We start from the raw sequence: 56,578 nt of genomic DNA, 5'->3' as shown, positions 1-56,578 counted from the left end.
CGCCCATCGCCACGCCGAGGCGGGTGGCTTCGGCGAGTCCGCGGGTGATGAGCGAGCCCTTGGTGTTGTCGCCCAGGCCCATCCCGTCCGCGATGCCGACGGCGAGGCCGATGACGTTCTTGACGGCGCCGCCGAGCTCGCAGCCGGTGACGTCGGTGCTCGTGTACGGGCGGAAGTACGCGGTGTGGCAGGCGGCCTGGAGGCGCTGGGCCACGGCCTCGTCCACGCAGGCGACGACGGAGGCGGCGGGCTGGCGGGCGGCGATCTCGGCGGCCAGGTTCGGGCCGGTGACCACGGCGATGCGCTCGGCGGGGACCTTGGCCACCTCCTCGATGACCTCGCTCATCCGCTTGGCGGTGCCGAGTTCGATGCCCTTCATCAGGGAGACGAGCACGGTGTCGGGGGCCAGGAGGGGCGTCCACGCGGCGAGGTTCTCGCGCAGGGTCTGGGACGGGACGGCGAGGACGGTGAAGTCGGCGCCGGCCGCGGCCTCGGCCGGGTCGGTGGTGGCCCGGAGGTTCGCGGGGAGTTCGATGCCGGGGAAGTAGTCCGGGTTGGTCCGGCCGGTGTTGATGGAGTCGACCACCTCCTGGCGGCGGCCCCACAGCGTCACCTCGCAGCCCGCGTCGGCGAGCACGATGGCGAAGGCCGTGCCCCAGGAGCCTGTTCCGAAGACGGTCGCCTTCACGGGACGTGTCACTTGTTGCCCTCCCCTGCGGCCTTGCGCCGCTGTTCCGCCCTGGCGTTGCGATGGTCGTACGGCTGCTCGGGCGCGGTCTCGCCGCGCACCTCCTCCAGCAGCGCGGTGATGGCCGCCATGATGGCCTCGGTGACCTCCCGCAGGACCTCCGGGGTGGGTTCCCGGTCGTAGAAGGCCGAGAGGTCCACCGGCGGTCCGGCGAGCACCTGGAGGGTCTTGCGCGGGAAGAGCCGGACCTTGTTCTCCTTGGCGTAGGGCGGCATCGCGAGGTTCGCGCCCCACTGGGCCACCGGGATGACGGGGGCCCTGGTGATCAGCGCCACGCGGGCGGCGCCGGTCTTGCCGGCCATCGGCCACATGTCGGGGTCGCGGGTGAGGGTGCCCTCCGGGTAGAAGGCCACGCATTCGCCGCGCTCGATGGCGTCCACGGCGGCCCGGAACGCGTCCAGGGCGTTGGTGGACTCGCGGTAGACGGGGATCTGCCCGCTACCGTGGAGGATCGACCCGACAATGGGGACCTTGAAGAGGGCGGCCTTGGCGAGCAATCGGGGCACGCGGCCGGTGTTGTACTGGAAGTGCGCGTACGAGAGCGGGTCCAGATACGAGTTGTGATTGACGGCGGTGATAAAACCGCCCTCGGCCGGAATGTGCTCCATTCCCCGCCAGTCCCGCTTGAAGAGCACTACCAGCGGCGGTTTTGCGATGACCGCCGCCAGGCGGTACCAGAAGCCGATTCTGCGGCGGGACACTCGGACACCTTCCTCTAGGACCGGTGCGCGGCTTGGGCACCTCGTGGGCCGGACAAGTGTCACCCCACGCCCGGTCTCTGTCGAGAACACCGTACGCCCCGCTCACCCCGCCGGACTCCCGGGTTGCCCGGGCGAAGGCGACAATGGGCCGACACATGACCCGGCCATGACCTGACCATGGTCGAAGGTTGTGCCGGAGCGCACCGGAGGGAAGGGGTCCGTCACGAACGCCGTCTGGAGTTTGGTGGTCCCGCTGAAGCCTCTGGTGGTGGCGAAGAGCCGTCTCGCGCGGGCCGTGGGCGCCTCTCGTCCGGGCCTTGCCCTGGCCTTCGCCCAGGACACCGTCGCGGGGGCCTTGGCCTGCGCGGCGGTCGCGGATGTGGTGGTCGTCACGGACGACCCCGCGGCCGGTGCGGAACTGGCGCGGCTCGGGGCGCGGATCGTCTCCGACGTCCCGGCGGCCGGGCTCAACGCGGCCCTGGACCACGGGGCGCGGGCCGTGCGGTCGGGGCGGCCGGGCGCCGCCGTGGCCGCGCTGAACGCCGATCTGCCGGCGCTGAGGCCCCCGGAATTGCAACGCGTGCTCGAAAACGCTTCGGTATTTCCGCGGGCATTTCTGGCGGATGCGGCCGGAATCGGGACGACCCTGCTTTCCGCCGCGCCGGACGTGGAATTGACCCCTTCGTTCGGTGGGCCGTCACGGGCCAGGCATTCGGCCTCGGGGGCGGTGGAAATCGCCCTGGCGGACGTCGACAGCGTGCGCCGGGACGTGGACACGGCGGCGGATCTGCGTACCGCTCTCACCCTCGGCGTGGGGCGCCACACCGCCCGATACAGTGCCCGTATGCAGGCGACCGCGTACACGTACGACTCCCAGACCCGCAGCGGCAGTGTGCTGCTGGACGACGGCACTCCGGTGCCTTTCGAGGCCCCGGCCTTCGACGCGGGCGGCCTGCGGCTGCTGCGGCCCGGGCAGCGGGTCCGGATCGAGACGGACGGCGCGGGTGCGAACCTGCGGATCACCCTGGTGACGCTGCAGACGTTCTGAAGGCACGGCCGCCCGCGACCCGGACGGGTCGCCGGCGCGCCGAACGCACCGCGGGCCGGCTCCCCCACACGGGGAAAGCCGGCCCGGCCTGTGTGACGCGTGCCCCTACTTCTTGCGGGCGGTGGTCTTCTTCGCGGTGGCCTTGCGCGTCGCCGTCTTCTTGGCGGGCGCCTTCGTCGCTGCGGTGACCTTCTTGGCCGCCGGCGCGGTCTTCTTCGCCGCGGCGGTGGTCTTCTTCGCGGCGGGCGTGGCCTTCTTGGCCGCGGCGGTGGTCTTCTTGGCGGCCGCGGTGGCCTTCTTGGCCGTGGCGGTGCTCTTCACCGCCGCCTTCTTGGCGGTCGCCGTGGCCTTCTTGGCCACGACCTTCTTCGCGACCGTGGTCTTCGCCGCGGCCTTCTTGGCGGTGGTGGCCTTCTTCGCGACGGCCTTCTTGACCGTCGCGGAGGCACCACCCGTGAGGCTGCCCTTGGGCGCCTTCTTCACGGACACCTCGCCCCCCTTGGGGAGCTTCTTGGTGCCGCTGACCAGGTCTTTGAAGCCCTGGCCGGCACGGAAGCGGGGCACAGAGGTCTTCTTGACCCGGACGCGCTCACCCGTCTGCGGGTTGCGGGCGTAACGGGCCGGACGGTCGACCTTCTCGAACGAGCCGAAGCCCGTGACCGAGACCCGGTCGCCCGCGACGGTAGCGCGGACGATCGCGTCCAGTACCGCGTCGACAGCATCCGCGGCCTGCTGACGGCCGCCCAGCTTGTCGGCAATCGCTTCTACGAGCTGCGCCTTGTTCACGTCTTCCCCTTCGGAGACTTCGCCAGAACGAATGTGTTCAAGCTTATTTCGCACGTTAGGCGGATATATACCGCAAATCAAACACGAAACGGGCTAATCACCCTAGTGCCGCAACGCTGTAGGCCGTTACGGAGTTCCTTCGCATCAGTCGCCTTCAGGGAATCGACCCTCGTCGAGGTCCTTCATCAACCTGTCCAGGCGCCTGGCCGCATCGGCGAGATCATGCTTCGCCGCGGCCGTGACGACCAACAGCTTCCGGGACAGCGCCATCCTTACGCCCTCCGGGACTTGCAGTGAGCGCACCCGTGTGTGTGCTTCTTTCAACCGGTCCGCGACGAGTTCGTAGAGCTCGAGTTGACTGTCGCGTTCCATGCACAGATTGTGCCATCTGGGGCGAGTTGTCGCCTCACGGGGCCTCAACAAACGGCTGTGCCCCCCGCCGGAGGGCGGGGGGCACAGTGTTCTCGATGTGATCACCAGAAGGTGAATAAGCGCTGATCAGGCAGGAATCAGACCTGAATCGTGCGCGGCTTGAAGGTGGGTCGGGCGCTTTCGTACGTGGCGATGTCCGCTTCGTTCTGAAGGGTGAGCGAGATGTCGTCCAGGCCCTCCAGCAGACGCCAGCGGGCGTTGTCGTCGAGTTCGAACTCCGCGACGACGCCCTCCGCTCGCACCTGGCGGTCGACCAGGTCGACCGTGATCTCGGCGGTGGGGTCGGCCTCGGTCAGCTTCCACAGCCGCTCGACGGTCTCCTGCGGGAGGACGACGGTCAGCAGACCGTTCTTCAGGGAGTTCCCGCGGAAGATGTCGGCGAAGCGGGAGGAGATGACCGTCTTGAAGCCGAAGTTCTGCAGGGCCCAGACGGCGTGCTCGCGCGAGGAACCCGTACCGAAGTCGGGGCCGGCGACCAGGACGGTCGCGCCGGCGCGCTCCGGGCGGTTCGTGACGAACTCCGGGTCCTTGCGCCAGGCCTCGAAGAGCCCGTCCTCGAACCCGTCGCGGGTGATCTTCTTCAGCCAGTGGGCCGGGATGATCTGGTCGGTGTCGACGTTGCTGCGGCGCAGCGGGACGGCCCGGCCGGTGTGGGTGGTGAAGGCTTCCATGGTTCAGACTCCGGCGGTCGCGTCGGCGGCGGACAGGTCGGCGGGCGAGGCCAGATGGCCCAGCACCGCGGTGGCGGCGGCCACCTGCGGGGAGACCAGGTGGGTGCGCCCGCCCTTGCCCTGCCGGCCCTCGAAGTTGCGGTTGGAGGTGGACGCGGAGCGCTCACCGGGCGCCAGTTGGTCGGGGTTCATGCCCAGGCACATCGAACAGCCCGCGTGCCGCCACTCGGCGCCAGCCTCCTTGAAGACCTTGTCCAGACCCTCTTCCACGGCCTGCAGGGCCACCCGGACCGAGCCCGGGACGACCAGCATCCGTACGCCGTCGGCGACTTTACGGCCCTCGATGATGCCGGCGACGGCGCGCAGGTCCTCGATGCGGCCGTTGGTGCAGGAACCTACGAAGACGGTGTCGACCTTGATGTCCCGCAGCGGCTGCCCGGCGGTCAACCCCATGTACTCCAGGGCCTTTTCGGCGGCCAGGCGCTCCGAAGCGTCCTCGTACGAAGCCGGGTCGGGGACGTCGGCCGACAGCGGCGCGCCCTGGCCCGGGTTGGTGCCCCAGGTGACGAAGGGGGACAGCGTGGCGCCGTCGACGACGACCTCCGCGTCGAAGACCGCGTCGTCGTCGGTGCGCAGGGTCCGCCAGTACGCGACCGCCGCGTCCCAGTCCTCGCCGACGGGGGCGTGGTCGCGGCCCTGCAGGTAGTCGAAGGTGGTCTGATCAGGGGCGATCATGCCCGCGCGGGCACCGGCCTCGATCGACATGTTGCAGATGGTCATGCGGGCTTCCATCGACAGTTTCTCGATGGCCTCGCCCCGGTACTCCAGGATGTAGCCCTGGCCGCCGCCGGTGCCGATCTTGGCGATGATCGCCAGGATCAGGTCCTTCGCGGTGACGCCCTCGGCCAGTGCGCCGGTGACGGTGATCGCCATCGTCTTCGGGCGGGCCAGCGGCAGCGTCTGGGTGGCCAGTACGTGCTCGACCTGGCTGGTGCCGATACCGAAGGCCAGCGCGCCGAAGGCGCCGTGCGTGGAGGTGTGCGAGTCGCCGCAGACCACGGTGGTGCCGGGCTGGGTCAGACCCAGCTGCGGTCCCACCACGTGGACGACGCCCTGCTCGACATCGCCCAGCGAGTGCAGGCGCACGCCGAACTCGGCGCAGTTCGCCCGCAGCGTCTCCAGCTGGGCGCGGGAGACCGGGTCGGCGATCGGCTTGTCGATGTCGAGGGTGGGGGTGTTGTGGTCCTCGGTCGCGATGGTGAGGTCGAGGCGTCGGACCTTGCGGCCGGCCTGACGCAGCCCCTCGAAGGCCTGCGGGCTGGTCACCTCGTGCAGCAGGTGCAGATCGATGAAGAGGAGGTCGGGCTCGCCTTCGGCGCGCCGGACGACATGGTCGTCCCAGACCTTCTCCGCGAGTGTCCTACCCATCGCTTTCCCTCCGGCCGGCCGGTTGTGCCGGCGCTTCATAGAGATCTTGTGCGCCGTGCCGTCCGTACCCCACGTCCCGGACGACGGCTCGGACCCAGTGGTTCGTGGACCCGCACATACAGACTCGCTCGTTCTTGGAAAAATTGAACTTGCGTTTCACAGTGTGAGACGCGAATATCGTTTCATGGACAACTCTAGCGGCGTCGGCGTTCTCGACAAGGCAGCTCTGGTATTGAGCGCACTGGAGTCCGGTCCGGCCACCCTCGCCGGGCTGGTCGCGGCGACAGGGCTCGCACGACCCACGGCACATCGCCTTGCCGTGGCACTGGAACACCACCGGATGGTGGCGAGGGACATGCAGGGCCGGTTCATCCTCGGACCGCGGCTGGCGGAGCTCGCCGCCGCGGCCGGCGAGGACCGCCTGCTGGCCACGGCGGGACCGGTACTCACCCACCTCCGTGACGTGACGGGAGAGAGCGCGCAGCTCTACCGCCGTCAGGGAGACATGCGCATCTGCGTGGCGGCCGCGGAGCGGCTCTCGGGCCTTCGGGACACCGTCCCGGTGGGCTCGACGCTCCCGATGAAGGCCGGTTCGGCCGCGCAGATCCTGATGGCGTGGGAAGAGCCCGAGCGGCTCCACCGCGGCCTTCAGGGGGCGCGCTTCACGGCGACGGCGCTCTCGGGCGTACGGCGTCGCGGCTGGGCGCAGTCGATCGGCGAGCGGGAGCCCGGCGTGGCCTCCGTCTCGGCACCGGTGCGCGGGCCGTCGAACCGCGTCGTGGCCTCCGTATCGGTCTCCGGGCCGATCGAGCGGCTGACCCGTCACCCGGGCCGGATGCACGCCCAGGCCGTCATCGACGCGGCCGCACGGCTCACGGAGGCGCTGCGCCGCTCCGGCTGACCTTCCATCCCCATCTGTTCACCCCCGGGCCCGGGGGCGCGTACGACGCCGCACACGTCCTAACACGCGCCTCCGGGCCCGCACTTGTCCGCGCGCCGGCACAACGCGAAAGAGGCCCTCCGCGATGAACGCGGAAGGCCTCTTCGATGCGTACCCCCGACCGGATTCGAACCGGCGCTACCGCCTTGAGAGGGCGGCGTGCTAGGCCGCTACACAACGGGGGCTAGCTGGTGCTGCTGTTACTGCGCTGGGCTACCAGGACTCGAACCTAGAATAAGGGAACCAGAAACCCTCGTGTTGCCAATTACACTATAGCCCAAAGTGGTCTAGACCAGACCAACAGTACCCCCGACCGGATTCGAACCGGCGCTACCGCCTTGAGAGGGCGGCGTGCTAGGCCGCTACACAACGGGGGCCCTAGCGATCCTGCATCAAGACGTCCGGGTGCGACCCTGGAGATCTCGCGGGAAGGATCTGTACCCCCGACCGGATTCGAACCGGCGCTACCGCCTTGAGAGGGCGGCGTGCTAGGCCGCTACACAACGGGGGCAAAGCACTGCGTTACTACTGCACTGCGCTGGGGTACCAGGACTCGAACCTAGAATAAGGGAACCAGAAACCCTCGTGTTGCCAATTACACCATACCCCACCAAAAGTCAACCCCTTACCGGGGCTTTTCTTCGGGTGGCGCCTCCGTCCGGCCTTTCGGCCCGCTCCGGCGGCGCAGAAAGAACATTACCGGATGCCTGACCGTGCTCCAAAACGGGTATCCCGTGCCAGCAGCCGTGGGAGCTGGTCAAGGGCTTCGATGCGGTGCGCCCCCTCGGGCCCGGGGCCGCGGCCGCCGGTCCGGTCGATCCAGACGGCCGTCAATCCGGCGTCACGCGCCCCCCGCGCGTCGATCTCCGGCTGGTCCCCCACGTACGCCACTTCGCCGGGCGGCAGCCCGAGCGCCTCGCACGCGGCGAGGAAGGCCCCCGCCTCGGGCTTGCTGATCCCGAGTTCGACGGCGCAGACCAGCACCTCGAAGCGGTCGCGCAGGCCGAGGTCGCGCAGCTTCGGGTCCTGGTTCGCGGTGGAGGAGTTCGAGAGCACCCCGTGCCGGTAGTCGGTCGCGAGGGCGTCGAGGGCGGGGACCACGTCGGGGAAGACGACCCAGGCGGCCTTGTAGTGCTCCACGTACCGGTCGAACCAGGCGTCGGCCTCGTCCGCGGTCATCGCCGGCCGCTCCAGGAACTCCCGCACCCGCTCCTGCCGCTGCCCCTGGAAGGTGCCCTCGCCGGCCGCGAAGCGGGCCCAGTGCCGGTCGGTGATCTCCCGCCACAGCGCGAGCGCCTGCGTGGGGGTCCCGTACCGCTCCGCGAGCCGCTCGGCCTCCAGCTGGCGCGCCAGTCCGGCGGCATCGGCCCCGGTGTAGTCGAACAGGGTGTCGTCGATGTCCCAGAGAACCGCTCGGATGACCATGCCCCAAGTATGCGAAACCCCTGCGGACCATGTCTCGCGTACACAAGAACTGGAATTCAACGATCCACTTCTATTCTTCTTGACCTTCGGGGCCGCCGTCCGCAGACACTCCGGTGCCGCCCCCCACGATCTTCATTCAGGGAGCATTTTCCTGCGCACCATTCACCGCGCCATGGCTGTGGCAATTCCCGCCGTTGCCGCTCTCGCCGTCACCGTGGCCCCCGCCCAGGCCTCCAGCGGTAATGACATCTGGTGCAACGCCTACCACGCGAACTGTGGCACCTTCTCCTACAACTCCAACCTGACCGGCTCCCGGATCAGCTTCACCGGCACGAGCGGCTGGGAGGGCGAGATATCCAACCTCAGCGGATACACGTACCTGGAGTCGGGCAAGGCCGGATACGGCCGGCCCGTCAAGAACAACGCCGCCCCCTTCTACAACGGCAGCATGCAGAAGGCCACCGTCTTCTACAACAGCGGCTTCGCCGGTGTCTGTGACGCGGTCGCGTCCCTCACCGACGTCTACAAGCTGAACAAGACCTACCACCAGAACGCCTCTCTCGGCTTCGGTTCCCGTACGGGCTCGAACTGCTACATGTTCAACTGACGCCGGCCGTCACTCCCGCAGCGCACCACAGCCCCGCGCGGAAAGCATGACCACGAGACGAGTGGCAACTGCCCTGCTCGCCGCGTTCGTTCTGGCCGGATGCTCGGCTCAGGGAACCTCGCAGGACGGCGCGGTGCGACCCGCGGACGCCGGCACCGCGCAGCCTCCGGGCGGGCGGCCCTCCCTCTCGGCCCCGGGCTGCACCTTCCGGCTGCCCATGGCCGCGTACAGCTACACCGCCGACGAGTACGCCACGATCGAAGCCGCCGAGCAGGTGCCGGCGAAGAGGTGCATGGCCGGCTACTCGCTCGGCTACCGGCCGCCCGAGCGCACCGCCGTGGCCCCCGGGGTCGACCGCCGCTACGGCCTGTCCGAGCAGGACGCCGCCCTTGCCCCCGGTTACCGTCTCCCGGCCGCGCAGCCCCCGGCCCAGGACGAAGAGCTCAGCAAGGAACAGATATCCGTGCTGTACGGCGGACGAGGATCCGAAGGGAAGACGGGGCGGCTCGAATACGGCGGCAAGGCGATCCCGGAAGAGGGCTGCCTGGGCCAATCGATTCTTGATTTCCGCAAGGACTACGAACACCCGCAGGCCATCGAGACGGCGCGCCACATATCGAGTCAGAGTTATCAGGACTCGATGGCCCGCCCCGAGACCCAGGCGGCGTTCCGGAAATGGTCCGCGTACATGAAGGAAGAGGGATACATCTACGCGTCACCGATGGACCCGCCGTCCGTGGGGAAATTCCAGGAGGGTCCCGTGACGGCGGAGGAAAAGGCCACGGCGCAGGCCGACGTGGCCTGCAAGACGCGTACCGATCTGTTGAACTCGTGGTTCGCCGTGGAGTCGGAAATCCAGCAGGCGATGGTCTCGGGGGATACGAAGGTGCTCCAGGAGCTGCGCGAGCTGCACCGGAAGAAGGTCGCCGCGGCCCGGACCATCCTCACCGAGGGCTGAACCCCCTCGCCGCACAGAACTCAGGCCCGGACCCCTGGCAACTGCCTCGGGTCCGGGCCTGGTCCTCGTACGGAGCCGCTACGCGGCGAGCTTGGCCAGCGCCGCGTCGATGCGGGCCAGCGACCGCTCCTTGCCCAGGATCTCCAGGGACTCGAAGAGCGGCAGGCCGACCGTGCGGCCGGTGACGGCCACGCGGACCGGCGCCTGGGCCTTGCCGAGCTTGAGGCCGTGGGCCTCACCGGCGGTCAGCACGGCCTGCTTGAGGGACTCGGGGTCCGTCCAGTCCGCCGACTCCAGGTTGGCGCGCGCCGTGGTGAGCAGCGCGGCCGGCTCGCCCTTCATCGCCTTGTCCCACGAGGCCTGGTCCGACACCGGCTCCTTCAGGAACAGGAAGTCGACGTTGGCCGTGATGTCCGACAGGACGGTCACCCGGGTCTGGGCGTGCGGGGCGATCCGCGCCCAGGCCTCGGCGTCGAAGTCCTCGGGGGCCCAGTTGGCGTGCGGGGCCTGCAGCCACGGGGCGCAGGCGTCCGCGAAGGCCTTCGGGTCCAGCAGGCGGATGTGGTCGCCGTTGATCGACTCGGCCTTCTTCAGGTCGAAGCGGGCCGGGTTGGCGTTGACGCCGTCGATGTCGAACTTCGACACCATCTCCTCGATCGAGAAGACGTCCTGGTCCTTGGAGAAGGACCAGCCGAGGAGCGAGAGGTAGTTCAGCAGCCCCTCGGGGAGGAAACCGCGCTCGCGGTACAGGTTGAGCGAGGCCTCGGGGTCGCGCTTGGAGAGCTTCTTGTTGCCCTCGCCCATCACGTACGGCAGGTGGCCGAAGGCGGGGGTGCTCTTGGCGACGCCCAGTTCGATCAGCGCCTTGTAGAGGGCGATCTGGCGGGGGGTGGAGGAGAGCAGGTCCTCGCCGCGCAGGACGTGCGTGATCTCCATCAGCGCGTCGTCGACCGGGTTGACCAGCGTGTACAGCGGGGCGCCGGTGGCCCGGACGATGCCGAAGTCCGGCACGTTCTCCGGGGTGAAGGTCAGCTCGCCGCGGACGAGGTCGGTGAAGGTGATCGGCTCGTCGGGCATCCGGAAGCGGACGATCGCCGGGCGGTGCTCGCCCTGGTACGCCTCGATCTGCACGGGGGTGAGCTCGCGGCAGTGGCCGTCGTAGCCGGAGGGCTTGCCGGCGGCGCGGGCCGCCGCGCGGCGGGCGTCGAGCTCTTCGGTGGAGCAGTAGCAGTGGTACGCGTAGCCGCCGTCGAGCAGCTTCTTCGCGACGTCCGCGTAGATGTCCATGCGCTCGGACTGGCGGTACGGGGCGTGCGGGCCGCCCACCTCGGGGCCCTCGTCCCAGGTGAAGCCGAGCCAGCGCAGCGAGGCGAGCAGCTGGTCGTAGGACTCCTCGGAGTCGCGGGCCGCGTCGGTGTCCTCGATGCGGAAGACGAACGTACCGCCGTGGTGGCGGGCGAACGCCCAGTTGAAGAGTGCGGTCCGGACCAGGCCCACGTGGGGGTTGCCGGTCGGGGAGGGACAGAAACGTACGCGGGGGGGTACCCCCTCCTCGAGCGAAGTCGAGAGCTTGGGGGAGTTCGCGTTAGCCACGCTTGATCACCTTGTTGGTGAGAGTGCCGATGCCTTCGATGGTGACGGCGACCTCGTCGCCGACGTTGAGGGGGCCGACTCCGGCCGGGGTCCCCGTGAGGATGACGTCGCCGGGGAGCAGCGTCATGGCCTCGGAGATGTGGACGATCAGGTCCTCGATGGAACGGACCATGTCGCTGGTACGGCCGAGCTGGCGCTGTTCGCCGTTGACCGTGCACTGGATGGTCAGGTCGCTCGGGTCCAGGTCTGTCTCGATCCAGGGGCCGAGGGGGCAGGAGCTGTCGAAGCCCTTGGCCCGCGCCCACTGCTTCTCCCGCTTCTGGACGTCGCGCGCGGTGACGTCGTTGGCGCAGGTGTAGCCGAGGATGACGTCCTTGACGCGCTCCTTCGGGACCTCCCGGCACATACGGCCGATGACCACGGCGAGCTCCGCCTCGTGGTGGAGGTCCTGGGAGAAGGAGGGATATGTGATCGGGTCCCCCGGGCCGACCACCGAGGTGGAGGGCTTGAAGAAGGTGATCGGGGCGTCGGGGACCTCGTTGCCGAGCTCCGCCGCGTGCTCCGCGTAGTTGCGGCCGATGGCCACGACCTTGTTCGGGAGCACGGGCGGCAGCAGTCGGACCTTGCTCATCGGGACCTTCGTGCCCGAGAGCTCGAAGTCCGCGAAGGGAATGCCCTTGATGATGTCGAGCACGAGCGTGGAGTCGTCGCCGGGGGCGCCGTCGCCCTCGACCGCGCCGAACGCGACGTTGCCGTCGATCGAGAACCTGGCGATGCGCACCTGTTGCGTCTGCCCCTCTGTATTTCCGCTGGCTGGAGTCTGCGGACCCCAGGCTAACGCGGCGGGCAGCGGCGCTTCACGTTCCTTTGCGGGGTGGCTACTCCGCGGCGGCGGCGACCGGCACGTTCATCAGGATGGTGCGGCGCGGGTTCGCGGTCTGCGTCGGCAGCTCGACGGAGTGCTCCGGGGTGGCCGGTGCCGCCTGCAGTTCCTCGGCGTCCTTGAGGTGCGCGAGGGTCGTGCGGCGGGGGTTGGCTATGTTGCGGAACATCGTCGTCGTCTTCATCGGAGTTCGGGGTCCTCGGTTCGATCTGTGAGTGTCGGCTGTCGCATGCACCAACCCTGGCGCCAACCCTTTAAGGGGCAAGGCTAAACATCTGAATCCCCCGGCGAACCAGGAAGTAATGGCCACGGCTATGTGAGTTTGCTCACCCTTGACCGGACATTACCGGCATAATGGACAGTCAACTCCACCCCCCAAAACGGACATTGCGCCACTGAATGCGCCATTCCGCTCCTGATCATCTCGACTGGGACACCTTGACGGCCGCGTTGTTTGGATGGCGTAAGTCCGGTTTCTACCGAATGCAGTCGCACATCGCGTAGCCCTTCCATCACAAGCCGTAACCGACTCTCCGGGCCGATACTCGCACCTTGTTGGAGATCCTCCACTGTGCTGGAATTCGCGGGACCGCCGCGGGAATCAGCCGGCGCGCAGGTGGCGCGACACCGCGCCGAGCGCGGTGGCAAAGAGAGGAAGACGCGCCGGTCACCGACGACCACCATGGGGCGGCAAGTGCCCCACGACTCGACACCGTCCCACCGGTCGCCCGGCGGGACGCCTGGTCCAGAGGTTGCGACGCTAGTGCAGGGACGATTCAAGAGGGATGGCAGCGCTGCGGCGGAGCAGGAGCCGCGCGGCGGGACCGACCGTGGCTCCTCGCCCCAGCACGCCCAGAACCGCGGGCCGGCTGTCGAAGGCGCAGGCCCCGACACCTCCGCCGCGGTGAAGGCGAAGGGCCGTGGGAAGTCCGTGAAGGCCAGGGTCAAGGCGAAAGCCGCACCCGCCGCGCCTGCCGGACCGGCTGAGCAGGACGTGGCGATACCGAAGGCCCCCAGCGGGCCCGGTTCTCGTCTCGCCATGCAGAACTGGCGCATCAGCACGCGACTGGTGTCGCTGCTGACCCTGCCGGTCGTCGCCGCCACCACGCTCGGTGGTTTCCGTATCAACGACTCGCTCAACGACATCGCGCAGCTGGAGCACATGCAGCTGCTGACGACGATGACGCGACAGGCCACCAACCTGGCCGCCATGCTCCAGGAGGAGCGCGACCTCTCCGCGGGTCCGCTCTCCCTCTCCAGGGGCAGGACCACCAGCCAGGTCGACGTCGTCCGTCAGCAGACGGACACCGCCGCCAAGGCCTTCGCCGCCGCGACCGACAAGGTCGACAGCACGGGCGAGAAGGACGACACGCTCCGGTCGATCCGTAACAACGTCCTGCAGATCGGTCGCCAGCTCACCAACATCGAGACGATCCGCACCCGGGCCTACGTCAACGGCGCCCAGCAGACCGTCAGTGAGTACAACGCGGTCATCGTCTCGCTGCTCTCGCTCTCCCAGGACATGGCGCAGGCCACCTCCAACCCGGAGATGATCAAGCGTACCCGTGCCCTGGCCGCGTTCTCCGCCGCCAAGGAATACGCCTCCATCCAGCGCGCGATCATCGCCGCCTCGCTCCCCGACACCAATGAGCGTCAGGGTGAGCTGAAGGAGAACGACCGGCTCTACGCCCTCTCCGCCCAGAAGGGCGAGCAGCAGGCGAAGACGACCTTCGGACTCGTCTACCAGGGCCGCACCGAGGAGCTCCTCGCCGGTCTGGGCGACAGCAACTCCGAGATCTCCACCGCCGACGGCTACTCCCGCCGTGTCCTGGCCAGCCAGGACGCGTTCCTCCGGGAGAAGAACCGCTCGTGGCTCGACTGGTACGACGCCGACGGCACGAAGCTCCAGGCCATGAAGGTCATCGAGCTGACGCTGCTCGAGGAGATGGAGCAGAAGGCCCGTGAGCTGAAGAACGAGGCCCAGCAGGACGCCATCATCAACGGTGCCCTGATCCTCCTCGTCCTCGGTGTCTCCCTCGTCGGCGCCTTCGTCATGGCCCGGTCGATGATCCGCTCGCTGCGCCGCCTGCAGGACACCGCGACGCGCGTCGCCCAGGACCGGCTGCCCGAGCTCGTCAAGCAGCTGTCGGAGTCCGACCCGCAGGACGTGGACACGACGGTGGAGTCCGTCGGTCTGCACACCCGCGACGAGATCGGCCAGGTGGCCGCGGCCTTCGACGACGTGCACCGCGAGGCCGTCCGCCTCGCCGCCGAGCAGGCCCTCCTGCGAGGCAACGTCAACGCGATGTTCACCAACCTCTCGCGCCGTTCGCAGGGCCTCATCCAGCGCCAGCTCTCGCTCATCTCCGAGCTGGAGTCCCGCGAGGCCGACCCGGACCAGCTGTCCTCGCTCTTCAAGCTCGACCACCTCGCGACCCGCATGCGCCGTAACGGTGAGAACCTCCTCGTCCTCGCGGGCGAGGAGCCTGGCCGCCGGTGGACCCGCCCCGTCCCGCTGGTCGACGTGCTCCGTGCCGCCGCCTCCGAGGTGGAGCAGTACGAGCGTGTCGAGCTGGCCTCGGTGCCCGGCACCGATGTCGCCGGCCGCGTGGTCAACGACCTCGTGCACGTCCTCGCCGAGCTGCTGGAGAACGCCACCTCGTTCTCCTCCCCGCAGACCAAGGTCAAGGTCACCGGTCACGCACTGCCCGACGGCCGCGTGCTCGTCGAGATCCACGACACCGGTATCGGCCTCTCCCCCGAGGACCTCGCCGCGATCAACGAGCGACTCGCGTCGCCGCCGACCGTGGACGTCTCCGTCTCCCGCCGCATGGGCCTGTTCGTGGTCGGCCGCCTGTCCCTGCGACACGGCATCCGCATCCAGCTGCGCCCCTCCGACTCGGGTGGTACGACGGCCCTCGTCATGCTGCCGGTCGACGTCGCCCAGGGCGGCAAGAAGCCGGCTCCGATGCCGGGCCAGGGTGGTCAGGGCGGCCCCGGTGGCGCTCCGGGTGCTCCCGGTGCGCAGGGTGCCGTGGGCGGTGCGCCCGCGCGTCCGTCCGTGGGCTCGGGCCCGCAGCGCGGTCAGGTCGCCGGTGGCGGCCAGCGCGCCGCGCTGCCGGGTCGCGACGGCGCCGGTCAGCGTCCGCAGGGCCCGCAGGGCGGTCGCCCGCAGCAGGGTGGTCCCGGTGCTCCCGGTGGCCGTCCGCAGCAGGGTCCGACCACCGCGGGTCAGGGTCAGGGTGCCTTCGGTTCCGGTGCGCCGCTGCCGGCCCGCGGTCCGGTCGCCAGTGCCGGATTCGGTGGTGGCTCGCAGGCCCGTCCGGCTTCCGGTCCGACCGGATACCCGCAGGGCAACGGCTTCGAGCGTCCCCAGCAGCCGCAGCAGCAGGCGCAGCAGCAGCCCCAGCAGCCGGCCGCTCCCGCGGCACCGGCTCCGAACGGCCCGCGCCCGCAGCTCCCGCCGCGCGGTGGCGCTCCCCGTGCCGAGCTCCCCGGCCCGCAGACCACCAGCTGGGGCAGCGACCAGGCCCGCGGTCACGACGAGCTCTCGGGCCCCGGCTCGACGGCCGAGTTCGCCCGCCCGGACTTCAACGCCCCGATGCCCCAGGCGGACGGCGGCAACAGCACGACCGGACAGTTCGAGCGTCCGGACGTGCGGGGCCCCATGAACCCGTCCACCACCGGCCAGTTCGAGCGCCCGGGCTACCAGCCCCAGCGTCCCGGCGGCCCCGGTGTCGGCGGCCACGCCCCGCAGCAGCCCCAGGCTCAGGCTCCGCAGGCCGGCAACGGGTACGCACCCGCACCGTCCGCGCGCCCCGAGACCCCGCGGCTGCCGCAGGCTCACCGGCCGGAGGCCCTGCCCCCGGCCCCGAGCTCCGGCGACGCCCGCAGCCCGATCTTCGACACCCTGGAGTCGAACTGGTTCCGCGAGGAGGGGCAGCAGCCCCCCGCGCAGGGACCGGCCACGACCATCCCCCAGCAGGGTCAGCAGTCCGCTCCGGCCGCCCCGGCGCCGCAGCAGCAACTGCCGAAGCGCGGCCAGGAGCCGGCCGCGGAGTCCGCCGGCACGGCGACCGGCACCACGCCGACCGTCAGCTGGCGGTCCTCGCCGAACGACGAACTGATGCGCCAGGCCGAACGCGTGCGTCAGCCCGCCGCAGGCGGCATCACGACCTCGGGCCTGCCCCGCCGGGTCCCGCGGGCGAACCTCGTGGCCGGCACCGCGCAGCAGCAGGCCGAGGCGCAGGCGGGTCCCCAGGTCTCACGCGCCCCGGACGACGTCCGTGGCCGTCTGACCAACCTCCGACGCGGTATCCAGCAGGGCCGTCAGGCCGGCAACAACGGACCGGCGACCGGCAGTTACCACATCGACCCCACTTACCAGCAGGAGCGTTAGTTGAGTTCGATGAGCCAGGCGGCACAGAACCTGAACTGGTTGATCACCAACTTCGTGGACAACACCCCCGGGGTGTCCCACACGGTGGTGGTCTCCGCCGACGGACTCCTTCTGGCGATGTCCGAAGGATTCCCCCGCGACCGCGCCGATCAGCTGGCGGCCGTGGCCTCCGGACTGACCTCGCTGACCGCCGGTGCCTCCCGCATCTTCGAGGGTGGCGCCGTCAACCAGACCGTGGTCGAGATGGATCGAGGATTCCTCTTCCTCATGTCCGTCTCGGACGGATCGTCCCTCGCAGTGCTCGCGCACCCGGAGTGCGACATCGGCCTCGTAGGCTATGAGATGGCTCTTCTGGTGGATCGCGCGGGCAGTGTCCTCACTCCGGACCTGCGTGCCGAGCTGCAAGGAAGTCTTCTCAACTAGCAGACAGGCAGTGCGTTTCGCGCCATCGCACCATAGGGTGCGGTGGCGCGGTTCCACAGGGAGTACTGCGTTCTTGGAGTCGGAGGAGGAAACGTGACAACACCCGGAGGACATCCTTATGGCGGCGCGCAGCAGCCGCAGGGTGGGCACGACCAGAACCGCTTCAACTTTCCCTCCGCGCCCAGCCGGCCGGTGCCGGAGCAGCATCCCTACCAGCAGCAGCAGTACGGACAGCCCCAGCAGCCCCAGTACCAGATGCCTCAGCAGCCGCCTCCGCGCGCCGCGCGGCAGCCGGCGCCGAAGGCCCACAACCCGCTGGTGCGTCCGTACGCGATGACCGGCGGCCGTACTCGGCCGCGCTACCAGCTCGCCATCGAGGCGCTGGTCAGTACCACGGCGGATCCCGCGCGTCTGCAAGGGCAGTTGCCCGAGCACCAGCGCATCTGCCGCCTGTGCCAGGAGATCAAATCCGTAGCGGAGATCTCGGCACTTCTCTCCATTCCTCTTGGTGTCGCCCGTATCCTCGTCGCCGACCTGGCGGAGGCGGGCCTTGTCGCCATTCACCAGCCCGGCGGCGACGAGTCTGCCGGTGGCCAGCCAGATGTGACACTGCTCGAAAGGGTGCTCAGTGGACTTCGCAAGCTCTAACGGCGGAGCGGCTCCCCGCTCCACCACCTCCGCGAAGATCGTGGTGGCGGGCGGCTTCGGCGTGGGCAAGACCACGTTCGTCGGCGCGGTCTCCGAGATCAACCCGCTGCGCACCGAAGCCGTGATGACCAGCGCCTCGGCCGGGATCGACGACCTCACCCACACCGGTGACAAGACGACCACCACCGTCGCCATGGACTTCGGCCGCATCACGCTCGACCAGGACCTGATCCTGTACCTCTTCGGTACCCCGGGCCAGGACCGCTTCTGGTTCATGTGGGACGACCTGGTCCGCGGCGCCATCGGCGCCGTCGTCCTCGTGGACACGCGCCGCCTCGCCGACTGCTTCCCCGCCGTCGACTACTTCGAGAACAGCGGCCTGCCGTTCGTCGTGGCCCTCAACGGCTTCGACGGGAACCAGGCCTACACGCCGGAGGAAGTCCGCGAGGCCCTGCAGATCGGCCCGGACGCCCCGATCATCACCACCGACGCCCGCCACCGCGCGGACGCCAAGAGCGCGCTCATCACGCTCGTCGAGCACGCCCTCATGGCGCGCCTGCGGTAGCAGTCCTGCCGCACCCGACAGGCCCCTGTGTCACGCGACGCGGGGGCCTTCGTCATGCCGCCGCGCCCCCGCACCACGGTCCGCCGTCTCCCGGGCGCCTACGGGGCTTCGCGCGGCCGGCGCCCTCGGCGGGGACGACGGGTACGCGGAAGGCCCCGCACCCTGGACGGGTGCGGGGCCTTGCGGGCTCGGGAACTCAGCCCTGCCAGCTGTGCGGGGCGCGGAAGCCGGGCGTGCGCTCCAGGCGGCGCCAGCCGGCCTGGCCGGGCACGCGTGCCGGGGTCTCCTCGGGCGTGGCGGCGGCGCGGGCGAGGAGGATCGCGGTGATCGCGGCCAGTTCCTCGGGGGCGGCGTTGCCCTTCTCGACCTTCAGCAGGGTGTCTGTGGCGGTGATGCTCATGTGGTGGCAGGTCTCCTTCGCGGTTACTGCGGCGGGTTGCCGTGCTTGCGGGACGGCAGATCGGCGTGCTTGTTGCGGAGCATCGCGAGGGCGCTGACCAGGACCTCGCGGGTCTCGGCCGGGTCGATGACGTCGTCGACGAGACCGCGCTCCGCCGCGTAGTACGGGTGCATCAGTTCGGCCTTGTACTCCTTGACCATCCGCACGCGCATGGCCTCGGGGTCCTCGGCGTCCGCGATCTGCTTGCGGAAGATGACGTTGGCCGCGCCCTCGGCGCCCATCACGGCGATCTCGTTGGTCGGCCAGGCGTAGGTGATGTCCGCGCCGATGGACTGGGAGTCCATGACGATGTACGCGCCGCCATAGGCCTTGCGCAGGATCAGGGAGATCCGCGGGACGGTGGCGTTGCAGTACGCGTACAGCAGCTTGGCGCCGTGGCGGATGATGCCGCCGTGTTCCTGGTCGACGCCCGGCAGGAAGCCGGGGACGTCCAGCAGCGTGATGATCGGGATGTTGAAGGCGTCGCACATCTGGACGAACCGCGCGGCCTTCTCGGAGGCCTCGATGTCCAGGACACCGGCGAGGTGGCCGGGCTGGTTGGCGACGATGCCGACGACCTGGCCGTTCATCCGGGCCAGCGCGCAGATGATGTTGCGGGCCCAGCGCTCGTGGATCTCCAGGACGTCGCCTTCGTCGACGAGTTCCTCGATGACCTTGAGCATGTCGTACGGGCGGTTGCCGTCCGCGGGCACCAGGTCCAGGAGGACCTCGCTGCGGCGGTCGGCCGGGTCGCTCGTCTCGTGGACGGGCGGGTTCTCGCGGTTGTTGGAGGGCAGCATCGAGATGAGGTAGCGGACCTCGGAGATGCAGGTCTCCTCGTCGTCGTACGCGAAGTGCGCGACGCCGGAGGTCTCGGCGTGCACGTCGGCGCCGCCGAGGCCGTTCTGGGTGATCTCCTCGCCGGTCACCGCGCGGACCACGTCCGGGCCGGTGATGAACATCTGCGAGGTCTCCCGGACCATGAACACGAAGTCCGTCAGCGCCGGGGAGTAGGCGGCGCCACCGGCGCAGGGGCCCAGCATGACCGAGATCTGCGGGATGACACCCGAGGCCTTGGTGTTGCGCTGGAAGATGCCGCCGTAGCCGGCCAGCGCCGAGACGCCCTCCTGGATACGGGCGCCGGCGCCGTCGTTCAGCGAGACCAGCGGGGCACCGGCCGCGATGGCCATGTCCATGATCTTGTGGATCTTCGTCGCGTGGGCCTCACCCAACGCGCCGCCGAAGATCCGGAAGTCGTGCGCGTAGACGAAGACCGTACGGCCCTCGACCGTGCCCCACCCGGTGATCACACCGTCGGTGTAGGGCTTCTTGTTCTCCAGGCCGAACCCGGTCGCCCGGTGCCGACGCAGCTGCTCGACCTCCCGGAAGGAACCCTCGTCGAGCAGCAACGCGATGCGCTCACGGGCGGTCAGCTTGCCCTTCGCGTGCTGCGTCTCGGTCGCGCGGTCACTGGGGCCACGCCTCGCCTGCTCACGCAGGGAGTGCAGCTCGGCCACGCGCCCGCGGGCGTCCGTCGGCTCGCTCGGGGTCTGGTCCACAACGGTCATGTACCGACCTTACGAAGATCGCGATGAAAAACCTCCGTTCATTCCGCACAGTCTCGGGAGTCTTCCGCTGTCCGGCCCGCACAGTACGCCCGGTGGATGTACGGACTCCGCCAGACGGGGCACCCGCCCGTTGTGGGACCTTCACAAAAAGACCTGACACCTCGCCTAGATGTTGAAATTTGAACGGAATGGGTCTAGCGTCGTCCTCGTTGAAGTCGTTGAAGATTCAACAGATTATTCGACCGAGCAGCACACGACCGAGGAGCAAGTCATGGGTCTCTTCACCCGCCGCAACCAGAACGTGAACGTCCAGGACGGCGCCGCCGTCGCCACCTTGGCAGTGGACCCGGCGCTCGCCGCCCTCACCGGTGACTACGTCATCGACCCCGCCCACAGCAGCATCGGCTTCACCGTCCGCCACGCCATGGTCACCAACGTCCGCGGGGCCTTCACCGAGCACGAGGGCACCTTGCACCTGGACGGCGCCGACCCGGCGCGCTCCACCGCCTCCATCGACGTCAAGATCGCCTCCGTGGACACCGGCATCGCCGACCGCGACGGTCACCTGCGCGGCGGCGACTTCTTCGACGCCGAGACCTTCCCGCTGATGACCTTCCGCTCCACCGAGGCGCGTCAGCTCGGCGGGGACGCCTACCGCATCACCGGTGAGCTGACCATCAAGGACGTCACGCGCCCGCTCTCCATCGACCTGGAGTTCAACGGCTCGGCCACCGACCCCTACGGCAACGAGCGCGTCGGTTTCGAGGGCTCCACCGAGATCCTGCGCTCCGACTGGGGCCTGACGTGGAACGCCGCCCTGGAGGCCGGCGGTGTGATGGTCAGCGACAAGGTGAAGCTGACCTTCGACATCTCGGCCATCAAGCAGGCCTGACGCTCGACCGCCGGGACGCCGGAACCGGGGGCGGTCAGAACCCGCCCCCGCCGTCGAAGCCGCCGCCCCCGTCGAACCCCCCGCCGCCGAAGTCCCCGCCGCCGAAGTCGGACGGGTCGAAGTCGGCGCCGGAGACGTCCCCGCCCTCGAAGCCGCTGCCCGCACCGCCGCCGAAATCCGAGGCGTAGGCGGGGCTGGACATCATCGAACCGAGCATCGTGCCCACCAACAGACCGGGCAGGATGCCGCCGCCGAAGTACCCGCCGGCCCAGGGACCGTACGCCGGGCCGGCGTCGTAGTACGGCCGCGGCCCACGTTCGGTCTCGACCGTACGGACCGCCGGGTCCAGACCGTCGCGCAGTCGTACCGCGTCCGCCGTGCAGACCGGCACGGTACGGGCCGCCCCGCCGGCCGGAGCCCAGGTGGCGTCCTCGGTGCTCGGCCCGTGGCGCGGGTCGAAGAAGCAGGGCGAGCGGCGCTCGGGAAGCGGCCTGCCCTGCCGGCGCGCGTCGAGGGTGGCCAGCGCGAAGCGGCCGTCCTCCAGAGCCTGGGTGACGCCCTTGACCTCATCGGGGCGCTGCACCGAGGCCATGATCTGCTTGGCCTTCTCGTACGAGTCGAGCCCCTGCTCGTAGTCCCCCCGCATGGCGTCGTCGGCGCCGGGCTCGCCGGGGTGGAAGTCGAGCCGCTCCAGCTCCTCGCCGAAGGCGGTGATGTCCTCGTCGACGACCACGCTCAGCCGGGCGATGGCCTCGCGCCGGGTCTCTTCCTTCTGCTTCCGGTTACGGCGGACCAGCGCGTACGCACCGCCGCCGCCCACCACGGCCACCGCCCCGAGGGCGATCAGGGCGCCGACCGGGGCGCCCTGCTCGGCTCCGGTGGTGCCCCAGGAAGCGGGGGCGCTGCCCTTGACCTGGGTCAGGGCCTGGTCCACGAAGTTGTCGAGCTGGGTGTTCGCGTCCACCGGTGCGCCGGTCTTCACGGCCTCGGTGAGGTTGCGTACGGCGTTGTTCGGCATGACCGTCTTGTCGGCGCCCGCCTTGAAGCCGTCGCCGAGCCGGATCGCGTAGAGCCCGGTGATCCCGGTCTCGGCACGGACCGCGCCGAGCACCTTGTCCTGGGGGAACTCGGCGGTCGCCGGCAGCACGGCCACGAACACCGGCTTCCCGGCGTCCTTGATCTTCTTCGCGAGCGCGTCCGCCTGGGCCGTGGACAGCTGCGCCTCGGCCCCGGGGGCCACGTAGACCGGACCCTGCTTGAGGGCCTCCCCCACGGCGGCGACCCCGTCGGCCGCGGACGCCTGCGGCGCGGCCACCAGGGCGGTCGCCGACAGCCCCAGCAGCAGACCGGACAGCAGCGCCCCGAAGCGTATGGACATCAGCCTGGTCTTCATATCGAAGACGCTACCGGAACCGGTACTTTCCCGTGTGAGCTGGACATAAGGGCCTCGCCGGGTCGAAGCCCGGCGAGGTGGGGTCCGGCGGACACGGACCCGGCGCGGGCTACTCGGCCGGTTCGACGCCCGCGTGCAGCAGGCCGTAGGTGAACGCGTCCTCCAGGGCCTGCCAGGACGCCGCGATCACGTTCTGGGCCACCCCGACCGTGGACCACTCGCGCTCGCCGTCGGTCGTGGCGATCAGCACGCGGGTCGTGGACTCCGTACCGTGCGTGCCCTCCAGGATGCGGACCTTGTAGTCGACGAGCTCGAACTTGGCGAGCTGCGGGTAGAACCGCTCCAGCGCCACCCGCAGCGCCCGGTCCAGCGCGTTGACCGGGCCGTTGCCCTCCGCCGTGGCGACGATCCGCTCGCCCTTGGCCCACAGTTTGACCGTGGCCTCGTTGGCGTGGGTGCCGTCCGGGCGGTCCTCGACGATGGCCCGCCAGGACTCGATGCGGAAGTACTTGCGGGCGCGGCCTTCGGCCTCGGCGCGCAGCAGCAGTTCGAAGGAGGCGTCGGCGGCCTCGTAGGTGTAGCCCTTGAGCTCGCGCTCCTTGACCCGCTCCACGACCCGGGAGATCAGTGCGCGGTCCCCGCCCAGCTCGACGCCGAGCTCCTTGCCCTTGAGCTCGATGGAGGCGCGGCCGGCCATGTCGGAGACCAGCATCCGCATGGTGTTGCCGACCCGCTCGGGGTCGATGTGCTGGTAGAGGTCGGGGTCGACCTTGATGGCCGAGGCGTGCAGGCCCGCCTTGTGCGCGAAGGCGGAGACGCCGACGTAGGGCTGGTGCGTGGAGGGGGTGAGGTTCACGACCTCGGCGATGGCGTGCGAGATGCGGGTCATCTCGGCGAGCGCACCGTCGGGGAGCACCTTGCGCCCGTACTTGATCTCCAGGGCGGCGACCACGGGGAAGAGGTTGGCGTTGCCGACGCGTTCGCCGTACCCGTTCGCCGTGCACTGGACGTGGGTGGCGCCCGCGTCCACCGCGGCCAGGGTGTTGGCGACGGCGCAGCCGGTGTCGTCCTGGGCGTGGATGCCCAGGCGGGCGCCGGTGTCGGCGAGGACGGTGGCGACGGTCGCGGTCACCTGGGCGGGCAGCATGCCGCCGTTGGTGTCGCAGAGGATGACCACGTCGGCGCCGGCCTCGTGGGCGGCGCGGACGACGGACTTGGCGTACTCCGGGTTGGCCCGGTAGCCGTCGAAGAAGTGCTCGCAGTCGACGAAGACGCGGCGGCCCTGGGCGACCAGGTGGGAGACGGTGTCGCGGACCATCTCCAGGTTCTCGTCGAGGGTGGTGCGCAGGGCGAGTTCGACGTGGCGGTCGTGGGACTTGGCGACGAGCGTGATGACCGGGGCGCCGGATTCCAGCAGGGCCCGCACCTGCGGGTCCTGGGCGGCCGAGCCGCCCGCGCGCCGGGTCGCGCCGAAGGCGACCAGCTGGGCGTTCTTGAAGGAGATCTCCGCGCGGGCCCGGGAGAAGAACTCGGTGTCCCGAGGGTTGGCGCCGGGCCAGCCGCCCTCGATGAAGCCCACTCCGAAGTCGTCCAGGTGCCGGGCGATCGTCAGCTTGTCGGCGACGGTGAGGTTGATGCCCTCGCGCTGCGCGCCGTCGCGCAGGGTGGTGTCGAAGACGTGGAAGCTGTCGTCCAGGCCTTCGGACAGCGCAGTCGCCGCCTCTGGTGTCGTCGTCATGCTGATCTGACTCCTGTCGGATGAGTGGTTCCGGATGCCCGCCTGAGGGGGCAGGCCGCCGTCACTGCCCCCATCATCGCGCGCGGTCCGTTCCCGGTACGGATGGTCCGGGAAACGAAAAAACCCCTCGCGGGTAGCGAGAGGTCTGCGCGCGGGTCCGAGGCACGGTGGCCGCTTCCGCGAAGTTCTTCCGCGGTTCAGCGGCCACTGGGGACCGGCGCGCTGCTGGCGATAATCATGAGCTGAGCAGGCACGCCGGCAGTCTGCCACATCGCCCACCGTCGATGGACAGGCATCTCACCATGCGGGCACTGTGTCGCGCGGGCGGTCCACGGACCCCCCTAGGTCGTCTCTTTCGGATCTTGTCGGGCCCGACAAGATCCGAAAGAGACGACCTAGCGCTGCGGGGAGAGGTTCTCCACCAGGAATTCCCTCACGTGGGCGAGGATCGCCGTGCGGTCCAGGGTCGGCAGGCCCACCGCCAGCTGGATGCTGAATCCGTCGAGCAGGGCCCGGACGCGGGTCGCCACGCGCTCGGCGTCGACCGGGCGGAACTCCCCGCGCGAGATGCCCTCGGCGAGGAGGGCCACCAGGTCGCGGTGCCAGGCGCCCTCGATGGCCGCCTGCCGGTCGCGCTCCTGAGGGCCCGCGTTCTGGGAGCGGTTCCAGACCTCCAGCCACAGCGTCCAGTGCGGGTCGCGGGGGCGGGTGGGCACGTACAGGTCCACGTACGCCTGCAGGCGTTCGCTCACCGGGCCGCGGCGGGCGAGCAGGGCCCTCCGCTCGCCGCCCAGCTCCGCCTCGCTCCACTCCAGGGTCTGCAGCAGGAGCTCGTCCTTGCTGCGGAAGTAGTAGAGGAGGTGGCCGCTGCTCATGCCGACCTCGCGGCCCAGTCCGGCCATGGTCAGGCCTTCCAGGCCGCGCTCGGCGATCGTGGCCATGGCGGCGACGAGTACGTCCTCGCGCGGGGGCGCGTTCTTCCGCGCCGCGCGTACCGGTACTCCACCCGCCACCATGGACCCACTCCTTGTCGGTCGGCTGCCGGTCGTCTGCGGATCAGACCTTCGGCTGCTGCTGGGTGATGCAATGAATGCCGCCACCCCCGGCGAAAATCGTACGTGCGTCGACGAGGGTCACGGTGCGCTCGGGGAACAGTCCGCGGAAGATCTCGGCGGCCTCCTCGTCACGCGGGTCGTCGAAGGCGCACAGCACGACACCGCCGTTGCACAGGTAGTGATTGATGTACGAGTAGTCCACCCACTCCCCGTCCTCCTCCAGCACGGTCGGCGCCGGGACCTCCACGACCTCCAGCTGCCGCCCGCGGGCATCGGTGGACGCGCGCAAGATGGCCGCGATGGTCTTGCAGCGTTCGTGGTCCGGGTGGGCCGGGTCGGGCTGGGTGTGGACCATGACGACCCCGGGGCGGGCGAAGGCCGCGACGATGTCGACGTGGCCCTGGGTGCCGTAGGTGCCGTAGTCGCCGGCCAGGCCGTACGGCAGCCAGATCGCCTTGGTGGTGCCGAGGTGGGCGTGGATCTCGGCCTCCACCTGCTGACGGGTCCAGCCGGGGTTGCGGCCCTCGCCGAGCTGGACGGTGTCGGTGAGCAGGACGGTGCCCTCGCCGTCGACGTGGATGGCGCCGCCCTCGTTGACGAGCTCGGTGCTGTAGGTGCGGGTGCCGATCACGTCCGAGACATGGCGCGCGATCTTGGAGTCGTGGTCCCAGCGGGCCCACTCCTGGGCGCCCCAGCCGTTGAAGGTCCAGTCGACGGCGGCGAGCTCGCCGGCGTCGTTGGTGACGAAGGTCGGGCCGATGTCGCGCATCCAGGCGTCGTCGAGCTCCTGCTCGACCAGCTGTACGTCGTCGCCGACGATGGCACGGGCGCTCTCCGCGTCACCGGGCGAGACCACGAGGGTCACCGGCTCGTACGCGCGGACGGCGCGGGCGACGGCGCCCCAGGCCTCGCGGGCCTCGGCGAGTTCCTGCGCGTTGGTGAAGGTGGAGTTGGGGCTGGGCCAGGCCATCCAGGTGCGCTCGTGGGGCGTCCACTCGGCAGGCATCCGGAAGCCGTGGTTCACAGGCTTGGTCATGGCAGGCAGGTCCTTACGGGCTGTGCTGACTTACAGGAAGTACAGGCGGTTGAGGGAGACCGATTCGGCAGCTTCGGAGCGCAGCGGTTCCCCGTCGAGGGAGACCAGTCCGCTGCGCGCGTCCACATCGACCGCGCCCACCCGGGAGTTGAGCAGCAGGTCCTTGGGGCCGATCCCCCGGGTGCCGCGGACGGCCACGCGGCGCCGGCGGGTCGGCATCTCGTCGCTGCCGAGGGCCGCGGCCGCGGCGGAGACGAAGGCGACGGAGATGTCGGCGGCCGTGGCCCCGTACGAGCCGAACTGCGGGCCGAGGACGAGTGGTTCGCAGGTGTCGGTGGCGGCGTTGGGGTCGCCGGTGACTCCGTAGGCCGGGAAGCCGGACTTGAGGACGAGTTGGGGTTTGGCGCCGAAGAACGGGGGGCGCCACAGGACGATGTCGGCGAGTTTGCCGACTTCGATGGAGCCGATCTCGTGGGCGAGTCCGTGGGCGATGGCGGGGTTGATGGTGAGTTTGGCGATGTAGCGCAGGACGCGGGCGTTGTCGTCGCCCTCGCCGTCGCCGTCCATCGGGCCGAGTTCGCCCTTCATCTTGGCGGCCATGGCGAAGGTGCGGCGGATCGTCTCGCCGGCGCGTCCCATGCCCTGGGCGTCGGAGGAGGTGATGCCGATCGCGCCCAGGTCGTGCAGTACGTCCTCGGCGCCCATCGTGCCGGCGCGGATCCGGTCGCGGGCCATGGCGGCGTCGCCGGGGAGGTCGGGCTTGAGGTCGTGGACCGAGACGATCATGCCGTAGTGCTCGGCGACCGCGTCCCGGCCGAAGGGCAGCGTGGGATTGGTGGAGGAGCCGATGACGTTCGGCACGCCCGCCATCTTGAGCACGTTGGGGACGTGTCCGCCGCCGCAGCCCTCGATGTGGAAAGCGTGGATGGTCCGGCCGTCCAGGACGCGCAGGGTGTCCTCGACGGACAGGCACTCGTTGAGGCCGTCGCTGTGCAGGGCGACCTGCACGTCGTGCTCCTCGGCCACCCGTAGCGCCGTGTCCAGGGCCCGGGTGTGCGCGCCCATGTCCTCGTGCACCTTGAAGCCGGACGCGCCGCCCTCGGTGAGGGCTTCGACCAGCGGGGCGGCGTCGGAGGAGGAGCCGCGGGCGAGGAAGCCGATGTTGACGGGCCAGGCGTCGAAGGCGTTGAAGGCGTGCTTCAGCGCCCACGGGGAGTTGACGCCGACGCCCCAGACGGGGCCGAACTCCTGGCCGATGATCGTGGTGACGCCTGCGGCGAGGGAGGCTTCCATGATCCGCGGGGAGAGCAGGTGGACATGGGTGTCCACGGCCCCGGCCGTCGCGATCAGCCCCTCCCCCGACACGATCGAGGTGCCGGTGCCGACGACCACGTCGACCCCGTCCAGGGTGTCCGGGTTGCCGGCCCGCCCGATCGCGTGGATCCGACCCTCGCGGATACCGATCGACACCTTGCGGATACCGAGGACGGCGTCGATGACCAGCACGTTGCTGATCACCACGTCGCACGTCTCACGGACCGCCGCCGCCTTCAGGTGCAGGCCGTCACGGGCGGTCTTGCCGAAACCGGCCAGGAACTCGTCGCCCGGCTTCTGCGCGTCGTACTCGACCCGGACGGTGAGCCCGGAGTCGCCCAGCCGGACCCGGTCCCCGGCCCGCGGGCCGAAGACGGACGCGTACTCGTGCGGGTCGATGTGCCGACCGCCCGGCGCACAGTGGTCGCTGTGCGCGGTCTTCCTGCTCACACCAGATCTCCGTCCTCGTGCTCGGCACTGACGCCGAGGTAGCCGCAGGCCGCCGCACGACGCAGCGCCTCGTCCTTGGCCCCGGGCGCGTCCAGAGGCCCGTCGACCAACCCCGCGAAACCGATCGCGATCCGGTCCCCACCGATGGGGACCAGACCGACCTCACCCTCGCCGTGGGGATCGAACCGCACGGACGAGCCCGCCGGCACGCACAACCGCATCCCGTAGGCGGCGGCCCGGTCGAAGTCCAGCCGCGGGTTCGCCTCGAAGAAGTGGAAGTGCGAGGTCACACTCACCGGAACGGCGGCGGTGTTGCGCACGTGCAGGTGCAGGACCGGCTCGGGCTGGGGGGCGCCGGGGCCGGGGACGACCGCGCCCGGCGCGTCGTCGCCGAGCGGGACCGCGCCCTGGATGGGGGACGAGACCACCGCGAGGCGGGATCCGTCGTCGAAGACGGCCTCCACGTGGACCTCGGCGACCACGTCGGCGACGCCGGGCAGGACATCGTCGGGACCCAGCACGCCGCGGCCCTCCTCGATGGCCTCCGCGAGCCGCTTGCCGTCGCGCGCCGCCTCGCAGACCGTGTCCGCGATCAGCGCGGTGGCCTCCGGGACATTCAGTTTCAGGCCACGGGCCCGCCGGGCCCTGGCCAGCTCCGCAGCGCTGCGGAGCAGCAGCCGGTCGCGCTCCGTAGGGGTCAGCCGCACGCCGATCCACCACCTCTTGAGTCGATGGGTTAGAGCATCACTCTAACTCTTCATTTCGTTGCAGGGAATCATTGACCTGGGGGCAGGCCTTGGGCCACATTGAATGTCGCTCAAACAAAGCGCAACCACCCCCCGCCCTGCCAAGGGAGTCCCCCCATGCCCATCGAACAGCGCGGAGTCGACACCATCCCCGAGGACGAGCGGACGAGCGGTCCCCGTGACCTGATCTCGATCCTTCTCGGCTCCAACCTCTGCCTCGGTGTGATCGTCTTCGGCTGGCTGCCCCCGTCCTTCGGACTGGGCCTGTGGCCCTCGGTCACCGCCATCGTGACCGGCACGCTCGTCGGTATCGCCTTCACCGCGCCGCTGGCGCTCGTCTCCCTGCGCACCGCGACCAACCTCTCGACCTCCAGCGGCGCACAGTTCGGCGTCCGCGGCCGGCTCGTGGGCTCGGTGGTGGGTCTGCTGCTCTCGCTCGGCTACACCGCACTCACCCTGTGGATCGGCGGCGACGTGATGGTGGGCGTCCTCTCGCGGCTCACCGGGCTGCCGGACACCGGGGTCACGCGCGGCGTGATGTACGGCGGACTCGCCGCGTGTACCGTCGTCGCGGCCGTCTTCGGCTACCGACTGCTGCTGCGCATGAGCAAGATTCTGGCCATCGGGATGGTGGTACTGCTGGCCGTCGGCGTCTTCGCCTACTCCGGGGACTTCACCACCGCCGCCCCGCCGGAGACCGCGTACCTGCTCGGCTCCTTCTGGCCGACCTGGATCCTCGCCGCCGTCGCCGCCGGGCTCAGCGGCCCGGTCGCCTTCATCACCCTGCTCGGCGACTACACCCGCTACATCTCCCCGCGCCGGCACAGCTCCCGCAAGGTCTTCTGGGCCACCGGCTTCGGGCTGCTCTTCGGCCTCCTGATCCCGCAGCTGTTCGGCACCTACACGGCGCTCGCGGCCCGGGCCGGAGCGGAGTACGCCGGCCCGCTGGTGGCGGCCTCGCCCTTCTGGTACCTGATCCCGCTGCTCGCCGCCGCCGCTGCCGGTTCCGTGGGCAACGCCGGGCTGATGCTCTACTCGATGGGCCTCGACCTCGACGCCATCGTGCCCAAGGCCACCCGGACCACGGCCACCCTGGTCGCCGCGGCCGTCGCCACAGCCTTCGTCTTCATCGGCTCCTTCGAGTGGGACGTGCAGTCGGCGATGACCTCGTTCGTGCTGGTACTGACCGCGATCGGCACCCCGTGGGCCGTGATCACCCTCATCGGGTACGTGCGCTGCCGCGGGCGCTACGACGCCGACGCGCTCCAGGTCTTCAACCGCCGCTCGGTGGGCGGGATCTACTGGTTCCGCTCCGGCTGGAACCTCGCCGCCACCGCCTCCTGGGCGATCGGCGCCGGCGTCGGCCTGCTCGCCGTGACCACCCCCTTCTACGAGGGCCCGCTGCTCTCCCTCACCGGCGGCGTGGACTGCTCCTTCGTCCTGTCGGGCCTGACGGGCGGGCTCGTGTACACCGCCCTCACCGCCCGCCGCTCCCCCGCCCCGGTTCCGGCCCCGGCGGTCAGCGCCGCCGAGGAGCGGGCGAGCGCCTGAAGTTCCCCCGTACGAGCGCAGGCCCGCGCCCCGGAGACTCCGGGGCGCGGGCCTGCGTACGTGGGGCGCCGGTCAGGACCAGCGCTGGTAGTTGCCGCCGTTGTCCGGCAGCGTGTAGACCTGCCCCGTCTGGTTGCTGTCCAGAACGCGGCCGGTGGCCTTGTTCGTGATCTTCCAGCCGTTGGAGGTCTTCGTCTCCCACCACTTCTGGTAGTCGTTGCCACCCTGGCAGCTCCGGAGGTAGACATTGCCGGCGGCGTTGCTGTCGAGGCAGACATCACCGGAGCCCTTGTGGGCCTTGAGCTGCCAGGATCCGTCGCCCTGCTTGACCTCGCGCCACCTCGGGGTGCTGTCACTTCCGGTCAGCACCATCCCGAAGGTTCCCTGCGCGACCATCAGGTATTTCCCGGTAGCGACGTTGCGCCAGGACACATTGCCGTCGGCGAATGCGTTCGTGGCCGCGCCGAGAGCCAGAGCCGGAACCATCAGGGCAACAGAAACGGGCCGTACGACCCGCCTACTGATCTTCAATTCATTCCCCTTCGTTTCGGGGCAGGTTCTTTTGACCGAAGGGCTGGTCAAGCCCCCGGTCGACCCCCTGTCGGATCACCCACCCCAAACCACGACCGTGCCCGAAGCCCGCACACGCGTCCCATGGATTTAATCGGGCAATTGCCAAGAACGGCATGAATATCGACATAGGGTGGTTATCGCCTCCGATGCCCCCGCGCCCGGCCCGCACCCTGACCGCAGCCGTGCGGATGCCGCGTGCCACACTGGGGAGACCTACCGTCTGCGCACGTGCCTCGACCGGGCCGCGAACAAGGAGGCCCTGGTGGTCCTGGCATCGACTACGTCGGTGGTGACGAGCGGCACCCTGGTCGCCGCCGTACCGGTGGCCCTCCTGGCCGGCATCATCTCGTTCTTCTCCCCCTGCGTGCTGCCGCTCATCCCGGGATACCTCGGCTACGTCACGGGGCTTTCCGCCTCCACGCTGGACCCCGAGGCGCGGGAGGAAAAGCGCGGCCGGATGCTTCTGGGCGCGCTCCTGTTCGTCATCGGATTCTCGGCCCCATTCATCACCACGGGCGCCTTCTTCGGGTATTTCGGCAACACCCTGTCCGCATACAAGGACACGCTCAACATAATTCTGGGAAGCCTGACGATCCTGTTCGGGCTCGCCTTCATGGGATTCCTCCCCGGTTTCACGCAGCGGGACTTCCGGATCCACCGGAAGCCCGGAGCCGGACTGCTCGGTGCACCGGTACTCGGCTTCACGTTCGGGCTCGGGTGGTCGCCCTGCATGGGCCCGACCCTCGGAGCCGTGATGAGCCTGTCCATGGGGCAGGAGAGCCCGGGCCGGGGCGCACTCCTCGTGTCCTTCTTCTGCCTGGGACTGGGCGTTCCCTTCATCCTCACCGCGGTCGCCTTCCGTCGGTCGATGAAGACGTTCGGATGGGTCAAGAAGCACTACTCGCTGGTGCTCAGGATCGGCGGCGGATTCCTCATCGCGGTCGGCGTACTCCTCGTCACCGGGCTCTGGAGCGACTTCGTCTACCAGCTGCAGATCTGGCTGCCCGCTTCCAACGCGGTCGGAATCTGAGCCGGGCGACCTCTCCGGCGCGGCGAAGTATCAGCCCCCGTAAGCCTCTTCACCTGAAAAAGCGCCTCCGACGGGGCGGGAACAAGGACTTCGACAGTCCCCGCTCCCGCTCGCCGGAGGCGCTTCCCGGTTTTCGGGCCACCTGCGGCGGCCCGCTGCGCGGACTAGCCCAGCGGGTGCATCCAGCCGTGGGTGTCGGCGCTGTGGCCGGTCTGGAGCTCCAGCAGCGCCTTGCGCAGGCGCATGGTGACCTGGCCCGGCTCACCGTCGCCCTGGATCCAGTTGGCGCGCTCGGACTTGACCGAGCCGACCGGGGTGATGACGGCCGCGGTACCGCAGGCGAACACCTCGGTGAGGGTGCCCTTCTCGTTGTCGCGCTGCCAGTCCTCGGTGGTCAGGCGGCCCTCCTCGGCGGTGTAGCCGAGGTCGCGGGCGATGGTGAGGAGGGAGTCGCGGGTGATGCCGGGAAGGAGCGAGCCGGTGAGCTCCGGGGTGACGATGCGGTCGCCGTACACGAAGTACAGGTTCATGCCGCCCATCTCCTCGATCCAGCGGTGCTCGACGGCGTCGAGCCAGACCACCTGGTCGCAGCCGTGGGAGGCCGCCTGGGCCTGCGCGACCAGCGAGGCCGCGTAGTTGCCGCCGGTCTTGGCCGCGCCGGTGCCGCCCTTGACCGCGCGGACGTAGTCCTCGGAGAGCCAGACGGACACGGGCTTGACGCCACCGGGGAAGTACGCGCCGGCGGGCGAGGCGATGACGATGAAGAGGAACTCGTTCGCCGGGCGGACGCCGAGGCCGACCTCGGAGGCGAACATGAACGGCCGCAGGTAGAGCGAGGCTTCGCCGGAGTCCGGCACCCAGGCACGGTCCTGCTTGATCAGCGCGTCGCAGGCCTCGATGAAGAGCTCGGTCGGCAGCTCCGGCATGGCCATGCGGCGCGCGGAGGACTGGAAGCGCGCGGCGTTGGCCTCGGGGCGGAAGGTGGCCACGGTGCCGTCGGGCTGGCGGTAGGCCTTGAGGCCTTCGAAGATCGTCTGCGCGTAGTGCAGCGTCATGTTCGCCGGGTCGATCGCGAGCGGCGCGTACGGGACCAGCTCGGCATCGTGCCAGCCGCGACCCTCGGTCCACTTGATCGTCACCATGTGGTCGGTGAAGTGGCGGCCGAAGCCGGGGCTGGCCAGGATCGCCTCGCGCTCCGCATCGGACAGCGGGTTCGAGGAGGGCTTGAGCTCGATCGTGGGCGTCGTCATGAGTGCTTGTCCTTCACCGGTTGTGTATGGCGGACCGCGCTCACGGCGTACTAGGACGTCCGAGCTTCCCCGCATTCCGCGGCCTCGCGTTCGATTATCGCGCGCGGGCAGGCTTCGGAGAAGCGGGGAAAGCGGCCCAGGGGAGATGGTGGCACCCGGGGCCGCACAGGAGAAGCAGCCGGGTCCCATTGTGACCCGGCGGCTTCCTGAGGTGGAGCTGCCGGGTCAGCCGGCTACTCGAGCGGCGAGGGCGTCGCCGATCGCGTCGGTGGAGCGGAAGGTTCCGTCACGCTCCGCGAGGTCGGCGGAGACCGCGTCCTCGATGCGGACGGCCTGGGCCTCGTAGCCCAGGTGGCGCAGCAGGAGGGCGACCGAGAGGATCGTCGCGGTCGGGTCGGCCTTGCCGGTGCCGGCGATGTCCGGGGCCGAGCCGTGGACGGGCTCGAACATGGACGGGAAGGCGCCGGTCGGGTTGATGTTCCCGGAGGCGGCGAGGCCGATTCCGCCGGTCACGGCGGCGGCCAGGTCGGTGAGGATGTCACCGAAGAGGTTGTCCGTGACGATGACGTCGAAGCGCTCGGGCTGCGTGACGAAGAAGATCGTCGCGGCGTCGACGTGCAGGTAGTCGGTGGTGACCTCGGGGTACTCCTGGCCGACCTTGTCGAAGATGTTCTTCCACATGTGGCCCGCGTACACGAGGACGTTGTTCTTGTGGACCAGCGTCAGCTTCTTGCGGGGACGGGCGTTCGCCCGCTCGTACGCGTCACGGACGACGCGCTCGACGCCGTACGCGGTGTTGATGCTGACCTCGGTGGCCACCTCGGCGGGGGTGCCGGTGCGCAGGCTGCCGCCGTTGCCGGTGTACGGACCCTCGGTGCCCTCGCGGACCACGACGAAGTCGATCTCCGGGCGGCCGGCGAGCGGGGTGGCCGTGTTCGGGAACAGCTTCGACGGGCGCAGGTTGATGAAGTGGTCGAAGGCGAAGCGGAGCTTCAGCAGCAGACCGCGCTCCAGCACGCCGGAGGGGACCGAGGGGTCGCCGATGGCGCCGAGCAGGATCGCGTCGTGATGCTTGAGCTCTTCGAGCTCCGCCTCCGGGAGGGTCTCACCGGTGCGGTGCCAGCGCTGGGCGCCGAGATCGTATTGCTTGGTCTCCAGCTTCACATCCTGGGGCAGGACCGCGGTAAGGACCTTGAGTCCCTGAGCCACGACTTCCTGGCCGATGCCATCACCGGGGATCACTGCGAGATTGATGCTGGTCGACATGACGGAACCGTACTCCGTGTCCCAGCCCTCAGACATTCTGCGTCCACCATGTGGACGAATGTGCACGCAGAACGTCTCGGGCGGCGCAGGTCAGTGGCCGGTCGACCCGCCGTTGTCACGGCGGTCGAGGGCGCGCTGGAGGGCGGCGGCGGCGTTCTTGCGGTCGTCGGCCGAGGCGGAGGTGTGGCGGACGCGGCGGGTGGCGGTGGAAGCGGTCATGGTGATCGACTCCTTGAGATCACGGCGTGGCGGGGCCACGGATGAGGGGTTCCTTCAAGGCGCCGGAAGAGGCGGGGAGCGGTGCGCCGCAGGGGTTGCCTGCCAGGGGCGCGCGCTCTCGACCGCCATTCGCCTGATCGGCGAGACGTTCGGCTTCTACAAAGCTAGGGCAGGTCTCGTTGTATGTCTCGGCAATTACTCGGGCTTCCTACTATCTGAGACGCGCGGTCCCCCGGAAAGCCCCGCCCAGTGGGTCCGTTTCAGCCCTTCTCGGAGCGAAGTTCCCTGATCAGAGCCCGCACGGCGAGAGTTGAGGCCGATTCCGCCGTAGTGACGTATCCCACCTGTCTCACCGGCCCCGCAGGGCCCAGATCGGTGATGTCCACCGCCTCGGTCGCCTCCCTCAGGGACAGCTCGGGCATGATCGCCATACCGAGCCCGCGGCCGACCATCGTCAGCACCATGGCGTCGTCCTCCGCCTTGACCGTCGCCCGCGGGATCCAGTCCTGGGCCCGCCACCAGGAGCGGGTGCAGGAACCGCAGTTCTCGTCCCAGTCCATGAGCGGCAGGCCCTTCGGGTCCGGGTGCCCGGCCGGGTGGACCAGCCGGTACGCCTCCTGCGTGAGCACCCCGGTCAGCAGGCCGGGGGCCATGTCCTGCGGGCCGCCCAGCGTGGCGATGCCCAGGTCGGCGCGGCCCGCCGCCACCTCCCCGGCCGTACCGGCGCCGATCTCGCGCACCACGCGGACCTCGGGGCGGATGCCCGGGTGCCGGGCCGTGAGCCGTTCCAGCGCGGGCGGCAGCAGGTGCAGGGCCGCGCTGCGGAACGCGGCGATCCGCAGCACCCCCTCCACCGCGCCGCGGCCCGCGCCCCGGACCTCCGCGCCGAGGGCCTCGTACATCCGCAGGATCCGGCGGGCGAGGGCGACGGCCCGCACCCCCGCCGGGGTGGGTGTGGCCCCGGCCCGGCCGCGATCGAAGAGCACCGCGCCGACCTTGGTCTCGCTTCCGCGCACCGCGTGCGAGACGGCCGACTGGGTGAGGCCGAGCGCGGCCGCGGCGGCGGAGAAGCCGCCGCTGTCGGCGACGGCGACCAGGATCCGCAGCTCTTGGGGCAGCAGGTCGGGCACGGGGGGCTCTCACCTCGTTGTATGAGCGATGTGCATGGATGTGCGCGTTCCATGAACGCAACCCCCTGCCCGGGCCGCCCATTCCTTCCTAGCCTCGGGCCCATGACCACGAACACCGCTCACGCCGTCCACCAGATCGCCCGCCCCACCGGCTTCCCCACCACCACGGACTTCACCTACGCCGCCTCCCCGGTCCCGCGGCCGGGTCCCGGCACCGCGCTCGTCGAGAACCTCCTGCTCTCGGTGGACCCGTACCACCGGGGCATGATGGACGGCGGGGAGGGCGGCTTCGAACTGAACACCCCGCTGGAGGGCCGCTCGGTGGGCCGGGTGCTCGCCTCCCGCGACCCGGGGCTGCGCGAGGGTGACCTGGTCTTCCACCGCGCGGGCTGGCGGACCCACGCCCTGGTCACCCTCGGCGTGGACGGGACGCGCAAGCTGCGGGGCCACGACGGGGTGCCGCTGGAGGCGTACCTCTCCATCCTGGGCGGCACCGGCCTCACCGCCTACGCGGCCCTCACCCGGACGGCGGCCCTGCGAAGCGGCGAGGACCTCTTCGTCTCCGCCGCCGCGGGCGGGGTCGGCACGGCCACCGGCCACATCGCCCGACTGCTCGGCGCCCGACGGATCGTCGGCAGCGCGGGCTCGGCGGCCAAGGTCCGCCACCTCACCGGCACGCTGGGCTTCGACGCGGCCTTCGACTACCACGACGGCCCGGTCGGCGAGCAGCTCGCGCAGGCCGCCCCGGACGGGATCGACGTCTATGTGGACAACGTCGGCGGGGACCACCTGGAAGGGGCGATCGAGGCGCTCCGCGAGTACGGGCGGGTCGCCTGGGTCGGCGCGATCTCGATGTACAACGGGGACCGCTCACCGGCCGCGCCCCGCAACCTCCTCGAGGTCGTACACAAGTCCCTCCGTCTGGAAGGGGTATTGGTTCGCAATCACACCAATCTGCAGGAGGAGTTGGAGGACTTCCTCGTCCCTCATCTGCGCAGCGGCCGGGTCGGTACCGACACCACCGTTGTCCAGGGATTCGACCGGACCGTGGAGGCCTTCCTGGGCATGCTCCGCGGGGACAATCTGGGCAAGATGCTGGTCCGGATCGGCGCCTGATTCCGGGCACCCTCAAGTTCACCGATTTCTTACCGCACGGATGTAGACCTTTGATCCCGGCGCCGCCACTCTTTCCGTCGATGTGCCGACGGGGCACTTGAGTTGGAGGCGAGAGGCCAGTGACACCGATCAGCCGAAGAGGTTTCGTGGGAATCGGCGCCGGGCTCGTGGCGGGCGCCGCCCTGCCCGCGGTCACACCGACGACGGCGGCCGCGGCCGCCGCGACCGGCACCATCACCGATGTGAAGCACGTGGTGATCCTGATGCAGGAGAACCGCAGCTTCGACCACTACTTCGGCAAGTTGAAGGGTGTCCGCGGGTTCGGCGACCGCGCCGCCGGCAACCTCCCGGGCGGCTGGGGCATGTTCGACCAGCCCGACTGGGTCGGTCGCCGGTACCCGTGGAAGCTGTCCGCCACCCCGCCGGCGGGCGGCGCCGACGGCAAGACCCTGGCCCAGTGCACCGGCGACCTCCCGCACAGCTGGACCTCGCAGCACGCCGCCTGGAACAAGGGCCGACTGGACAGCTGGGTCACCGGCGTCGGCAACGCCCGCACCCTGGGCCACCTGGACCGGGGGGACATCCCCTTCCACTACGCCCTCGCCGACACCTACACGATCTGCGACGCGTACTTCTGCTCCGCCCTCAGCGCGACCGGCCCGAACCGCACCTTCCTGTGGAGCGGCAGGATCGACGCCACCAGCAAGGACGGCGGCGAGGAGTCCGGGCTGACCTGGGAGACGTACGCGGAGGCCCTCCAGCGGGCCGGCGTCAGCTGGAAGGTCTACCAGAACGCCCAGGACAACTACGGGGACAACGGGCTCGCCTACTTCAAGAGGTTCACGGACGCCGCCCCCGGCGATCCGCTGTGGGACCGGGGCATGGGCTCGGTCCCCAAGGTCACCGGCTCCACCCCGGACGACATCGCGGCCGCGATCCGCGCCGACGTGGTGGCGGGCACCCTCCCCCAGGTGTCCTGGGTCGTGGCGAGCGAGGCCTTCTCGGAGCACCCCTACGCCCCGCCCGGGGACGGCGCCCACTTCGTGGACCTGGTCCACCGCGCCCTGGCCGCCGACCCCGAGGTCTTCGACTCCACGGTGCTCTTCCTCAACTACGACGAGAACGACGGATTCTTCGACCACGTCCCGCCGCCGATCGCCCCGCCCGGCACGGCCGGCGAGTACCTCGACGGCATCCCGATCGGGCTCGGCTTCCGCGTCCCGATGATCGTGATGTCCCCGTGAACCCGCGGCGGCTGGGTGAGCTCGGAGGTCTTCGACCACACCTCGGTGCTGCGGTTCATGGAGAAGTGGACGGCCGCCCTCGGCACCCCCGCCACCTGTCCGAACATCAGCGACTGGCGCCGCAAGGTGGTCGGCGACCTGACCGGTGTCTTCGACTTCGCGCACCCGGTCCACGGGTTCCCCGCGGGCCTTCCGTCCACCGCCAAGGTGATCGGTCAGGCGACCTGCGCCCCGCTCCCCAACCCGGCGCCGCAGGACAACGCCCTCCCGGCGCAGGAGCCCGGCACCCGCCCCGCGCGGGCCCTGCCGTACCAGGTGAACGGCAATCTGGACCGCTTCGAGTTCGGGCCGGCCGGTCAGATCACCGCCTGGTTCTCGATGACCAACCAGGGCGCCGAGGCGAAGCGGGCGGCGCACTTCTCGATCCACCCCCACCAGCACCGGGACACCACGCCCTGGCAGTACACCGTCGACCCGGGCGGCACCACCGGCGACTACTTCCACATCGGCCTCGGGCACGGCTCGGGCAAGTACGACATCTCGATGCACGGGCCGAACCGCTTCCTGCGCCGCTTCATCGGCGACGCGTCGAAGCCGGGCAAGGACATCGAGGTGACGGCCCGCTTCGCGGTCGAGCCGGGCACCGGCAAGCCGGCGGTCTACTTCAAGATGAAGAACTCCTCCGGCTCCCCCGTCACCTTCACGATCCGCGCGAACGCCTACCGCACGGACGGCCCGTGGACGTACACGGTCCCGGCGCACTCCTCGCGCGAGGACTACTTCAACGCCGTGGCCTACAGCAAGGGCTGGTACGACTTCACGATCCTCGCCGACTCCGACGGCACCTGGTCGCGCCGCTGCACGGGCCACATCGAGACGGGCGCCCCCAGCGTCTCGGGCTCGTAGCCGGACACGCCCCGGACACGCCCTGGGCATCCCCTAGAGCACGTCCCCGTCCCGCCAGTCGAAGTCGAGCCGCCCGGCCGGGTCCAGCCGGACCCCGCCGGGCGGCGCCCACACGTACGTGGACCCCTCCTCCTCCGGGAGCGGGACGGGCCCGTCCGGCGAGAGCGCGCCGATCCGCCCGCCCCACACCTGCCAGCCGCGGCCCAGGTACAGCGCCGCACCGTCCTGCGACGCCGACAGCGCCCCGAGTACGTACGCCCGGCCGATCACCTGCTCCAGCCGGGCCATGACCTGCCCGCCGAGGCCGCGGCGCCGCGCGTCGGCCCGTACGGCCACGGCCTCCACGTACCCGGCGCGCAGGGCCCGCCCCTGATGCACGACCCGCCGCATGACGACGCTGCCGTGCGCCACGAGGTCACCGCCCGCGTCCCGGACCAGCACGTGCATCCCGCCGAGGGCGTGCTCGAAGTCCTCGTCGGCGAAGTCGCCGTCGAAGGCCCCGTCGAGCAGGGTCCGGATCTCGCGGAGCTCCGTGCCGGTCAGCTCCGCCGTGTGCCGTACGAGGTTCTCCATCGGGCGACCGTACCAACGCGTTCCCGGCGGCCCGGGGACGGCCGGGAAAGGCCGGAAACAGCCGAGGGGTTCGAAACCCGGAGTGCTGCCGGGCCGGGCCGTCCGTGGCTCACATGGCCGTGCCGGGGCGAGCGCGTACCGGGCCGGCGGGGCGGAGCGGGCCCGGTGGTCCACCGCGGCCGCGCCCCCGCCGCCCAGCCCGCCGAAGGTGCGTACGGCAGGTGGGGGCGGGGTGGTCCACCGGTACCCGGCACCCACGGGCGGCCGCCGGAGCGGCGCCCGCCGGCCCGGGGTCACGCCGGCGGAGGAAGGCGTTCCGCACGAGGAATCGACCGGTGATCACCACATCCGAAATCGCCTGAGTCCCCGTATACCGGGCGGGAGATCCGTGTACGGCCCTGGCGGCGGGTCGCACGGCGGCGTGATGATCTGCTCCATGTCGCCTGAGACCACACCCGGGACCACCCCCGGGACAGCCCCTGGGACCGGGCGGTGGACGCCCACCCACGGTGATCCCTACCGCCCGGTCGCCTACCGTCCCGAGCGGATGCCGCACCAGGAATCCCTCGCGCGCGCCGCCGGGTTGCGGGCCCGGATGGAGGAGCGGCGGACCGTACGCCACTTCTCCCCCGACCCGGTGCCCGAGCAGGTGCTCCGGGACGCCATCGCCTGCGCCGCGACCGCCCCTTCCGGGGCGCACCAGCAGCCGTGGACCTTCGTCCTGGTCAAGGACCCTGCCGTCCGGCAGCAGATCCGGGCCGCCGCCGAGCAGGAGGAGCAGCTGTCCTACGACGGCAGGCTGGGCGACGAATGGCTCGCCGCCCTGCGTCCCATCGGCACGGACGCCGTGAAGACCCACCTCACGGACGCCCCGGCGCTGATCGTGGTCTTCCAGCAGCGCTACTGGCTCGGCCCGGACGGCACGAAGCGCAAGCACTACTACGTCGACGAGTCGGTCGGCATCGCGGTCGGCATGCTCCTGTCCGCCCTCCACCTGTCCGGTCTGGCGGCGCTGATCCACACCCCCAGCCCCATGCGCTTCCTCAGCCACGTCCTGGACCGCCCGGAGAACGAGAAGGCCTTCGCGGTCGTCCCGGTGGGCTACCCGGCGGACGACTGCGAGGTCCCGGACCTCCTGCGCAAGTCCCTGGACCAGGTCATGGTCGAGGTCTGACCACCTCGCCGCCGGGCTGCTCCGGGACCTGCCCCGGAGCCTCGGCGGCCGGACCGCCGCCGAGGGCCTCGGCGAGCCGCATCCCGATCCGCACCCGGTCCTCCGGGGTGCCGGCGTCCATGGCGGCCCGCACCTGCCGCAGGATCAGCCAGTCCCGCACCACCTTGGCGACCCCGAGCACGGCCGCCGTCACCATCACCGCGGTCAGCATCAGTGGGCCCTCCGCGCCGTGGGGTGCGGCGCGTAGCAGGGCCCGCGCCGCAGGGTGATGAAGGCTCCGCCCATCGCGATCTCACCGGGGAACCAGGGCTGGTCCCGCAGCCGCTCGGCGATCCGGTCCGGCGGCTCCGCCAGACCGCTGCGCCGCAATTGCCGTTCGAGTTCGTCCCGTTCCACGCCGCAGCACCACTCGACGACCACGTCCCCGCCGCCGTGGGTGTAGACGTTCGCCGATCCGTGGGCGGCACCGGCGACGCGCAGCAGCCCCGGGCGCCTCAGCAGCCTGCTGTTCAACCAGTCCTGCGCCTTGACCGATCCGGGGTCGCCCCCTGAGTCGGCGCGCCCTGCGAGCTCCGCCGCTTCGGCGGGGTGCAGGCGGTGGCGGTTGCGCCGCCACAGCTGCGTCAGCCCGTCGCCGTGCTCCGGCAGCACCGGACGCCAATCCGGGTCGGGGTGCAGCAGATGGACGGCAGCGCGGCCCGGCAGGTGGATCAGTGCCCAGCTACGCCCCGTCGGAACGATGCGTAGGCCCGGCACTCCGCGGAGTCCGCCGAAGTGCTGGTCGATGCGCGGCAGCACAAGGGCGAGGACCGGGTCGGCCATGGCCGGGTGCAGCTCCAGCGCCAGGGCGGCCCGGGCGGGCCGGGCGAATGTGAAGCCGAAGAGCGCCCCGTCACGAAGGTCGCCCTCCCGGAGCCCGTCGGCCAGCTCGGCCACCAGAAGGGACTCGAGGAGGCGCTGCCCTTCGTCCTCGGCGTCCGGGACCGGTCGGCGGTGGCCGATCAGCCCCGCTTCGGCCCAGCCGAGGCACGTGCGATGCGGAAGTCCGGTGGCCGCGCGGCAGATGGTCGCGGCACGGTGGTGGTTGTCTGTACGCCTGGACATACGTCTCCCCGGGCGCCGGTCCCGGTACGGGCGCATAGAGGTTGCGTATCTCCCAGCGGTCTGTCCCACCCCGTACGGGAACTCGGTAGAGCCCTTGGCTCCCCCGGGTCACCGGGCCCGGGTAGCGGAGCTGGTCGCCGTACACGACAACTACAGCCAGGCTAGCAGCAGTTGTCCGGCGGGGAAATGGATACCGCCCCCGCTCCGGACTTGGGGGTGCCGGAGCGGGGGCGGGGGTTCAGCGGGGCCGGGATCAGCCCATGTGGGGGTACGCGTAGTCGGTCGGCGCGACCAGCGTCTCCTTGATCGAGCGGGTGGAGGTCCAGCGCATCAGGTTCGACGCGGCGCCCGCCTTGTCGTTCGTACCCGAGGCGCGGCCACCGCCGAAGGGCTGCTGGCCGACGACGGCGCCGGTGGACTTGTCGTTGATGTAGAAGTTGCCCGCCGCGAAGCGGAGCTTCTCCATCGCGTCCGCGGCCGCGTAGCGGTCGGCGGCGATGATCGAGCCGGTCAGGGCGTACGCCGAGACGGACTCCATCTGGGCCAGCATCGCGTCGAAGTTCGCGTCCTCGTAGACGTGCACGGCGAGGATCGGGCCGAAATACTCGGTCGTGAAGACCTCGTTCTCCGGGTCGGTGCACGCGATGACGGTCGGGCGGACGAAGTAGCCCTCCGCGTCGTCGTACCTGCCACCGGCGATGATCTCGCAGGTCGGGTCGGCGATCGCACGGTCGATCGCGGCCTTGTTCTTCGCGAAGGAACGCTCGTCGATGACGGCGCCGATGAAGTTGGTCAGGTCGCGGACGTCACCCATGGTGATGCCGTCGACCTCGGCCGCGAAGGCCTCCTTGAAGCCGTCGTTCCAGATCGAGGCCGGGACGTAGGCGCGCGAGGACGCCGAGCACTTCTGGCCCTGGAACTCGAAGGAACCGCGGGTCAGGGCGGTCTTCAGGACGGCGCGGTCCGCGGACGGGTGCGCGACGACGAAGTCCTTGCCACCGGTCTCGCCCACCAGGCGCGGGTAGGACTTGTACTTCTCGATGTTGTTGCCGACCGTCTTCCACAGGTACTGGAAGGTCTTGGTCGAGCCGGTGAAGTGGATGCCCGCCAGCTCGGGGTGGTTCAGGGCCACCTCCGACACGGCGATGCCGTCGCCGGTCACCAGGTTGATGACGCCCTTGGGCAGGCCGGCCTCCTCCAGGAGCTCCATGAGGAGGATCGCGGAGTGGGTCTGCGTCGGGGACGGCTTCCACAGGACCACGTTGCCCATGAGGGCGGGGGCGGTCGGCAGGTTGCCGGCGATGGCCGTGAAGTTGAACGGCGTGATCGCGTAGACGAAGCCCTCGAGCGGGCGGTGGTCGCTGCGGTTCCACACGCCGGCGGAGTTCGCGACCGGCTGCTCGGCCAGGATCTGGCGGGCGAAGTGGACGTTGAAGCGCCAGAAGTCGACGAGCTCGCACGGGGTGTCGATCTCGGCCTGCTGCGCGGTCTTCGACTGGCCCAGCATGGTCGAGGCGGCGAGCTTCTCGCGCCACGGGCCGGACAGCAGCTCGGCGGCGCGCAGGATGATCGCGGCGCGGTCGTCGAAGGACATCGAGCGCCAGGCCGGGGCGGCGGCGAGGGCGGCGTCGATGGCCTCCTGCGCGTCGGCCTCGGTGGCGTTGGCGTAGGTGCCGAGCACCGACTTGTGGTCGTGCGGCTGGACCACGTCGAAGCGCTCACCGCCGCCCATCCGCTTGACGCCGTTGATCGTCATCGGAAGTTCGATCGGGTTCTCGGACAGCTGCTTGAGCTGCGCTTCGAGCCGCGTGCGCTCCGGGGTACCGGGGGCGTACGAGTGGACCGGCTCGTTGACCGGCGCGGGGACCTGGGTCACAGCATCCATGGGGCTGGTAACTCCTTGAGCTAGTGGGGTGCCTAGTTCTTGGTGATCATCGAGCGGACGAAGAAGAGCAGGTTGGCCGGCTTCTCCGCGAGGCGGCGCATGAAGTAGCCGTACCAGTCCGTGCCGTACGCGGTGTAGACACGCATCCGGTGGCCCTCGGCGGCCAGCCGCAGGTGCTCCTCGCTGCGGATGCCGTACAGCATCTGGAACTCGTACTCGTCCAGCTTGCGCCCGGCCTTGCGGGCGAGCTCCTGGCCGATGGCGATGAGGCGGGGGTCGTGGGACCCGATCATCGGGTAGCCCTCGCCGTCCATGAGGATCTTCAGGATCCGGACGTACGCCTTGTCGATCTCCGCCTTGTCCAGGTACGCGACCTCGGCGGGCTCCTTGTAGGCGCCCTTCACGATGCGGACGCGGCTGCCGGCGGCGGCCAGGCGGCGGGCGTCGGCCTCCGTGCGGAAGAGGTACGCCTGGATCACGCAGCCGGTCTGCGGGAAGTCCCGGCGCAACTCCTCGTGGATGGCGAACATCGAGTCGAGGGTGGTGTGGTCCTCGGCGTCCAGCGTCACGGTGGTGCCGATGGCGGCGGCGGCCTCGACGACCGGGCGGACGTTGGCGAGCGCCAGCTCGTGGCCACCCTCCAGGGCCTGGCCGAACATCGACAGCTTGACGGACATCTCGGCCTTCTCGCCGAGGCCGAGCTCCGCGAGGCGCTCGATGAGCTGGAGGTAGGCGTCCCGGGCGGCGTGGGACTGCGCCACCTCGGTGATGTCCTCGCCGACGACGTCGAGGGTGACCTCGAGGCCGTTGCGCGTGAGCTCCTCGACGATCGGGATGACCTGATCGACGGTCTCGCCGGGGATGAACCGATTCACCACGGGCTTGGTCACCGGGGCGGCGGAGACGATACGACGCATCTTGTCGCTGCGCGAAGCGGCGAGGATCACGGGACCCAGCACGGGGCACCTCCAGCGGGTGGCAGAAGAAAAGCGCAAGTAAAACCACCGTGAAACCTAAGGATCGCTTTGATCCTCTGCCATCGACAGCTGTCACGCATCCGTGTCCCGGATCTCATACATCTGTCTGAAGGGTCCGCGCCGGGGTGGGAGAATGTCCGCGTGAAGGGCGATTACCAGGACCTGGTGGACGAGATCTCCGCGCTGCTCGGCGCCCCGGCGACCCTGGAGAACCGGGACTTCCGCCTGATCGCCTTCGGCGCCCACGACAGCGACGACGATCTCGCGATGGACCCGGTCCGGACCCGCTCGATCCTGACCCGGCAGTCCACGGCGGACGTCCGGTCCTGGTTCGAGGCCTTCGGCATCGCCCGCGCCACCGGGCCCGTCCGGATCCCGGCGGCACCCGACGCCGGGGTGTTCCGCGGGCGGATCTGCCTGCCGGTGCGCTACCGGGGCATCGTGCAGGGCTACGTATGGCTGCTCGACCAGGAGCCCGGCAAGCCCGGGCCGGGGCCTGCGGCGTTGGACGCGGCCATGGAGGTGGCCCAGCGCATCGGGGTGCTGCTCGCCGAGGAGGCGAAGGCCGGGGCCGACCTGTCGCGGGAGTTCCTGGCGGTGCTCACGGCCGGCCGGGGCTGGCAGCAGGACATGGCGGTGGCCGCGCTGCGGGCGGCCCTCGGCCCGGGCGGGGACGGACTGCACGCGGCGGTCTGCGTGACGCCGTGGCCCGGGGAGGCTCCGGCGTCGGTACCGGGCGCGGCGGCGGTGTGCGTCGTACCGCGGCGGGGCGGGGGCGAGCCGGGCGGCGCCACCGGTCCGGGCGCGGGCACGCGAGTGGGGCCCGGGCCGGAAGCCGCGGGCGAACCGGCTCTGGCGGTACTGCTCCGGCTGCGCTCGACGGACGCGCTGGCTCCGGCCCTGGCGGCGGCGGCCCGGCTGCTGCCGCGCGCGGCGGAGGCGACGGGAACGGGCGGGAAGGGCGCGGCCGCAAAGGCCACGGGCGGGAGCGCCGGAGCCACCGCCGTCACCACGGCCACGGCCACGGCTCGGGGGGTGACCGCCGGCGTCGCCGACCCCGTGCGGGGTCTCGCGGACCTGCCCGCCGCCTGGGAGCAGGCCGTCGCGGCCGCCCGGGCGGCGGCGGCGCAACCCCGGTTCGGCCCGGTCGCCCAGTGGTCGGCGATCGGCCCGTACCGGATGCTGGCGACGCTCGCCGCCGACCCGGTGGACGACCCCGCGGCGCGCACCTTGTTGGCCCCGGCCCACCGCGAACTCGCCCGTACCGCGGAGGTCTTCCTGGACTGCGCGGGCCAAGCGGGACGTGCGGCCGCCGCATTGGGCATCCATCGCCAGACCCTCTACTACCGCCTGGCCCGGGTGGAGCAGTTGACCGGCCTCGACCTGGACGAGGGCGAGGACCGCCTCCTGCTCCACATGGCCCTCAAGGCCGCGCGCCTGACGTAGGACGCCAGCCCCGTCCGGCAACACCCTTCAGGGGACGTCCTGTTCGATCGGGCCGAGCCACGTCCGGATCAGGGCCGGATCATCGCCTCCGCCGCGCGCCGCATGCCCTCCGTGAACTCCTCCGCGGTCGCGGCCGACTCCGGGTCGAAGAGCCACTGGATCATCAGGCCGTTCAGCAGCGCCTGGTAGAAGCCGCCCAGTGTGCGTACGTCCCGCTCGTCGAGCTGGTCCTCCGGGGTCCCGGTGAGCATGGAGATCAGCCCCCGGCGCCCCTCGGCCTGCGAGGCCGCGAGCATGGACCTCAACTCCGGCCGCTGGTCCCGGCCGAGCGCCACCTCCAGACTGGCCGCCCAGACCGGGCCCGACTTCTCGTGCTGCGCCAGCACCCCTTCCCACAGGGCGCGGAACCGCTCCAGCGATCCGCCGTCGCCGTCGAGTCCGTCCTGGAAGACCGCGCCCCACTCCTCCATCAGGCCGATGAAGGCCTGGGCGAGCAGGGCGTCCTTCGAGCCGTAGTGGTAGCCGATGGAGGCCAGGTTGGTTCCCGAGGCGCTGACGATGTCGCGCGCGGTCGTGCGCACGAACCCCTTCTCGACCAGGCACTTCTTGGCGCCTTCCAGCAGATCTTCGCGATGTCCCATGGCCACACGGTAGCAAGACAAGCGTCCTAGACGACAGTTCTAGACAGTCGTCATAGACAACCGTTTAAGACGTATGTATATTCCTGCTCATGACAACCCCAGCTGCCATCCCCGCTGCCACAGCGCGCCGTGCCGGCCGCCGCGAATGGACCGCCTTCACCGTCCTCCTGCTGCCCCTGCTCCTGGTCTCGATGGACGTCTCCGTCCTCTACTTCGCCATCCCGGCCATCACCGACCAGCTCGACCCGAGCTCCACCCAGCAGCTCTGGATCTTCGACAGCTACGCGTTCGCCCTCGCCGGCCTGCTGATCACGATGGGCTCGCTGGGCGACCGGATCGGCCGCCGCAAGCTGCTGCTGATCGGCGCGACCGCCTTCGGCCTCGCCTCGATCGGCGCCGCCTGCGCCACCAGCGCCGAGATGCTCATCGCGGCCCGCGTGCTGCTCGGCATCGGCGGCGCCACCTTGATGCCCTCCACGCTGGCCCTCGTACGGAACCTCTTCCAGGACGACAAGCAGCGCGGGCAGGCCATCGCCATCTGGTCCGGGGCCATGACCGGCGGCATCGCCCTCGGCTCGGTGCTCAGCGGGGTGATGCTGAACCACTTCTACTGGGGCTCCGTCTTCCTCATCAACGTGCCCGCGATGCTGCTCCTGCTGCTCCTGGTCCCGGTCCTGGTGCCGGAGTTCAAGGACCCGGCCCCCGGCCGCTTCGACCTGCTGAGCGTCCCGCTGTCCATGGCCGCCGTGCTGCCGGTCGTCTACGGCCTGAAGGAGATCGCCGCCGAGGGCTTCGAACCCCTCTACGCGGGCTGCCTCGCCGTCGGCCTGGCCTTCGGGTACGCCTTCGTCCGCCGCCAGCGCTCCCGTGAGTACGCCATGGTGAGCCGGGCGCTGTTCGCGGGCCGCGGTTTCGGGGCCGGTATCGGCCTCAACACCCTCGCCGCCTTCGCCATGATGGGCTCGGCCTACTTCACCACCCAGTACCTGCAGTCGGTGCTCGGCATGGGCACCCTGGAAGCCGCCCTGTGGAGCCTGGCCCCCTCGGTCGTCATCGGCGCCGCGGCCCCGGTCTCCGCCGCCCTCGCCCAGAAGGTGGACCGGGCCCACGTGATCGCCGGCGGGTTCGTCCTCGCCGCCACCGGGTTCGTCCTGATCAGCCTGGTGGACACCGACTCCCTCTGGCTGATCCTCACCGGCGCCGGGGTGCTGGCCTCGGGCATCGTCACCGTGCTGTCCCTGGTGTCCGACATGGCGCTGGCCTCGGCCCCCGCCGAGAAGGCCGGTTCCGCCGCCTCGCTGCTGGAGACCGGGACGCAGTTCGGCGGCGCCCTGGGCATGGCGGTCCTCGGAAGCCTGGGTACCGCGGTCTACCGCCACGACCTGGCCGGCTCCGAGCCCGCGGTGCGGGAGACCCTGGGCGGGGCCGTCGCCACCGCCCACCACATCGGCGGGCCGGCCGGCGAGCAGGTACTGGCCCTGGCCCGGGAGGCCTTCGTCCACGGAATGCAGTACGCGGCCTGGGGCGGTACGGCGCTGCTGCTCGGGGCGGCCGTGCTCGCCGCGGCTCTGATGCGGGGGATCGAAGCGCCCGCCCCGCCCGCGGCGGAGCCCGCAGCCCGTGCCGGAGACCGCCTGCACGAGGCGTCGTACACCTGAACCGCCCACCGCTGGACGCGGCCGACGGAACGCGGAAGGGCCCGGGGTCTCCCCCGGGCCCTTCCTTCACGTCATCGCACTTGCGGGCTCAGGCGAGGCTGACCGTGCGCGCCGAGACGGCGCCGATCTCGGCGGCGATGTCCGCGAGGACGTTCGCCGGAACCGCGGCGTCGACGGTGAGGACGGCGAGCGCCTCACCGTGTGCCTCGGCACGGGCGACCTGCATGCCCGCGATGTTCAGACCGCCCTCGCCGAGCACGCGGCCGACGGTGCCGACCACGCCGGGGCGGTCGGTGTAGCGCAGGACCACCATGTGGTCGGCGAGCGACAGGTCCACGTCGTACTCGCCGACGCCGACGATCTTCTGAAGGTGCTTCGGGCCCGCGAGCGTGCCGGAGACCGAGACCTCCTGACCGTCCGACAGGGTGCCGCGCACGGTGACCACGTTGCGGTGGTCCGGGGACTCCGAGCTGGTGGTCAGCCGCACCTCGACGCCGCGCTCCTGCGCGAACAGCGGGGCGTTGACGTAGGAGACCGTCTCGTCGACGACATCCTCGAAGACACCCTTGAGGGCGGAGAGTTCCAGCACCTTGACGTCGTGCTGGGTGATCTCGCCGCAGACCTCCACGTCGAGGCGGACCGCGACCTCGCCCGCGAGGGCGGTGAAGATGCGGCCGAGCTTCTCGGCGAGCGGCAGGCCCGGACGGACGTCCTCGGCGATGACGCCGCCCTGGACGTTGACGGCGTCCGGTACGAGCTCACCGGCGAGCGCGAGGCGCACCGACCTGGCGACCGAGACACCGGCCTTCTCCTGGGCCTCGTCCGTGGACGCGCCGAGGTGCGGGGTGCAGACGACCTGGTCGAGTTCGAAGAGCGGGGAGTCCGTGCAGGGCTCCTTCGCGTACACGTCGAGGCCGGCGCCGGCGACGCGGCCCTCCTTGATGGCCGTGTACAGCGCGGCCTCGTCGACGATCCCGCCGCGAGCGGCGTTGACGATGCGGACCGACGGCTTCACCTTGTGCAGGGCCTCGTCCCCGATGAGACCGAGGGTCTCCGGGGTCTTGGGCAGGTGCACGGTGATGAAGTCGGCGACCTCCAGGAGCTCGTCCAGCGTCAGCATCTTGACGCCCATCTGGGCGGCGCGCGCGGGCTGCACGTAGGGGTCGAACGCGACGATCTTCATGCCGAAGGCCGACATGCGCTGCGCGACCAGGACGCCGATGCGGCCGAGGCCGACGACGCCGAGGGTCTTCTCGCTGAGCTCGACACCCGTGTACTTGTTCCGCTTCCACTCGCCGTTCTTCAGGGCGGTGTTGGCCTGCGGAATGTTGCGGGCGGTGGCGACGAGCAGGCCGCAGGCCAGCTCGGCCGCGGTCACGATGTTCGAGGTCGGCGCGTTGACGACCATCACGCCGGCCTTGGTGGCCGACGAGACGTCCACGTTGTCCAGACCGACACCGGCGCGCGCGACGACCCGCAGCTTCTTGGCCGCGGCGATCGCCTCGGCGTCGACCTTGGTGGCGGAGCGGACGAGGATCGCGTCGACGTCGACGATCGCGGGCAGCAGCTCGGCGCGGTCCGCGCCGTTGCAGTGCCGGATCTCGAAGTCCGGGCCCAGCGCCTCGACGGTGGCGGGCGACAGCTCTTCGGCGATGAGTACGACAGGTTTCGAGCTCACGTGGGTCCTCACAAGTCCAGTGCGGACGGCCGTCCCGACGGCCGCAGGCGGTGGAGGGGGTAGCCGCGTGGAAGACGCACGACACTGTGGGCCTGACGCGTATGTGTTGAGCAGTGTAGTGGCGCCGGCGGGCCGGATTTCCGCCTGTACGGAAGGATCACCCGTCCGTGGTTGGCCGGGGTGGACAAGCCGTGCCCGTCAGGGCCGGATTCCCGGCGTGCGATACCCGTCCGGTGATGCGCGGCGGGGCCGGGACCGCGCGTGTCCCGGCCCGCCGTCACGAGATCAGCTCTCGTCGTTGTCGACCCAGCTCATCAGCTTGCGCAGCTTCTTGCCGGTGGTCTCCAGCAGGTGCTCCTCGTCGGCCTTCTTGTACTCGTTGTACTTCGGCAGACCGGCCTTGTACTCGGCCATCCAGGTGTTGGCGAACTCGCCGCTCTGGATCTCCGCGAGGACCTTCTTCATCTCGGCCTTGGTGGCGTCGGTGATGACGCGCGGGCCGGTGATGTAGTCGCCCCACTCGGCGGTCTCGGAGACCGACCAGCGCATCTTCTCCAGGCCACCCTCGTACATGAGGTCCACGATGAGCTTCAGCTCGTGCAGGCACTCGAAGTACGCGATCTCCGGCTGGTAGCCGGCCTCGGTCAGGGTCTCGAAACCGGCCTTGACCAGCGCGGAGGCACCACCGCAGAGGACGGCCTGCTCACCGAACAGGTCGGTCTCGGTCTCCTCGGTGAAGGTGGTCTTGATGACGCCGGCGCGGGTGCCACCGATGCCGGCCGCGTACGAGAGCGCGAGGGCGAAGGCGGAGCCGCTGAAGTCCTGCTCGACGGCGGCGATGCAGGGAACGCCGCGGCCCTCCTCGTACTGACGGCGGACCAGGTGACCCGGGCCCTTCGGGGCGACGAGCGCGACGTCCACGTTGGCCGGGGGCTTGATGAAGCCGTAGCGGATGTTGAAGCCGTGGCCGAAGAAGAGCGCGTCGCCCTCCTCGAGGTGCTCCTTGATGGACTCCTCGTAGATCTCGGCCTGCAGCGGGTCCGGGGTGAGGATCATGATGACGTTCGCCCAGGCGGCGGCCTCGGCCACGGGGACGACCTTCAGACCCTGCTCCTCGGCCTTGGCCTTGGACTTCGAGCCCTCCTTCAGACCGACGACGACGTCGACGCCGGAGTCACGGAGCGACAGCGCGTGGGCGTGGCCCTGGCTGCCGTAACCGATGACCGCGACCTTGCGGCCCTGGATGATGGACAGGTCGGCGTCGTTCTCGTAGAACAGCTCGGCCACTGGGATATCTCCTTGGTGCGCTGGTGTTGCTCCCACCGTACGGCGGGGAACGGAATCTGAGTTTCTCGGTCTCGCTATGCGAGCTGAGCGTGTCTGGCCGGGCTCACGTGTCCGCTGTGCCGGGCCAGGCGGTCAGGCCCTGCGTCAGGCCCTGTGTCAGGCGCTGCGGTCGAGCGCGCGCAGACTGCGGTCCGTGATGGACCGGCCGCCACGCCCTATGGCGATCGTGCCGGACTGGACGAGCTCCTTGATGCCGAAGGGCTCCAGCATCTTGAGCATCGCGCCGAGCTTGTCGGAGCCGCCGGTGGCCTCGATGGTGACGGCCTCCGGGGAGACGTCGACCGTCTTGGCGCGGAACAGCTGGACGATCTCGACGATCTGCGAGCGGGTCTCGTTGTCGGCGCGGACCTTCACCAGGACGAGCTCGCGCTCGATGGCGTTGTGGGACTCCAGCTCGACGATCTTGAGCACGTTGACCAGCTTGTTCAGCTGCTTGGTCACCTGCTCCAGCGGGAGGTCCTCGACGTTGACGACGATGGTGATGCGGGAGATGTCGGGGTGTTCGGTGACACCGACCGCGAGGGAATCGATGTTGAACCCGCGGCGGGAGAACAGGGCGGCGATCCGGGCGAGGATGCCGGGCGTGTTCTCGACCAGGACGGAGAGCGTGTGCTTGGACATGTTGGGGCGTTCTCTCTCTCGGCTCTCTCGGCTCAGTCGTCTTCGTTGTCGCCGAAGTCGGGACGGACGCCCCGGGCTGCCATGACCTCGTCGTTGGAGGTGCCGGCGGCGACCATCGGCCACACCATGGCGTCCTCGTGGACGATGAAGTCGATCACGACGGTACGGTCGTTGATCGCGTTGGCCTCGGCGATGACCTTGTCCAGGTCGGCCGGGTCCTCGCAGCGCAGCGCCACGCAGCCCATGGCCTCCGACAGCTTGACGAAGTCCGGGACGCGCGTGCCCTTGCGGGGCGCGATGGACTCGCCGAGCTGCGAGCCGACCGTGTCGTGACCGGTCTCGTCGGCGTGCAGGACGGTGTTGGAGTACCGCTGGTTGTAGAACAGGGTCTGCCACTGGCGGACCATGCCCAGCGCGCCGTTGTTGATGATCGCGACCTTGATCGGGATGTTGTTCAGGGCGCAGGTGACCAGTTCCTGATTGGTCATCTGGAAGCAGCCGTCACCGTCGATCGCCCAGACCGTGCGCTCGGGCATGCCGACCTTGGCGCCCATCGCGGCCGGGACCGCGTAGCCCATGGTTCCGGCGCCGCCGGAGTTCAGCCAGGTGCGGGGCTCCTCGTACTTGACGAAGTGGGAGGCCCACATCTGATGCTGGCCGACGCCGGCCGCGAAGATCGTGCTCTTCGGGGCGAGCGCGCCGATCCGCTCGATGACCTGCTGCGGGGAGAGGCTGCCGTCGGCGGGCAGGTCGTAGCCCAGCGGGTAGGTGTCGCGCCAGCGGCTGAGGTCGTTCCACCAGGCGGTGTAGTCGCCGGCGTTGCCCTCGGTGTGCTCGGCCTGGACGGCCTGGATCAGGTCGGCGATGACCTCGCGGGCGTCTCCGACGATCGGGACGTCGACCGCGCGGTTCTTGCCGATCTCGGCCGGGTCGATGTCCGCGTGGATGATCTTGGCGAAGGGGGCGAAGCTGTCCAGCTTGCCGGTGACGCGGTCGTCGAAGCGGGTGCCGAGCGCGATCAGCAGGTCCGACTTCTGCAGCGCGGTGACGCCGGTGACGGAGCCGTGCATGCCGGGCATGCCGACGTGCAGCGGGTGGCTGTCGGGGAAGGAGCCCAGCGCCATCAGGGTGGTGCAGACCGGGACGCCGGTCAGCTCGGCGAGGACCTTCAGTTCGGCGGTCGCGCCGGACTTCATGACGCCGCCGCCGACGTACAGGACCGGGCGCTTGGCCTGGCAGATGAGCTTGGCGGCCTCGCGGATCTGCTTCGCGTGGGGCTTGGTGACCGGCCGGTAACCGGGGAGGTCCTGGGTGGGCGGCCACGAGAAGGTGGTCTTCGCCTGCAGGGCGTCCTTGGCGATGTCGACCAGGACCGGGCCGGGACGGCCGGTGGCCGCGATGTGGAACGCCTCGGCGATCGTCCGCGGGATGTCCTCGGCCTTGGTGACCAGGAAGTTGTGCTTGGTGATCGGCATCGTGATGCCGACGATGTCCGCCTCCTGGAAGGCGTCGGTGCCGATCGCCTTGGAGGAGACCTGGCCGGTGATCGCGACGAGCGGGACGGAGTCCATGTGCGCGTCGGCGATCGGGGTGACGAGGTTGGTGGCGCCCGGGCCGGACGTGGCCATACAGACACCGACCTTGCCGGTGGCCTGGGCGTAGCCGGTGGCGGCGTGGCCGGCCCCCTGCTCGTGGCGGACCAGGATGTGACGGACCTTCTTGGAGTCCATCATCGGGTCGTACGCGGGAAGGATGGCGCCGCCCGGAATGCCGAAGACGGTGTCGCACCCCACCTCTTCGAGAGAGCGGATGAGGGACTGCGCACCCGTGACGTGCTCAACTGCGGCGGACTGCTGTCCGCCGGAACGGGGCCGCGGCTGCGGATGGTGGGCCCCGGTGGCCTGCTCGGTCATCGGCATTCTCTTCTCGAAGCTGAGGGTTTTACGCGGATTCGACTCTGTGCCAGTGCAACAAAAAACCCCTCGTGCCAGGAGGCAAGCGAGGGGAGCGCGTCGGGGGTGTTGAGCGGGGACATGCAGGTCCCAGCTTCAGCCGACGCGCTTTCCAAGTACGAGAATTCGGGTGCGCATGGCATTGACCCTCCCTCTGGCGGGAGGGTGATGTCAAGTAGGTGGGACGGGCGTCTCATTATGTGAGCCTCTACGGATGGCCATGGAGCCCCCGGGGGAACCGCCGGCCAGTGCTGGTTGGGCCGCTCCGCCCGGTACTGGGAACGTACCGCGCACCAGCGCACGCCGCAGCCTGTACTCGTCGAGCGGGCCGGAAAATGCCATTCCCTGGCCGTGCGTGCACCCCATCGCGCGCAGTGCCAGGACCTGCTCGGGCAGGTCCACCCCGTCCGCCACCGACCGCATGCCCAGGTCGTTTGCGATCCGCAAGAGTCCGGCGGTGATCTTGTGCAGCCGGGCGGACTCGACCACGCCCTCCACCAGGCCCCGGTCCAGCTTGAGCATGTCCACGGGGAGGCGGCGCAGGGCGCTGATGGCCGCGTAGCCGCTGCCGAATCCGTCCAGGGAGATACCCACCCCGAGCCGGTGCAGGGCCGCCAGGCGGCGCTCCAGGTCGTCGAAGGGCACTCTGGGGTCGGATACGGCGAGCTCCAGCACCAGGGCCCCGGAGGGCAGCCCGTGCCGGGTCAGCAGGGCCTCCACGGAGCCGAGCGGCATGGATCGGTCCAGGAGCCGCTGGGCGGTCATCCGCACGGCCACGGGTACGTCGTGCCCGGCCCGGTGCCGGTCGGCGGCCTGCTCCACGGCCTCCTCCAGCAGCCAGCGCCCCAGCTCGGCGGTGCGGGAGGCGTCATGGCCGGCGGCGCCGGTCCCGCCGGCGCCGGCGGCACCGCCCTCGCTGTACTCGGCGACCCGGAGGAACTCCGCCGGGGTGAAGAGGATCCCCTGGGCGGAGCGCCAGCGGGCCTGTGCGGCCACGGCCGACACCTCGCCGGTGGCCAGTGAGACCACGGGCTGGTGCAGCAGGGCGAACTCGCCCTCGTGCAGCGCCGTCCGCAGCCTGCCGGCCAGCTCGGCCTTGCGTACGACCTCGGCCTGCATCTGGGGGGCGTACATCTCGACGCGGTCCTTGCCACCGGCCTTGGCCCGGTACATCGCGAGATCCGCGTTGCGCATCAGGTCCGAAGGGGTGATGCCGGGGTCGGCGAAGGCCGCCCCGATGCTCGCGGCGACGCGGACCTCGCTGCCGCCGATCCGGTACGGCTGGGAGAGGGTGGTGCGCAGCCGGTCGGCGATCTCACGCACCTGGTACTCGCGGGCGCCGGGGTCGCGGCTGCCGTCGCCCAGGATCAGCGCGGCGAACTCGTCGCCGCCGAGGCGGGCCGCGGTGTCCCCGGCCCGGACCGAGTCCTGGAGCCTGCGCGCGGCCTCGACGAGCAGTTCGTCACCGGCCTGGTGGCCGATGGTGTCGTTGACCGCCTTGAAGCCGTCGAGGTCGATGAAGAGCACGGCGGTGCTGTGGTCGCCCGCGCGCCGGCCGGTCAGGGCCTGGCGCACGCGCCGGGTGAACAGGGCCCGGTTGGGCAGGTCGGTCAGCGCGTCGTGTTCGGCGCTGTGCTGGAGCTGGGCCTGGAGCCGGACCCGTTCGGTGACGTCCCGGCTGTTGAGGATGAGCCCGCCCTGGTGCCGGTTGACGGTGGACTCCACGTTGAGCCATTCGCCGCCGCCCGATTTGAAGCGGCACTCGATGCGGGTGGTGGGCTCCTCGGTCGGCGGTGCGGCGAGGAAGCGGCGCACCTCGTGGACCACCCGGCCGAGGTCGTCGGGATGGATCAGGGTGGCGAGCTCGGTGCCGACCAGCTCCTCCGCCTCACGGCCGTAGACCCCGGCGGCGGCGGGGCTGACGTAGCGCAGGGTCCCGGTGGGCGCGGCGATCATGATGACGTCGCTGGAGCCCTGGACCAGGGAGCGGAAGTGGTTCTCCTTCTGGGCCAGTTCTTGGGTCAGCGCGATGTTGTCGAGGAGCATGATGCCCTGCCGGATGACGAGGGCGAGCACGACCGTGCAGCCGGTGAAGACGACCATCCGGTCCACCTTCCGGCCGTCCACGACGTTGTACAGGATCCCGAGGGTGCACACGGCGGCCGCGAGGTACGGGGTGAGGGCGGGGAGCGAGCCGGTGATCGGGCGGCTGTGCGCCCGGTCCATCCGCGGGTGTCCGGCCGGCTCCGGGCTCGGATGGAGGCGCCGGGCGCCCCAGGGCGCGTACGCGAGGAGCAGCGATCCGGCGAACCAGCCGGCGTCGAGCAGTTGTCCGGACTGGTACTCGGCGC

General features: G+C 70.3%; 48 protein-coding genes, 5 tRNA genes and 2 pseudogenes (2 of these 55 cut by a window edge). 16 read left to right on the top strand and 39 right to left on the bottom strand.

The genetic code is table 11. The features are described from left to right. Positions 1-700: the 5' portion of an NAD(P)H-dependent glycerol-3-phosphate dehydrogenase gene (locus AB8A24_RS10150; RefSeq protein WP_328961493.1), read on the bottom strand. Its footprint begins 311 nt before the window's first position; 700 of the gene's 1,011 nt are visible here — the first part of the coding sequence; its start codon is at positions 698-700; its stop codon lies beyond the left edge, outside the window. Next, positions 697-1,449, bottom strand: coding sequence for a lysophospholipid acyltransferase family protein (locus tag AB8A24_RS10145; RefSeq protein ID WP_328961494.1), 753 nt, complete (start codon positions 1,447-1,449; stop codon positions 697-699). Before AB8A24_RS10145 ends, AB8A24_RS10150 begins: the two co-directional genes overlap by 4 nt. Positions 1,450-1,639: 190 nt before the next feature. On the opposite strand from AB8A24_RS10145, the pseudogene cofC reads away from it, so the two are divergent. Further along, a pseudogene (gene cofC / locus AB8A24_RS10140) lies at positions 1,640-2,290 on the top strand (2-phospho-L-lactate guanylyltransferase); the annotation flags it as partial. 312 nt (positions 2,291-2,602) lie between these two features. Here the strand turns inward: cofC and AB8A24_RS10135 are convergent. From AB8A24_RS10135 to leuC, 4 genes are all read right to left on the bottom strand, one after another. Then, positions 2,603-3,283 (bottom strand): HU family DNA-binding protein, encoded by a 681-nt coding sequence (locus tag AB8A24_RS10135; protein ID WP_369475363.1) that lies wholly within the window; start codon positions 3,281-3,283, stop codon positions 2,603-2,605. A 144-nt stretch (positions 3,284-3,427) separates the two neighbouring features. Beyond that, entirely contained in the window at positions 3,428-3,655 is a 228-nt protein-coding gene (locus AB8A24_RS10130) for a hypothetical protein (protein ID WP_030009267.1), read from the bottom strand. A 137-nt stretch (positions 3,656-3,792) separates the two neighbouring features. Next, positions 3,793-4,386: a 3-isopropylmalate dehydratase small subunit gene (gene leuD / locus AB8A24_RS10125; protein WP_266482214.1), complete on the bottom strand. Its 594-nt coding sequence runs from the start codon at positions 4,384-4,386 to the stop codon at positions 3,793-3,795. A 3-nt stretch (positions 4,387-4,389) separates the two neighbouring features. Next, positions 4,390-5,814, bottom strand: a complete 1,425-nt coding sequence (gene leuC / locus AB8A24_RS10120; protein ID WP_328961496.1) for a 3-isopropylmalate dehydratase large subunit — start codon at positions 5,812-5,814, stop codon at positions 4,390-4,392. Between the two features lie 184 nt (positions 5,815-5,998). Between leuC and ndgR the strand changes: the two genes are divergently transcribed. After that, positions 5,999-6,715, top strand: coding sequence for an IclR family transcriptional regulator NdgR (gene ndgR / locus AB8A24_RS10115; RefSeq protein ID WP_007266782.1), 717 nt, complete (start codon positions 5,999-6,001; stop codon positions 6,713-6,715). Between the two features lie 151 nt (positions 6,716-6,866). Here ndgR and AB8A24_RS10110 read toward each other — a convergent pair. From AB8A24_RS10110 to AB8A24_RS10085, 6 genes are all read right to left on the bottom strand, one after another. Next, a tRNA-Glu gene (locus AB8A24_RS10110) sits at positions 6,867-6,939 on the bottom strand. Positions 6,940-6,962: 23 nt separating this feature from the next. Further along, positions 6,963-7,034 (bottom strand) — tRNA-Gln (locus tag AB8A24_RS10105). 24 nt (positions 7,035-7,058) lie between these two features. Beyond that, positions 7,059-7,131 (bottom strand) — tRNA-Glu (locus tag AB8A24_RS10100). 61 nt (positions 7,132-7,192) lie between these two features. After that, a tRNA-Glu gene (locus AB8A24_RS10095) sits at positions 7,193-7,265 on the bottom strand. Positions 7,266-7,292: 27 nt separating this feature from the next. Then, positions 7,293-7,364, bottom strand: a tRNA-Gln gene (locus AB8A24_RS10090). An 86-nt stretch (positions 7,365-7,450) separates the two neighbouring features. After that, positions 7,451-8,179, bottom strand: coding sequence for an HAD family hydrolase (locus tag AB8A24_RS10085; protein ID WP_328961497.1), 729 nt, complete (start codon positions 8,177-8,179; stop codon positions 7,451-7,453). A 172-nt stretch (positions 8,180-8,351) separates the two neighbouring features. Between AB8A24_RS10085 and AB8A24_RS10080 the strand changes: the two genes are divergently transcribed. Then, entirely contained in the window at positions 8,352-8,786 is a 435-nt protein-coding gene (locus tag AB8A24_RS10080; protein WP_328961498.1) for a hypothetical protein, read from the top strand. Positions 8,787-8,832: 46 nt separating this feature from the next. Further along, positions 8,833-9,744, top strand: a complete 912-nt coding sequence (locus AB8A24_RS10075; RefSeq protein ID WP_369475362.1) for a hypothetical protein — start codon at positions 8,833-8,835, stop codon at positions 9,742-9,744. Positions 9,745-9,822: 78 nt separating this feature from the next. Here the strand turns inward: AB8A24_RS10075 and gltX are convergent, their stop codons facing one another. The 3 genes from gltX to AB8A24_RS10060 all read right to left on the bottom strand — a co-directional run bounded on the left by gltX (position 9,823) and on the right by AB8A24_RS10060 (position 12,404). After that, positions 9,823-11,337 (bottom strand): glutamate--tRNA ligase, encoded by a 1,515-nt coding sequence (gene gltX, locus AB8A24_RS10070; RefSeq protein WP_328961500.1) that lies wholly within the window; start codon positions 11,335-11,337, stop codon positions 9,823-9,825. After that, the gene (locus AB8A24_RS10065) at positions 11,330-12,118 is read right to left on the bottom strand and encodes a fumarylacetoacetate hydrolase family protein (RefSeq protein WP_030718379.1); all 789 of its coding nucleotides are present in this window, start codon (positions 12,116-12,118) and stop codon (positions 11,330-11,332) included. Before AB8A24_RS10065 ends, gltX begins: the two co-directional genes overlap by 8 nt. A gap of 97 nt (positions 12,119-12,215) precedes the next feature. Next, on the bottom strand, positions 12,216-12,404 hold the full coding sequence (locus AB8A24_RS10060; RefSeq protein WP_266379372.1) for a hypothetical protein: 189 nt from the start codon (positions 12,402-12,404) through the stop codon (positions 12,216-12,218). Positions 12,405-12,983: 579 nt separating this feature from the next. On the opposite strand from AB8A24_RS10060, the gene AB8A24_RS10055 reads away from it, so the two are divergent. The 4 genes from AB8A24_RS10055 (at position 12,984) to AB8A24_RS10040 (ending at position 18,255) form a co-directional block, all read left to right on the top strand. Then, entirely contained in the window at positions 12,984-16,619 is a 3,636-nt protein-coding gene (locus tag AB8A24_RS10055) for a nitrate- and nitrite sensing domain-containing protein (RefSeq protein ID WP_328961501.1), read from the top strand. A 9-nt stretch (positions 16,620-16,628) separates the two neighbouring features. After that, entirely contained in the window at positions 16,629-17,042 is a 414-nt protein-coding gene (locus tag AB8A24_RS10050; RefSeq protein WP_319722215.1) for a roadblock/LC7 domain-containing protein, read from the top strand. A 93-nt stretch (positions 17,043-17,135) separates the two neighbouring features. Next, positions 17,136-17,690, top strand: coding sequence for a DUF742 domain-containing protein (locus AB8A24_RS10045; RefSeq protein ID WP_328961503.1), 555 nt, complete (start codon positions 17,136-17,138; stop codon positions 17,688-17,690). Beyond that, on the top strand, positions 17,671-18,255 hold the full coding sequence (locus AB8A24_RS10040) for an ATP/GTP-binding protein (protein ID WP_161288290.1): 585 nt from the start codon (positions 17,671-17,673) through the stop codon (positions 18,253-18,255). The genes AB8A24_RS10045 and AB8A24_RS10040 overlap by 20 nt, the downstream gene beginning before the upstream one ends. Before the next feature lie 196 nt (positions 18,256-18,451). On the opposite strand, the gene AB8A24_RS10035 is transcribed toward AB8A24_RS10040, so the two are convergent. Continuing rightward, entirely contained in the window at positions 18,452-18,655 is a 204-nt protein-coding gene (locus tag AB8A24_RS10035) for an acyl-CoA carboxylase subunit epsilon (RefSeq protein ID WP_328961504.1), read from the bottom strand. A gap of 23 nt (positions 18,656-18,678) precedes the next feature. Then, positions 18,679-20,262, bottom strand: coding sequence for an acyl-CoA carboxylase subunit beta (locus AB8A24_RS10030; RefSeq protein WP_030763696.1), 1,584 nt, complete (start codon positions 20,260-20,262; stop codon positions 18,679-18,681). Between the two features lie 271 nt (positions 20,263-20,533). Here AB8A24_RS10030 and AB8A24_RS10025 point away from each other — a divergent pair, with 271 nt between their 5' ends. Beyond that, positions 20,534-21,154 (top strand): YceI family protein, encoded by a 621-nt coding sequence (locus AB8A24_RS10025; RefSeq protein ID WP_369475361.1) that lies wholly within the window; start codon positions 20,534-20,536, stop codon positions 21,152-21,154. 34 nt (positions 21,155-21,188) lie between these two features. Here AB8A24_RS10025 and AB8A24_RS10020 read toward each other — a convergent pair whose 3' ends face one another. From AB8A24_RS10020 to ureA, 6 genes are all read right to left on the bottom strand, one after another. Beyond that, a complete protein-coding gene (locus tag AB8A24_RS10020) occupies positions 21,189-22,547 on the bottom strand; it encodes a hypothetical protein (protein ID WP_328961506.1) in 1,359 nt (452 codons plus the stop codon). 109 nt (positions 22,548-22,656) lie between these two features. Further along, positions 22,657-24,285 carry a citramalate synthase gene (gene cimA / locus AB8A24_RS10015; RefSeq protein WP_328961507.1) on the bottom strand — a complete coding sequence of 543 codons (1,629 nt, stop codon included), beginning with the start codon at positions 24,283-24,285 and terminating at the stop codon, positions 22,657-22,659. Between the two features lie 395 nt (positions 24,286-24,680). Next, positions 24,681-25,301, bottom strand: coding sequence for a TetR/AcrR family transcriptional regulator (locus tag AB8A24_RS10010; RefSeq protein WP_369475360.1), 621 nt, complete (start codon positions 25,299-25,301; stop codon positions 24,681-24,683). 40 nt (positions 25,302-25,341) lie between these two features. Beyond that, a complete protein-coding gene (locus AB8A24_RS10005) occupies positions 25,342-26,376 on the bottom strand; it encodes an agmatine/peptidylarginine deiminase (RefSeq protein WP_369475359.1) in 1,035 nt (344 codons plus the stop codon). A 30-nt stretch (positions 26,377-26,406) separates the two neighbouring features. Beyond that, on the bottom strand, positions 26,407-28,140 hold the full coding sequence (locus AB8A24_RS10000) for an urease subunit alpha (RefSeq protein ID WP_369475358.1): 1,734 nt from the start codon (positions 28,138-28,140) through the stop codon (positions 26,407-26,409). Beyond that, positions 28,137-28,847: an urease subunit gamma gene (ureA, locus tag AB8A24_RS09995; RefSeq protein WP_369475357.1), complete on the bottom strand. Its 711-nt coding sequence runs from the start codon at positions 28,845-28,847 to the stop codon at positions 28,137-28,139. Before ureA ends, AB8A24_RS10000 begins: the two co-directional genes overlap by 4 nt. A gap of 156 nt (positions 28,848-29,003) precedes the next feature. Between ureA and AB8A24_RS09990 the strand changes: the two genes are divergently transcribed. After that, positions 29,004-30,437, top strand: a complete 1,434-nt coding sequence (locus AB8A24_RS09990; RefSeq protein ID WP_369475356.1) for a cytosine permease — start codon at positions 29,004-29,006, stop codon at positions 30,435-30,437. Positions 30,438-30,509: 72 nt separating this feature from the next. On the opposite strand, the gene AB8A24_RS09985 is transcribed toward AB8A24_RS09990, so the two are convergent. Next, on the bottom strand, positions 30,510-30,968 hold the full coding sequence (locus AB8A24_RS09985; RefSeq protein ID WP_328961513.1) for a ricin-type beta-trefoil lectin domain protein: 459 nt from the start codon (positions 30,966-30,968) through the stop codon (positions 30,510-30,512). 301 nt (positions 30,969-31,269) lie between these two features. Here AB8A24_RS09985 and AB8A24_RS09980 point away from each other — a divergent pair, with 301 nt between their 5' ends. Continuing rightward, complete coding sequence (locus AB8A24_RS09980; RefSeq protein ID WP_328965835.1) at positions 31,270-32,040, top strand: cytochrome c biogenesis protein CcdA; 771 nt, start codon at positions 31,270-31,272, stop codon at positions 32,038-32,040. 164 nt (positions 32,041-32,204) lie between these two features. On the opposite strand, the gene AB8A24_RS09975 is transcribed toward AB8A24_RS09980, so the two are convergent. From AB8A24_RS09975 to AB8A24_RS09960, 4 genes are all read right to left on the bottom strand, one after another. Beyond that, positions 32,205-33,290, bottom strand: a complete 1,086-nt coding sequence (locus AB8A24_RS09975; protein WP_328961514.1) for a branched-chain amino acid aminotransferase — start codon at positions 33,288-33,290, stop codon at positions 32,205-32,207. 225 nt (positions 33,291-33,515) lie between these two features. Further along, positions 33,516-34,556 carry a 3-isopropylmalate dehydrogenase gene (locus tag AB8A24_RS09970; RefSeq protein ID WP_030763728.1) on the bottom strand — a complete coding sequence of 347 codons (1,041 nt, stop codon included), beginning with the start codon at positions 34,554-34,556 and terminating at the stop codon, positions 33,516-33,518. Between the two features lie 90 nt (positions 34,557-34,646). Further along, positions 34,647-34,775, bottom strand: a complete 129-nt coding sequence (locus AB8A24_RS09965; protein ID WP_266379422.1) for a hypothetical protein — start codon at positions 34,773-34,775, stop codon at positions 34,647-34,649. A 260-nt stretch (positions 34,776-35,035) separates the two neighbouring features. After that, the gene (locus AB8A24_RS09960) at positions 35,036-35,905 is read right to left on the bottom strand and encodes a LysR family transcriptional regulator (RefSeq protein WP_369475355.1); all 870 of its coding nucleotides are present in this window, start codon (positions 35,903-35,905) and stop codon (positions 35,036-35,038) included. A 102-nt stretch (positions 35,906-36,007) separates the two neighbouring features. On the opposite strand from AB8A24_RS09960, the gene AB8A24_RS09955 reads away from it, so the two are divergent. Next, the gene (locus AB8A24_RS09955) at positions 36,008-37,021 is read left to right on the top strand and encodes an NADP-dependent oxidoreductase (RefSeq protein ID WP_369475354.1); all 1,014 of its coding nucleotides are present in this window, start codon (positions 36,008-36,010) and stop codon (positions 37,019-37,021) included. A gap of 119 nt (positions 37,022-37,140) precedes the next feature. Further along, a pseudogene (locus AB8A24_RS09950) lies at positions 37,141-39,171 on the top strand (phosphocholine-specific phospholipase C). A gap of 33 nt (positions 39,172-39,204) precedes the next feature. Here AB8A24_RS09950 and AB8A24_RS09945 read toward each other — a convergent pair. Then, complete coding sequence (locus AB8A24_RS09945; RefSeq protein ID WP_328961518.1) at positions 39,205-39,744, bottom strand: GNAT family N-acetyltransferase; 540 nt, start codon at positions 39,742-39,744, stop codon at positions 39,205-39,207. Positions 39,745-40,180: 436 nt separating this feature from the next. Here AB8A24_RS09945 and AB8A24_RS09940 point away from each other — a divergent pair, with 436 nt between their 5' ends. Then, the gene (locus AB8A24_RS09940; protein WP_328961519.1) at positions 40,181-40,918 is read left to right on the top strand and encodes a nitroreductase family protein; all 738 of its coding nucleotides are present in this window, start codon (positions 40,181-40,183) and stop codon (positions 40,916-40,918) included. On the opposite strand, the gene AB8A24_RS09935 is transcribed toward AB8A24_RS09940, so the two are convergent. From AB8A24_RS09935 to AB8A24_RS09920, 4 genes are all read right to left on the bottom strand, one after another. Beyond that, positions 40,902-41,129 carry a hypothetical protein gene (locus tag AB8A24_RS09935; RefSeq protein WP_030725510.1) on the bottom strand — a complete coding sequence of 76 codons (228 nt, stop codon included), beginning with the start codon at positions 41,127-41,129 and terminating at the stop codon, positions 40,902-40,904. The genes AB8A24_RS09940 and AB8A24_RS09935 overlap by 17 nt on opposite strands. After that, positions 41,129-42,022, bottom strand: a complete 894-nt coding sequence (locus AB8A24_RS09930) for a hypothetical protein (RefSeq protein ID WP_369475353.1) — start codon at positions 42,020-42,022, stop codon at positions 41,129-41,131. Before AB8A24_RS09930 ends, AB8A24_RS09935 begins: the two co-directional genes overlap by 1 nt. A gap of 253 nt (positions 42,023-42,275) precedes the next feature. Next, positions 42,276-43,907, bottom strand: a complete 1,632-nt coding sequence (gene pruA, locus AB8A24_RS09925) for an L-glutamate gamma-semialdehyde dehydrogenase (protein ID WP_328961522.1) — start codon at positions 43,905-43,907, stop codon at positions 42,276-42,278. A 32-nt stretch (positions 43,908-43,939) separates the two neighbouring features. Then, positions 43,940-44,866 (bottom strand): proline dehydrogenase family protein, encoded by a 927-nt coding sequence (locus AB8A24_RS09920; protein WP_202199581.1) that lies wholly within the window; start codon positions 44,864-44,866, stop codon positions 43,940-43,942. A gap of 159 nt (positions 44,867-45,025) precedes the next feature. Between AB8A24_RS09920 and AB8A24_RS09915 the strand changes: the two genes are divergently transcribed. Further along, positions 45,026-46,330, top strand: a complete 1,305-nt coding sequence (locus tag AB8A24_RS09915) for a PucR family transcriptional regulator (RefSeq protein ID WP_369475352.1) — start codon at positions 45,026-45,028, stop codon at positions 46,328-46,330. A 68-nt stretch (positions 46,331-46,398) separates the two neighbouring features. On the opposite strand, the gene AB8A24_RS09910 is transcribed toward AB8A24_RS09915, so the two are convergent. Next, positions 46,399-46,971: a TetR/AcrR family transcriptional regulator gene (locus AB8A24_RS09910; RefSeq protein WP_328961525.1), complete on the bottom strand. Its 573-nt coding sequence runs from the start codon at positions 46,969-46,971 to the stop codon at positions 46,399-46,401. Positions 46,972-47,060: 89 nt separating this feature from the next. Between AB8A24_RS09910 and AB8A24_RS09905 the strand changes: the two genes are divergently transcribed. Continuing rightward, complete coding sequence (locus AB8A24_RS09905) at positions 47,061-48,629, top strand: MFS transporter (RefSeq protein ID WP_369475351.1); 1,569 nt, start codon at positions 47,061-47,063, stop codon at positions 48,627-48,629. A gap of 88 nt (positions 48,630-48,717) precedes the next feature. On the opposite strand, the gene serA is transcribed toward AB8A24_RS09905, so the two are convergent. From serA to AB8A24_RS09880, 5 genes are all read right to left on the bottom strand, one after another. Continuing rightward, positions 48,718-50,307, bottom strand: coding sequence for a phosphoglycerate dehydrogenase (gene serA / locus AB8A24_RS09900; protein ID WP_328961527.1), 1,590 nt, complete (start codon positions 50,305-50,307; stop codon positions 48,718-48,720). A 285-nt stretch (positions 50,308-50,592) separates the two neighbouring features. Continuing rightward, positions 50,593-51,594 (bottom strand): ketol-acid reductoisomerase, encoded by a 1,002-nt coding sequence (gene ilvC / locus AB8A24_RS09895; protein WP_328961528.1) that lies wholly within the window; start codon positions 51,592-51,594, stop codon positions 50,593-50,595. 156 nt (positions 51,595-51,750) lie between these two features. After that, the gene (gene ilvN / locus AB8A24_RS09890; RefSeq protein ID WP_030010002.1) at positions 51,751-52,275 is read right to left on the bottom strand and encodes an acetolactate synthase small subunit; all 525 of its coding nucleotides are present in this window, start codon (positions 52,273-52,275) and stop codon (positions 51,751-51,753) included. A gap of 32 nt (positions 52,276-52,307) precedes the next feature. Then, entirely contained in the window at positions 52,308-54,194 is a 1,887-nt protein-coding gene (locus AB8A24_RS09885; RefSeq protein WP_266379460.1) for an acetolactate synthase large subunit, read from the bottom strand. A 204-nt stretch (positions 54,195-54,398) separates the two neighbouring features. After that, positions 54,399-56,578 carry the 3' portion of a putative bifunctional diguanylate cyclase/phosphodiesterase gene (locus AB8A24_RS09880; protein ID WP_369475369.1) on the bottom strand. The gene runs 652 nt beyond the window's last position, so the window shows 2,180 of its 2,832 coding nt (coding positions 653-2,832); its start codon lies off the right edge, out of view; its stop codon occupies positions 54,399-54,401.

This window comes from Streptomyces sp. BF23-19 (assembly GCF_041106355.1).
Classification (GTDB): Bacteria; Actinomycetota; Actinomycetes; order Streptomycetales; family Streptomycetaceae; genus Streptomyces; species Streptomyces virginiae_A.
This window is presented reverse-complemented; position numbering and strand designations above follow the sequence as displayed.

What these genes read in the sequence shown, in the direction of transcription:
- AB8A24_RS10130 (WP_030009267.1), bottom strand. Translation starts at nt 3,655, where the DNA reads ATGGAACGCGACAGTCAACTCGAGCTCTACGAACTCGTCGCGGACCGG.
- leuD (WP_266482214.1), bottom strand. Translation starts at nt 4,386, where the DNA reads ATGGAAGCCTTCACCACCCACACCGGCCGGGCCGTCCCGCTGCGCCGC.
- leuC (WP_328961496.1), bottom strand. Translation starts at nt 5,814, where the DNA reads ATGGGTAGGACACTCGCGGAGAAGGTCTGGGACGACCATGTCGTCCGG.
- ndgR (WP_007266782.1), top strand. Translation starts at nt 5,999, where the DNA reads ATGGACAACTCTAGCGGCGTCGGCGTTCTCGACAAGGCAGCTCTGGTA.
- AB8A24_RS10085 (WP_328961497.1), bottom strand. Translation starts at nt 8,179, where the DNA reads ATGGTCATCCGAGCGGTTCTCTGGGACATCGACGACACCCTGTTCGAC.
- AB8A24_RS10080 (WP_328961498.1), top strand. Translation starts at nt 8,352, where the DNA reads ATGGCTGTGGCAATTCCCGCCGTTGCCGCTCTCGCCGTCACCGTGGCC.
- AB8A24_RS10075 (WP_369475362.1), top strand. Translation starts at nt 8,833, where the DNA reads ATGACCACGAGACGAGTGGCAACTGCCCTGCTCGCCGCGTTCGTTCTG.
- AB8A24_RS10060 (WP_266379372.1), bottom strand. Translation starts at nt 12,404, where the DNA reads ATGAAGACGACGACGATGTTCCGCAACATAGCCAACCCCCGCCGCACG.
- AB8A24_RS10050 (WP_319722215.1), top strand. Translation starts at nt 16,629, where the DNA reads ATGAGCCAGGCGGCACAGAACCTGAACTGGTTGATCACCAACTTCGTG.
- AB8A24_RS10035 (WP_328961504.1), bottom strand. Translation starts at nt 18,655, where the DNA reads ATGAGCATCACCGCCACAGACACCCTGCTGAAGGTCGAGAAGGGCAAC.
- AB8A24_RS10030 (WP_030763696.1), bottom strand. Translation starts at nt 20,262, where the DNA reads ATGACCGTTGTGGACCAGACCCCGAGCGAGCCGACGGACGCCCGCGGG.
- AB8A24_RS10025 (WP_369475361.1), top strand. Translation starts at nt 20,534, where the DNA reads ATGGGTCTCTTCACCCGCCGCAACCAGAACGTGAACGTCCAGGACGGC.
- AB8A24_RS10020 (WP_328961506.1), bottom strand. Translation starts at nt 22,547, where the DNA reads ATGAAGACCAGGCTGATGTCCATACGCTTCGGGGCGCTGCTGTCCGGT.
- cimA (WP_328961507.1), bottom strand. Translation starts at nt 24,285, where the DNA reads ATGACGACGACACCAGAGGCGGCGACTGCGCTGTCCGAAGGCCTGGAC.
- AB8A24_RS10010 (WP_369475360.1), bottom strand. Translation starts at nt 25,301, where the DNA reads ATGGTGGCGGGTGGAGTACCGGTACGCGCGGCGCGGAAGAACGCGCCC.
- AB8A24_RS10005 (WP_369475359.1), bottom strand. Translation starts at nt 26,376, where the DNA reads ATGACCAAGCCTGTGAACCACGGCTTCCGGATGCCTGCCGAGTGGACG.
- AB8A24_RS09990 (WP_369475356.1), top strand. Translation starts at nt 29,004, where the DNA reads ATGCCCATCGAACAGCGCGGAGTCGACACCATCCCCGAGGACGAGCGG.
- AB8A24_RS09975 (WP_328961514.1), bottom strand. Translation starts at nt 33,290, where the DNA reads ATGACGACGCCCACGATCGAGCTCAAGCCCTCCTCGAACCCGCTGTCC.
- AB8A24_RS09970 (WP_030763728.1), bottom strand. Translation starts at nt 34,556, where the DNA reads ATGTCGACCAGCATCAATCTCGCAGTGATCCCCGGTGATGGCATCGGC.
- AB8A24_RS09965 (WP_266379422.1), bottom strand. Translation starts at nt 34,775, where the DNA reads ATGACCGCTTCCACCGCCACCCGCCGCGTCCGCCACACCTCCGCCTCG.
- AB8A24_RS09955 (WP_369475354.1), top strand. Translation starts at nt 36,008, where the DNA reads ATGACCACGAACACCGCTCACGCCGTCCACCAGATCGCCCGCCCCACC.
- AB8A24_RS09945 (WP_328961518.1), bottom strand. Translation starts at nt 39,744, where the DNA reads ATGGAGAACCTCGTACGGCACACGGCGGAGCTGACCGGCACGGAGCTC.
- AB8A24_RS09940 (WP_328961519.1), top strand. Translation starts at nt 40,181, where the DNA reads ATGTCGCCTGAGACCACACCCGGGACCACCCCCGGGACAGCCCCTGGG.
- AB8A24_RS09935 (WP_030725510.1), bottom strand. Translation starts at nt 41,129, where the DNA reads ATGCTGACCGCGGTGATGGTGACGGCGGCCGTGCTCGGGGTCGCCAAG.
- AB8A24_RS09930 (WP_369475353.1), bottom strand. Translation starts at nt 42,022, where the DNA reads ATGTCCAGGCGTACAGACAACCACCACCGTGCCGCGACCATCTGCCGC.
- pruA (WP_328961522.1), bottom strand. Translation starts at nt 43,907, where the DNA reads ATGGATGCTGTGACCCAGGTCCCCGCGCCGGTCAACGAGCCGGTCCAC.
- AB8A24_RS09910 (WP_328961525.1), bottom strand. Translation starts at nt 46,971, where the DNA reads ATGGGACATCGCGAAGATCTGCTGGAAGGCGCCAAGAAGTGCCTGGTC.
- AB8A24_RS09905 (WP_369475351.1), top strand. Translation starts at nt 47,061, where the DNA reads ATGACAACCCCAGCTGCCATCCCCGCTGCCACAGCGCGCCGTGCCGGC.
- ilvN (WP_030010002.1), bottom strand. Translation starts at nt 52,275, where the DNA reads ATGTCCAAGCACACGCTCTCCGTCCTGGTCGAGAACACGCCCGGCATC.
- AB8A24_RS09885 (WP_266379460.1), bottom strand. Translation starts at nt 54,194, where the DNA reads ATGCCGATGACCGAGCAGGCCACCGGGGCCCACCATCCGCAGCCGCGG.